The organism is Microbacterium sp. NPDC080220 (genome assembly GCF_040686395.1).
Lineage (GTDB): Bacteria > Actinomycetota > Actinomycetes > Actinomycetales > Microbacteriaceae > Microbacterium > Microbacterium gawkjiense.
In genome coordinates this window covers 55730-111123 of record NZ_JBFBOP010000005.1, presented here as the reverse complement: position 1 = coordinate 111123, position 55394 = coordinate 55730, and the positions used below count along the sequence as shown (strand labels likewise).

Below are 55394 nucleotides of genomic sequence, written 5' to 3'. Positions count from 1 at the left end.
CAGAATCTCGAGGGCCTCGAGATCCTGATCCCGCCACGATCGGAGTGCCGTCTCGACGCGTCGGGTGTCCGACTCGGCGATCACGACGGAAACAAGGGGAGCGGGCTGCATCAAGATCCTGAATCGACGGTGATTTTCAGCGCCGCGCCGCGGATGCGGCCGCGCGGTAAAGGTCGCGATACATCGCGGCGACGGGGTTGGGAGCTCGCGAGGACAGCCGAGGGGCTTCGGTGAACGTCTCGGCGCGCATGGCGCGTACGGATGCCTCGAGCGTGGCGATGGTCAAGCGTCCCGGGTGAGTTCGGATCCATTCGGGGCCGATCTCGGTTGCGAGGGCCGCTGTCTCCGCGGTCTCTTCCACGAGGACGGGCCGGCCCAACGACACTGCGAGCATCATCGTCGCGTACGAGAGCGGATCCTCCGGGGCTGCGATCACGACGAACTCACTCGCCGTGATTTCGACCACCCTCTCCGCGTCGGAGAGAGCGGCGTCGCGAAGCGCGATCCTCCCGGCGTTACGCCCGGCGCTCCGAGCGAAGGACGCGGCCAACGCTGCCGGTGCGCGTCCGACGAGGCGGAGGGTCGTTCCTGGCAGGTCGGCGGCTGCGAACACTTTCAGCGGAGCCTCGTAGGCCGCATCGAAGACGCCTGACGTCAGCATGACGGCTCGCCCGGAGACTGCGTCAGCTCGGGGGTAGCCGAGGAATCGGTCACCGAGGTGACTCTGGGGGATGACGCGAGTCCGATGAACGTCCGGTGTCGGCTGCTCAGCGGACCGCGCTGCGAAGAAGGTGGTGGCGCTGTCGAGCATCCGTTCGGCAGGCGTACGTGTCTTCGATGCGGTCACCGTCTGGACGAGTGCGATGCGATGACGGCGAACGTGGGACGCGAAAGCGGTGGCTCGCCGCAGACGCTCACCGGCTGCAGTCCGTGGACCTCCGATGACCGCGTCGGGTGACAGCAGATGGATGACATCTACGTCTCGCGGATCGCGGATCACCGCCCGGAACTCGAGGGCCGTTCCCGTCGGGGCTTCGCCGGCCGCGTCGTCACCGACGAGCTGATCTACCTGCGCGGCGGCGTGAGTTGGCGGCCTTCCGGACACGAGCACTCGAAGGCCGGTTTCCGGCTCGGGGTCCAGCGTCCTCCGTCGCTTGCGATGAGCGCTCAGCAAGCGAAGCGGGAACGTGGGCGACACTCGACAAAGAATAGACTGCGGCGTAGTGAACACGAAAGCGACTCAGAACGTCTTCGCGCACCTCGCGGGCCAAGATGACAATCTCGGTGACTCTGCTCTCAGAGTCGCGTACTTGGAGGCTCTCCGCGGTCCCGACCGCCACCTCCATGTCTTTCTCGGCACGCCCACAACGGACTACGAGGCGGGTTTCCCCCACGCGGCGGACATCACCTACTACGTCCACAGAGCGGAGTGGGTGAAGGCGGAGAAAGCATCCACCCGACCGGTGCACGCCTTCAACGCGGGCGAGATCAACCCTCAGCCCGGTGTGTTTCCGGTGCCGCGGCGCGCGGCGGAATGCGCGAGGGTGCTCCGCGCAGGCGGCGCCCTGATCGTCGCCGGTATCGGCGTCAAGGATGTGAGCAAACTCGGGCCGGTGGCGTTCGACGCATCGTTCCGAGGAGCCACGGTGTTCTCGTGGCGCGATCAGGGATCGCGTGACGCTGCCGGATTCGGCGAGTTCGCCCCGGACTGGGCCTACTCTCTCGGGACTGATGTCGGTGCATGGTCACCTCGATCCGCGAGGGATCTCATCGCCGTGACCATGAGATTCGATCGACCGTGGCCCGGGGACCAGTGGCTTTCGGACATGCGTGCGCTGGGCTCCGCCACAGGGCGCAAGATCGTCACTCTCGCGCAAGTAGCGCGCGATGCGCCCAGGGCTGTGCGATTGGCGGAGGCTCTCGGAGGGGAGTACCTCGCCGCGGCGAGCATGAAGCACGATGAGCTCGACGCTCATGTCCGGTCCGTCTACTCGCGTTCGCTCGCGGTGGTGAGCGATCGTGCGCACGGATTGATCATGGGAGCGACGGAGGGAGCATTCCCCTTGGGCTCGGGCAGTGATCCTCAGAAGATCGGGCGTCTGCTGACGGCGGCCGGGCTCGGGGGTCTCGTCGGGCGGTACGAGGAGTTCGCCGAGTTCGCAGACAGGCTGCCCGATCATTTGGACAGTCTGGCGCCGGCCATCGCTGCGGCCCGAGCGGACGTCGCACACTTGACACGGACCATCCGTGCGGCCATGGACGCTGTCGCGTGAGCGCACGCCGTTCGCGCACCGGCCGGGCTTGTCAGGCAGGCCGAGTATCATCTCGCGAGTATGCGCCGCTCGTCGCGCAATCGGTCCTGCTAACGAGAGGTGGCGAGATCTGGCATGGATGCACGCCTTGACGCTCCTGCAGCTGGCCTGCTTCTTGTTGGCCGCCGGCCACCCCTCGGAGAGTATCTACTCGAAGCCTGGCGTCGTCGTAGGTTTGCGGCGACCCTGGCGAGTCACCGGCTCATCGGGTCGCTCCTGCAAAACCGATTGGGAGTGCTATGGATCGTTCTGAAGCCACTTCTTACGGCAACCATTTACGGCACGATCTTCGGTGTCCTGCTATCAGGGGCAGCCCGTCCCGATGACTGGGTGCCGTATCTGCTCACCGGTGTTTTCATCTTCGAGTTCTTCACGGGGTGCTTCGGGAAGGGAGCGCGCGCGATCACCGGGAATGCGAAGCTCGTCCAGAGTTTCGGATTCCCCCGGATTCTTCTCCCGCTCGCCACCGTCATCGAGGAGACTCTTCGGCTGATCCCGATCGTCGTCCTTCTTGCAGTCCTGTTGATGATCCTGGGGGTGCCGATCTCCTGGACGTGGCTGCTCGTCGTTCCGATTCTGGCCATGATGGCGCTTTTCAATCTGGGCATGGCGCTCATCGTGGCGCGCCTGTCAGTTTGGGCGCGAGACGTACAGCAGTTCATTCCGACAATCAATCGAATTCTGTTCTACGTCAGCAGCATTTTCTTTCAAGTCGATGTGATCTTCGCGGACAACCCGGTGTTGCTGACGATTGCCCACCTGATTCCCACCTACGACTACATCGCCCTCGTTCGAGACGTCATGATCGTGGGCCACCCGGCGCCCCTACTCGCCGTGATCGCGGCTCCTGTTTGGGCCCTGCTGGCGTTCGGGATCGGCGTGATCTATTTCTGGAGAGCGGAGGCGAAGTATGGCCTCAGTGACTGATCTGATCCACCCTGGCGCGTCGAGCGAACCCGCGAAGGTGCGTCCCATGATCGTGGCGCAAGACGCACATGTCACTTATCGCGTCTACGCTTCCGGCAAACGTATGAGCTCGCGCGATGCGATTCTCAACGCGCGTGCGTTTCGCGGAGGCCGCGAGCAGATCACGGTCCCGGCTGTTCGCGGGGTTTCGTTCACGGCGTCAGAGGGCGAAACGATCGGCGTTGTGGGCCACAACGGCTCCGGTAAGTCCACGCTTTTCCGAGCGATGAGCGGTCTCATACCGACCTCAAAAGGGGCCATCTGGGCTGCGGACCGGCCGGTTCTCCTCGGGGTGAACGCGGCTCTCGTGCCGGAGCTTTCCGGCGAGAACAACATCAAGCTCGGCCTGCTCGCAATGGGTTTCACGCCCGAGGAAGCCGCAGCGCACGTTGGCGAGATAGCAGATTTCGCGGAACTCAACGATTTCCTCTACCACCCGATGCGAACGTACTCCTCGGGAATGGGTGCTCGCCTGAGGTTCGCAATCGCTTCGGCGCGGGCGCACTCGATTCTCCTCATCGACGAAGCACTCTCTGTGGGCGATCGGCGCTTCAAAGTCAAAAGCGAGCAACGGATTCGCGAACTGCGCGAGAGCGCAGGCCTGGTGATGATCGTCAGCCACTCTGCCGGTTCCCTCCGAGATACATGCGATCGCGTCTTGTGGATCCACAAGGGCGAGCTCCGTGCAGACGGAGACGCGAAAGAGGTCATCGCCGACTATGTGAAATGGACGAAGCAGCCGGGGGCGTCCGCAGTCGGAGCAGCACACGCCGCGAAACCGGATGCGCTGAGGGCGAAGGAGTCTCCTGCGACCGGATCGACTCAGGGGACTCGGCCTGGGCTCATCGGCGCGGAGGGTACCGACCCCGACCGCAAAGCTACCCGCGCGGAACCCGTGGGGCGGGCGAGCTCGGCCTCCATCGACGATTGGCTCGCTGCAGCGACGGTGAACGTTAGCGATGGTCGGCCCTCACGCGCGGCCATGCGTCGAGATTCTCATCGAAGGTCTGCGCGTCAACAGAACCGGCGTCGGATCCTGGGTCTCATCATCACCGGAGGGGTCATCGTGCTATCCGCGGCGGCTGGAGCCGCGGTTGCGCTTCTGGCTGCTGCGCCGGATCGCGCCTTGGGCGCCCCGCGCGGGGAGCGCGAGCCTGTCGCTGCAGAGCTCGTTTCAATCGAAGCGTTTTCGTCCAGGCCGGAAGATGCGGCATGTGATTCACCGAGTAGCGAATCAGTGGTCCAGCTCAGCTGGAGCACGACAGGCGCATCGACCGTCGCTCTGGCTTCTGCTGTGGAGGGCGTCGGGTCGATGGAGGGTTCCGTTGAGCGCGATCTCCCGTCGTCGGCGACCGCTTTCGTCGTGCCCTACCCCTGTTCCGCGCCGAGTTGGACATACACCCTGTGGGCTGAGGGGGCACAAGGGGATCGCGTCAGCAAGTCGGTCGAGGTTCTGCGCGAGCTCACGGCTGACACGGCGACCTCGGATCAGCAGGTCGAGGCTCCGCCAGGCGTGACTCCAGGCTCTCAGTCCGGTGGGCCGGGAGATCCCCCCGTGGAGTCGTCGACGGATGACGTCCCACAATCCGGGGCTCCCACGCCCCAACCGAGCGCGCTTCCATCGCCCACGCCTATCGTTACCCCTCCCGCTCCGGCGCAGACGCCGGAGCCCGAGGAGTCGGCGGAGCCGGAGGAGACGCCGATTGCGCCGCTTCCAGAACCATCGGAGGTAGTGATTCCACCCGTTGTGCCGACTGACCCTGACCCGCAAACGGAGAACTGAGACGCTCGCCTTCAGTCCGCGATGCCCATTCGTCGCTTCAGCCTCGCGACCAGCGGACGCAAGCCCGGCAGGCGTTGGAGCCCGACGCGCCCGAGAGGCGCCACCCGCCGCCACATCCGGGCGGCCAGTTCGCGCCGCGGGGTCACCGTCTTCGTCTGAGACCGGTTGGCCTCGGAGTAGAAGCGGAGCAGCCCCAACAGCAGGCGTGCATCTTCCAGAGTCGGCTCAGGTGAGAACGCCCCCGTCGGCGCTCCGGTGACGACGCGACGATAGAGGTCGGAGAAGTCGTAGGATCCTGCGCGCTCGGCTGCGTCGAGTGAGCCTCGCGAAAGTCGCGCGAAGAGGACCGGATCAGCGGCGACGGCGGTGATCGCATCTGCCAAACCGGCGGCATCCCCCTGTGGCACCGAGATGATCCCGGCGTTCTCCTGGACGAGGGTGAGCCAAGGCAGTTCGTACATGAACACCGGAAGACCCCGTGACTGCGCTTCAGCGATGGTCAGTTGGTATCCCTCGATGAGGCTGGTCGACAGGAAGGCGTCCGCGGTGTCGATGGCGGCTTCGAGTTCTCGCCCACGCTTCGGGCCGACTGCGCGAACGACCTCGGCGACGCCGCGCCTGCGCGCCAGGGCATTGAACTTGGCCGCAGTCCAGCCGCCCCAATCGGGGCCGATGACAGTCAGAGAGAAGGCGGTGTGACGGCGCTGCAGCAGCACCGCTACTTCGAGCAGCTCGCTCACTCGTTTGGTCCGCTCCTCGAGCCGCCCCCACCAGACGAGGTGGATCGGGTGGAGCCCCGTCAGCCGTGCCCGAGGAGCGCGCCGTTCGCCGTCGAGCATCGCGGACGGCGGGTTCGGGATGTAGGACGAGTGGGTGATGCCGCGAAGCTTGAGGTAGCTCACGTCGAGAGGGGAAAGTGCGACGACATGTGCGAGCACGCGAGCGAACTTCTCGATGTTCCCCAGGCGGTCGTCACCGTCGAGAAGCGGACGCGCCACGAAGTTGTGCAGCCACCCGACGGTGGCGCCACCGCACGCACGCGTCATCGCGGCGAACTCCGGCCAGTAGCTCGAGTACAGCATCTGATGGTCGATGACGACGTCGACGGAGCGAGTGAGGCAGATCGCCCTCCACGCCTCGAGGCGCGCCTCGATCCCTCCGCCCGCCAGCTCGACGAAGTCGACACCCGAGGGCAGGAAGCTGGGGTCGCTGTTGCTGTTGCGTGCGACGACGGTGACTCGGAATCCTGCTTCTGTCAGCATCCGCGCCTGCGTGGAGAGCACCGCAGTGACTCCGCCGGTCCGTAGCGTCGAGGTCGCGAGCAGGATGCTGCGCACCTCGCGGTTCGTGATGGGTTGATGGTCCACGTGCCGTGCGAGGACGGCGAGCGACCTGGGGGAGTGCGCGCCCGCCGCCGCGAGCAGGTCATCGTCGGTCGTCTTGGTGCGCAGATGCTCGACCGCTGAATCGACGATGCTCGGATCGGCGCGCTCGACGAGCTGGCGGCACACGTAACCGACCGTCCATAGTCGTGCCGCGGCATAGGCCTCGTGAACCGCGGTGGCGTCCCCTGAGATTGCGGCCACGGACGCGACCGCGTCGCGAATGATGTCCACCGAGTCGATTGCCGCGGCGTAGAACCTGGCCCGTTCGATCGTGTCGACCTGATGACCGCTCCCACCCCGACCCAGGTGATAGCGGTACAGCTTCTCCGGGACGGAGACCAAATGTTGTGCCAGCGCGGCGGCCAGGAACATCAGCGGCAGGTCGTTGACGCGAACCAGGGAGACATCTTCCGGAATGTGGGCGTGCGCGGCTCGGAGAAGCGCGGTGCGGAACAGGAACCTCCAGAGCTGCCCGCGGGCCGGCGCGTCGGCGGGGAACAGGCCCGTGACGACCGCACTGCTCCGCAGTGAGTCGTGCTGAGGTGCGAGGCGCCGCTCGAAGGCGCCGCCGGAGTTCCCATGCCGGTCGACCACGGTCACATCGAACTGCACGAGATCGGCGCCGGAGCCCTGCATCGCCGCGAGCGTCACCTCCGCAGCGCGGGATTCGAGCTCGTCGTCGCCGTCGAGGAACAGGATCGCGTCGCCGCGTGCTTCCATCACACCGCTGCGCCGTGCCTGCAGCGCCGACCGGTTCTCCTCATGGCGGATGAGGCGGATGCGCCCGTCCGTCCGCTGCATCCTCTCGACGACGGCGACCGTGCCGTCGTCGGACGCGTCGTCCACGCAGACGACCTCGATCTCCCGGAGGGTCTGGGCGAGGCACGATGCGAGGGCCGCCTCGATGGTGCCCTCGTCGTTGTGCACGGGGACGACGATGGAGACGAGAGGCGCAGGTGACATCGCACAGATCATACGGCCCGGCATCCGCGTCGATTCTGCGCTCGCAGCCGCGTCTGTGATGATGGACGCTCACTTCCCACACCCTTGGAGGGGCATCGCCATGCAGATCCGCCGGCGAACCATCTACATCGGCGCGGCCATCGTCCTCGTCGGGGCGCTCACCGGGACCGCGGTCGCGCTCACGACCAGCGGGTCGGCGCCGGCGCCCGAAACGCGCTCCACCCCCTCGGCGTCGACTCAGGCTCCCACTCCGACACCCACCCCGACGCCGACCCCGGTCGCCGCACCGCAATCGGTCGTCGCGGTGGGTCCCTTCGGCTCGTGGGAGCGCGCCTCCACAACGAAGGTCGCTCGGGTCGTCCCCCAGGTCGGCCAGGCTGCTGACGGCGCGGTCGCCGCGTACATCGACGCACCGGTCATCGATCAGAGGACGACGGCGCTCGCCGTCGAGGTCGCTGTCGTCGCCGGTGCGTCGTACGAGTTCTCCGCACAGGCGCGGTCCCTTTCGCCCCTCCCTCAGGCGGTGGATGCGTCGATCGAGATCGGCGACCAGCGGATCGCCTTGTCCGAGCTGGATGCAGCGTGGTCGACGGTGACGGGAACCTTCACCGCGCCGGCGGATGCGGACACCGCTGAGATCCGCGTGGTCCTCGACGGCCCCGTCGCCGGGCTCGGCATCGACGATGTCTCCTTGGTGGGCGCCGACGGCAAGAACGTCGTCCCCAACCCATCATTCGAGAAGGTCGGCGGTAAGGACACGATCGTCAACCGGTCCCTCATCCTGCCGGCGTCGAACCCGATGCTCGCGGTCCGCGCCCCGGCCGGGCAGATCTCCTGGACCGCGACGGATGCCGGCGGCAAGGTCGCAGCGAAGGGCGCGCTCGACGCGTCCCACGCGCTCGAAGCGGTCCCGCTGACGGGCCTGGACGAGGGGTACTACAGCGTGGCCGTGAAGACGGGCGCAGGCACCGTCACGACCCTGCTCGGCGTCATCGACTACGAGGGCACGACCATCGCCGCCGACCCTCGGTTCGGGGTGGGGCTCCACGTCGAGAACGACCTCTACGACGACGCCGCCGACCTGACGGCATCCCTCGGGATCGGCTTGGCCCGCAACGACGTCCTGTGGCGCTTCAACGAGACGACCAAGGGCCAGTACGACTGGGCGGACCACTACGTCGACGGGTTCGACCGGTTGCACGCCCGCGGCATCCACCTCCTCGGCATCGTCAACTACGGCAACGAGCTGTACGGCAATGGCAAGGTGCCCACGAGCAAAGCGGCGATCAAGGCCTACGGCGACTATGCAGCCGCCATTGCCGAGCGATTCGACCTCGTCGGGCTCGAGGTCTTCAACGAGTTCAACCACACGCGCTTCAACAAGACGGCCTGCGGCACGAAGCCCTCGTGCTACGTCCCCCTGCTCGATTCCGTGCACAATGCGGTCGAGAAGGTTGACCCGGACCTGCCGATCATCGCCGGCTCGACCGCGCGCTACGACGCACCGTGGTTCGACGGATTGTGGCGCGCGGGTGGCCTGAAGTACGCGGACGCGATCAGCTTCCACCCGTACGAGGTGTCGAGTGACCCGGAGTCGCTGGCCGGCATCATCGACGAAGCTAACCGCAGCATGAAGGACAACGGGAAGACGACCCGTCCCATCTGGATCACGGAGCTCGGCAGTTCGTCGAAGACCGGCGGCCGGACCGTCTCGGCGCAGGCCGACTACCTGGTGCGGACCTCGGTCACGGCGCTCGCGAGCGGGGCTGAGAAGTTCTTCTGGTACGACCTCATCAACGACGACCCGAGCCCCGCGAAGCACGAGGGCAACTTCGGCATGTACTACCAGAAGGCCTCCGGCGTGGCCGCCTTCCAGCCGAAGCCCGTCGGGTACGCGCAGGCTCTGATGATCGCTCGCATCGGTGGTCGGAGCCTCGCCGCCGATGAGACGGCGAGGGGTGTCCACTCGGTGCGCTTCGGTGACGAGAAGGATGCCGTGCGCGTCGTGTGGGCTCCGAAGGGCAAGGCGGAGATGACCGTCCGCAGCGATGTCGCGGTGACGGTGACCACCATGACGGGCGCCACGAAGACCATCGAGCCCGTCGACGGGGTGGCGACCATTCCGGTGACGGTTCGGCCGCAGTTCGTCGAGAGTTCACTCGAGCCCGCCGGTGCAACGCCCGCGCCGACGGTCTCCCAGACACCCGCTGGCTAGGATGTGAGCCATGCCTCCCGAGACCCGACGCGCCGCGCGTGAAGCGGCCGAGCGGGCCGCGGCCGGACGTTCCGCCGCGCCCGATGACCGCGACGACAGCGACGAGACCCACAGGACGTCGCGCGGTCGCATCGTCGGCCGCGTGATCCTGATCGTCGTCGTCCTCTTCCTCGCCCTCGCGGTGTGGCTCGTGATCAAGGTCGTCATCGCCAAGAACGGTCTCGAGTCGGCGCAGGCCGCCGTCACCTCCATCCAGGACGGCGGGAACGTCTCCGACGCCATCCCGAAGTTGTCGTCCGGTGCGGCGGATGCGGCGGGTGCCGCAGCCGATCCGGTCTGGCGCATGGCGGAGCTCATCCCCGGGGCGGGCGACAACCTGCGCGGCGTGCGTCTGGCGGCGGAGACCCTCGACGTGTTCGCGAACGACGTCGGCGGGCCGGTCTTCAAGATGCAGGATGACGGCCAGGGGAAGATCCTCGCCCGTGCCCTGCCGCTCATCGAAGCGGCCGCTCCCGAGATCTCCAAGCTGAGCTCCGAGTTGAAGGGTGTCGCCGCGTCGGACGCCCTCATCGGACCGGTCCGCTCGGGAGTCGATCAGGTCGCGGAGGTGGCGGATGCCGCCGGCCCCATGTTCACGCTCCTTCCGAAGCTCCTCGGCGCGGAAGAGAAGCAGAACTACCTGCTCGTCTTCCAGAACAACGCCGAAGCGCTGCCGCTCGGGGGCAGCTCGGCCTCGCAGACGCTCATCACCGCAGACAAGGGCGACCTCGAGATCGCGGGACAGGCCAGCAGCGCATCCTTCGTCGAGGGCGAGACGGTCGACCTCGACATCTCGGAGTCGGCGAAGGCGCTCTACGGCAGCCGCTACGGCAGCTACATCAACCTCGCGCCCTCCCAGCCCGACTGGCCGGGGGTCGCGGAGATGGTGAAGGCCTTCTGGAACCGCGACATCGACGACACGCACATCGACGGCGTCATCTCGGTCGATCCCATCGCCCTCCAGCGCATGCTTCTCGCGACCGGTCCCATCGAGGTCGACGGCAAGACGCTCGACAACAAGAACGCCGTCAAGACTCTCCTCAGTGACGTCTACCGGTGGTGGGACCCGTACACCGACCCTGACCTCAAGTCCGACGCGTTCTTCGCCGGCGTCGCGAGCGCGGTCTTCGACAAGATCGCGGGGGGCGACTTCAACATCAAGGACATGGCGTGGGCCGTGGGTGAGAGCATCGACGCCGGCAGCATCCTGGCCTGGAGCGAAGACCCCGACACGCAGAAGATCATCGCGGGCTCGGGGCGCCTCTCCGGCATCCTTCCCACCGACAACACCGCGGAGACCGTGAACGGCGTTTTCTTCCGCAACGTGTCGGCCTCGAAGATCGACTACTACACGAAGACCGCTGTCGAATCCACGATGTCGTGCGCCGACGGCGTGACGACCCTGACGACGACCGCGACGGTCTCGCTCGACATCAGTCAGGCGGACGCCGAGGGTCTTCCGCGATACGTCCAGAGTCGGAGCCAGCGGGCGGCGTACTTCGGGACCCAGGTCTACATGTACGCCCCTCCGGGGATGGAACTCGCCTCCGCCGAGACCACGGGCGGCGCGTCGGCCTTCCGCACCGGCAACGTCGATCTCGGCCGGGTCGTCGAGCCGTTCCAGGCGCGGCTGCGCCCGGACGGCGCCTTCACGGTGACCGCGACGTTTACCGGGAAGGGCGACTTTGGACCGCTCTCGGTGTGGACGACGCCGATGATCAACGAGACGAAGACGACCGTTACCGACACCTGCCATTGATCCAACGCCTGGCCGAATGCGGCCGGTTTGGTAGCATCCTGTGAGATTCACAGCACACGTCGTCGACGGCGCGAGTCGACGCGCGGGGCGGTTCGACCTGGCTGTGCCGTCGACAGGAAGGCTGATTTCCGTGATCCGATCCGCGCTGCGGCTGCTGCCGTCGGGGACGTTCACGGACGTTGCCAGGGATGCCGCGTGCTGAGGCGTGCCGTCGCAAGCCGGTCGATGCGTGGCATCCGGCGGGCTGATCGACGACTCGGCCGCGCCTCCGTCGTGGTCCCCGCCCGTCGCTCCGCGCGGGATTGGCCCGCCCGTTTCGCGGGCCGCCTGGTCTACAGCGACACCGTCGTCGTCGCCGCCGTCCTCGTGGGCTTCTTCTCGCTGGTCCTGCCGGACGAGCGTCGCGACGTCACCTGGGACGGCGGACCCCGCATCCCCTATGTCGCGGCGCTGATCCTCCTCGGCCTCGTCTGGCTCATCGCGCTGGGTGTCTTCGAGACGCGTGATCGCAACATCGTCGGCAGTGGCGAGCAGGAGTATCGCCGCCTCGTCAACGCGACGGTGGCCGTGTTCGCGCTCTTCGTCGCGATCGCCTTCTTCCTCCGCATCGAGGTCTCGCGCAGCCTGTTCCTCGTCGCCATGCCGGTCGGTCTCGTCGCGCTGATCTTCACCCGATGGGTGTGGCGCCTGTGGCTCAGGGCGCAGCAGCGTCGCTCGAAGTACGTCTACCGTGCCCTCGTGATGGGGGAGCCCGCGAAGGCGGGCTCGATCATCCGCGCGATCCGGCGCGCGGACTCCTCCGGCTTCGACATCGTCGGGGTCGTGACCGACGTGCGCGGACGCCAGACCATCAGCGACGTCCCCGTCGTCGGCGGGTTCGCCTACGCGGTGGAGGCGATGGATGCCACTGACGCCGACACGATCATCGTCGCCGGGGCGGACGAGGTGCACCCCGAGATGATGCGTCAGCTGGGCTGGGATGTCGCGGACCGCAGCGGCAACCTCGTCGTCGCCCCCGCGTTGACCGACGTGGCGGGCCCCCGCATCCATTCCCGACCGGCGGCGGGGCTGCCGCTCGTGCACGTGGAGTTCCCGCGACTGGACGGCGTGCGCCGCTTCGCGAAGCGCACGTTCGACCTGCTCGGCTCGGTCGTCCTCATCCTGGTCTTCTCGCCGGTGATGCTGGTGACGGCCATCGCGATCCGGTCCGAGACCCCCGGCCGCGTCATCTACCGTCAGCCCAGGGTCGGTCTGGGCGGTGACGAGTTCGGCATGTTGAAGTTCCGCTCGATGGTGGCGGATGCCGACGATCAGCTCGCGAGCCTCCTCGACCTGCAGGGGACCAGCGACAGTCCGCTCTTCAAGGTGACGGACGATCCGCGGATCACGAAGGTCGGGCGCCTCATCCGCAAGCATTCGATCGACGAGCTGCCCCAGCTGTTCAACGTGCTCGTGGGGACCATGAGTCTGGTGGGCCCCCGGCCGCAACGCGCGGCGGAGGTGGCACTGTACGACGACGCCGCCCACCGCCGGCTGCGGGTGAAGCCGGGAATGAGCGGCCTCTGGCAGGTGAGCGGACGCTCCACGCTCTCGTGGGAGGATGCCCTGCGCCTGGATCTCTACTACGTCGAGAACTGGTCGTTCATGCAGGACATTCAGATCCTTTTCCGCACCCTCAGCGCCGTCGTGGCGCCCGGACGCACAGCGCACTGACGGCGGCGGGGGAGCGTACCCGGCGGCGCGACACGCCCGGGTTTGCGACACGCCCGAACGGCACGTAGACTGTACAGGTTCCACATTCCTGCGCTCTGCGCGGGATCACTGCCAGGGCAGTGCATAGGCGAGAAGCCTAGGCCGCGGGCAGCAGAACATCACATCCCCACACCCACTCCGGAAACGGATGCGCACGCGTGCGTGCGAGGGGAAGCGGATGCCGCAGGTCTCCTGCGGACTGACATCAGAACAGCGGTGACGGATCCCCCACCTCCGGGCGGGGAGAAGTGCCCGGCGCGCAAGCGCCCCGTGCGTCCAATGCCCTCGAGGTACGACGCGAGAAAGAGAGTGAGCAGACAATGGCGGGACAGAAGATCCGCATTCGCCTGAAGTCGTATGACCACGAGGTCATCGACTCGTCGGCACGCAAAATCGTCGACACCGTGACCCGTGCGGGCGCGACGGTCGTGGGCCCGGTGCCCCTTCCGACCGAGAAGAACGTGATCGCAGTCATCCGTTCGCCGCACAAGTACAAGGACAGCCGCGAGCACTTCGAGATGCGCACCCACAAGCGCCTCATCGACATCATCGACCCGACGCCCAAGGCCGTCGACTCGCTGATGCGTCTCGACCTCCCGGCCGACGTCAACATCGAGATCAAGCTCTGAGGTCGATCATCATGGCTGACATCAACTCCAAGGTTTCCAAGGGCCTGCTGGGCACCAAGCTCGGCATGACCCAGGTCTGGGACGAGAACGGCAAGGTCGTTCCCGTCACCGTCATCGAAGTCGCCCCCAACGTGGTGACCCAGGTGCGCACGCCCGAGCGCGACGGCTACAACGCCGTGCAGATCGCTTCCGGCCAGATCGACCCCCGCAAGGTCAACAAGCCGCAGACGGCCCACTTCGAGGCTGCCGGTGTGACCCCGCGTCGTCACCTCACCGAGGTGCGCACGGCGGATGCCGCTGACTACTCACTCGGTCAGGAGCTCACCGTCGACGCCACCTTCGAGGCCGGCCAGCTGGTCGACGTCGTCGGCACCAGCAAGGGCAAGGGCTTCGCCGGTGTCATGAAGCGTCACAACTTCAAGGGCGTCTCCGCTTCGCACGGTGCGCACCGCAACCACCGCAAGCCCGGTTCGATCGGCGCCTCGTCGACCCCGAGCCGCGTCTTCAAGGGCATGCGCATGGCCGGCCGTATGGGTGGCGAGCGCGTGACCGTCCTCAACCTCACGGTGCACGCCGTCGACGCCGAGAAGGGTCTGCTGCTCGTCAAGGGCGCCGTCCCCGGTGCTCGTGGCCGCATCGTCTACGTCCGCAACGCAGTGAAGGGTGCCTGAACATGGCTGACTCGACTCTCGCGCTCGACGTCGTGAAGGCAGACGGCAAGAAGGCCGGCTCCGTGGAGCTGCCCGCCGCGCTGTTCGACGTCAAGACGAACATCCCCCTCATCCACCAGGTCGTCGTCGCGCAGCTCGCGGCGGCTCGCCAGGGCACCCACTCGACCAAGCGTCGCGGTGAGGTCTCCGGTGCCGGCCGCAAGCCCTTCAAGCAGAAGGGCACGGGTAACGCCCGTCAGGGCTCGATCCGCGCGCCGCACATGACCGGTGGTGGCATCGTCCACGGACCGAAGCCGCGCAACTACTCGCAGCGCACCCCCAAGAAGATGGTCGCCGCCGCCCTCCTGGGCGCGCTCAGCGACCGGGCTCGCGGCGGGCGTCTGCACGTCATCGACTCGTTCGGCATCGAGGGTGCGCCCTCGACGAAGGCTGCTGCCGCGGTTCTGGCTCAGCTCGCGCCGACGAAGAACGTCATGGTCGTCATCACGCGTGATGACGAGCTGAGCGTCAAGAGCGTCCGCAACCTCGCGTACGTCCACGTGCTCACGTTCGACCAGCTCAACGCCTACGACGTGCTCGTCTCCGACGACATCGTCTTCACCAAGGCCGCCTACGACGCGTTCGTCGCTGCGAAGGCCGGCTCCACCGAGGAGGTCTCGGCATGACCGCCGTCAACAAGGACCCGCGCGACATCATCCTGAAGCCGGTCGTCTCCGAGAAGAGCTACGGGCTCATCGACGAGGGCAAGTACACGTTCCTCGTGGACCCGCGCGCCACCAAGACCGAGATCAAGCTCGCCATCGAGAAGATCTTCGGCGTCAAGGTCGCGTCGGTGAACACGCTCAACCGCCCGGGCAAGTCCCGCCGCACCCGTTTCGGCACCGGTAAGCGCAAGGACACCAAGCGCGCCATCGTGAGCCTGAAGTCGGGCACCATCGACATCTTCACGGCCGTCGGCTGACAGCTGGGATAGAGGACTAGAGACATGGCTATTCGCAAGTACAAGCCCACGACCCCCGGTCGTCGCGGTTCGTCGGTCGCCGACTTCGCTGAGATCACGCGGTCGACGCCCGAGAAGTCGCTCCTTCGCCCGCTGGCGAAGACCGGTGGTCGCAACAACCAGGGCCGCATCACGACCCGTCACATCGGTGGTGGCCACAAGCGCCAGTACCGCGTGATCGACTTCCGTCGTAACGACAAGGACGGCATCAACGCCAAGGTCGCTCACATCGAGTACGACCCCAACCGCACCGCGCGCATCGCGCTGCTGCACTACTTCGACGGTGAGAAGCGCTACATCCTCGCCCCGAACAAGCTGTCGCAGGGTGACATCGTCGAGTCGGGTGCCGGCGCCGACATCAAGCCCGGCAACAACCTGCCGCTGCGCAACATCCCCACCGGTACGGTCATCCACGCCATCGAGCTCCGCCCCGGCGGCGGCGCGAAGATGGCACGCTCGGCCGGTGCGTCCGTCCGCCTCGTGGCGAAGGACGGCCCGTACGCGCAGCTGCGTCTGCCCTCGGGTGAGATCCGCAACGTCGACGCGCGCTGCCGCGCCACCATCGGCGAGGTCGGCAACGCCGAGCAGTCCAACATCAACTGGGGCAAGGCCGGCCGCAACCGTTGGAAGGGCATCCGCCCGACCGTCCGCGGTGTCGCCATGAACCCGGTCGACCACCCGCACGGTGGTGGTGAGGGTAAGACCTCCGGTGGACGTCACCCCGTCACTCCTTGGGGCCAGGCCGAGGGTCGTACCCGGCACCCCAACAAGGAAAGCGACAAGTTGATCGTTCGCCGTCGCAACGCCGGCAAGAAGCGGAAGTAGGAGTAGAGGAAGATGCCTCGCAGCCTTAAGAAGGGCCCCTTCGTCGACGAGCACCTGCTTCGCAAGGTCGTCTCGCAGAACGAAGCCGGTACCAAGAACGTCATCAAGACCTGGTCGCGTCGTTCGATGATCATCCCGGCCATGCTGGGTCACACGATCGCCGTGCACGACGGACGCAAGCACATCCCCGTGTTCGTGTCCGAGACCATGGTCGGTCACAAGCTGGGCGAGTTCGCGCCCACCCGCACCTTCCGCGGCCACGAGAAGGACGACAAGAAGGGCCGTCGCCGCTGACGCGGCGACGCTCTCAGAGAGAGGAAGAGGAGGAGTACAAATGGTGGAATCCATCGCACGCGTGAAGCACATCCGCGTGACCCCTCAGAAGGCTCGTCGTGTCGTCGCGCTCATCAAGGGCAAGCAGGCTCAGGAGGCTCTCGCCATCCTGAAGTTCGCTCCCCAGGGTGCCAGCGAGCCCATCTACAAGCTCGTGGCCGCTGCGGTCGCGAACGCTCGTGTGAAGGCCGACAAGGACAACGAGTTCCTGGACGAGCAGGACCTGTACGTGAAGAACGCGTACGTGGACGAGGGCACGACGCTCAAGCGTTTCCAGCCCCGCGCCCAGGGTCGCGCGTTCCAGATCAAGAAGCGCACCAGCCACATCACGGTCGTGCTCTCGACCCCCGAGGTCGCCGAGTCCGCCCCGGCTGCCCAGACCAAGAAGGCGAGCAAGTAATGGGACAGAAGGTCAACCCGTACGGCTTCCGCCTCGGCATCACCACCGACCACGTGTCGCGTTGGTTCTCGGACTCCACCAAGCCCGGGCAGCGCTACGCCGACTACGTGGCGGAGGACGTCAAGATCCGTCGCCTCCTGACGACGTCGCTCGACCGTGCCGGCGTGAGCAACATCGAGATCGAGCGCACGCGTGACCGCGTCCGCGTCGACATCCACACCGCCCGCCCGGGCATCGTGATCGGCCGCCGCGGCGCCGAGGCCGAGCGCATCCGCGCCGACCTCGAGAAGCTCACCGGCAAGCAGATCCAGCTGAACATCCTCGAGGTCAAGAACCCCGAGGCCGACGCTCAGCTGGTCGCGCAGGGCATCGCCGAGCAGCTCTCCGCCCGCGTGGCCTTCCGCCGCGCGATGCGCAAGGGCCTGCAGGGTGCGCAGCGCGCCGGTGCCAAGGGCGTCCGCATCCAGGTCTCCGGCCGCCTCGGCGGCGCCGAGATGAGCCGTTCGGAGTTCTACCGCGAAGGCCGTGTGCCCCTGCACACCCTCCGCGCGAACATCGACTACGGCTTCTACGAGGCGAAGACCACCTTCGGCCGCATCGGCGTGAAGGTCTGGATCTACAAGGGCGACCTCACCAACAAGGAGCTCGCTCGCGAGCAGGCCAACGCGCCGAAGTCACGTCGTGACGACCGCGGTGGCGACCGTCGCCGTGGCCCGCGCAGCGAGGCCCCCGCCGCAGAAGGAGCGTCTGCCTGATGCTTATTCCCCGCAAGGTCAAGTACCGCAAGCAGCACCACCCGAAGCGTGACGGCGCCGCCACCGGCGGCACCGCGGTCACGTTCGGTGAGTTCGGCATCCAGGCCCTCACGCCCGCTTACGTGACGAACCGTCAGATCGAGTCCGCTCGTATCGCCATGACGCGTCACATCAAGCGTGGCGGAAAGGTGTGGATCAACATCTACCCCGACCGTCCGCTCACCAAGAAGCCGGCCGAAACCCGCATGGGTTCCGGTAAGGGTTCGCCCGAGTGGTGGGTCGCCAACGTCAAGCCGGGTCGCGTCCTCTTCGAGGTCGCGGGCGTCAACGAGCAGCTCGCTCGCGAGGCCCTGACCCGTGCCATCCACAAGCTGCCGCTCAAGGCACGCATCATCAAGCGCGAGGAGGGCGACGCGTAATGGCCGTCGGCACCAAGACGCTCGCCCCGAGCGAGCTGGACACGTTCGAAGACCAGCGCCTCGTGGAGGAGCTGCGCAAGGCCAAGGAAGAGCTGTTCAACCTGCGCTTCCAGTCGGCCACCGGCCAGCTCGAGAGCCACGGCCGCATCCGTGCGGTCAAGCGCGACATCGCGCGGCTCTACACCGTCATCCGCGAGCGGGAGCTCGGCATCCGTGCCACCCCCGCCCCGGTCGAGACGGCCACCAAGGCGAAGAAGAGCAAGGCCAAGAAGGCGGACGAGTCCGCTGAGGCCGCGAAGGAAGAGGCCGAGTGATGGCTGAGAAGAAGGATGCCGCTACGGCGCCCGTGACCGCTGGTCACGAGTCGGCCGAGCACGACGTCCGCGACGTCAACGCCCGTGGGTACCGTAAGGCCCGTCGTGGCTACGTCGTCAGCGACAAGATGGACAAGACGATCGTCGTCGAGGTCGAGGACCGCGTGAAGCACCCCCTCTACGGCAAGGTCATCCGCCGCACGTCGAAGGTGAAGGCTCACGACGAGCAGAACACCGCCGGCATCGGCGACCTCGTCCTCATCAACGAGACCCGTCCGCTCAGCGCCACCAAGCGCTGGCGCCTGGTCGAGATTCTCGAGAAGGCGAAGTAAGCAATGATCCAGAACGAGTCTCGCCTCAAGGTCGCCGACAACACCGGCGCCAAGGAGCTCCTCACGATCCGCGTTCTCGGTGGTTCCAACCGCCGTTACGCCGGTGTCGGGGATGTCATCGTGGCGACCGTCAAGGACGCGATCCCGGGCGGCAACGTCAAGAAGGGCGATGTGGTCAAGGCCGTCATCGTCCGCACCGTCAAGTCGACCCGTCGTCCCGACGGCTCGTACATCAAGTTCGACGAGAACGCCGCCGTCATCCTGAAGAACGACGGGGAGCCCCGCGGCACCCGCATCTTCGGCCCGGTCGGTCGTGAGCTTCGCGACAAGAAGTTCATGAAGATCGTCTCGCTGGCACCGGAGGTCATCTGATCATGGCGCACATCAAGAAGGGTGACCTGGTTCAGGTCATCAGTGGCCGCAAGCAGGACAAGGGCGGCGACCGCGGCAAGCAGGGCAAGGTCCTCGAGGTCCTGGTCGAGCAGAACCGCGTCGTGGTGGAGGGCGTGAACTACGTCACCAAGCACACCCGCGTCGGCCAGTCGCAGCGCGGCACCAAGACGGGCGGCATCGAGACGATGGAAGCCCCGATCCACATCTCCAACGTGGCGCTGGTCGACCCGTCGACCAAGAAGCCGACCCGTGTCGGCCACCGCGTCGAGGAGCAGACGAAGGACGGCGTCAAGCGCACCGTCCGCGTCCGCTACGCCAAGAAGAGCGGCAAGGACCTCTGAACATGAGCAACGCAACTGCCGCGGAGGCTGGCAAGATCCAGCCCCGCCTGAAGCAGAAGTACCAGACCGAGATCAAGAAGGCTCTGCAGGACGAGTTCGGCTACGCCAACGTCATGCAGATCCCCGGTCTCGTGAAGGTCGTCGTCAACACCGGTGTCGGTGAGGCTGCGCGCGACAGCAAGGTGATCGATGGTGCGGTCGACGACCTCACCAAGATCACCGGCCAGAAGCCGGTCGTCACCAAGGCCCGCAAGTCCATCGCGCAGTTCAAGCTGCGTGAGGGCCAGGCCATCGGCGCCCACGTCACCCTCCGCGGTGACCGTGCATGGGAGTTCGTCGACCGTCTCGTCAACCTCGCCCTGCCCCGCATCCGCGACTTCCGCGGACTGTCGGCGACGCAGTTCGACGGCAACGGCAACTACACCTTCGGTCTCCAGGAGCAGTCCGTGTTCCACGAGATCAACCAGGACAAGATCGACCGCGTCCGCGGTTTCGACATCACCATCGTCACGACGGCGAAGACGGATGACGAGGGTCGGGCGCTGCTCAAGCACCTGGGCTTCCCGTTCAAGTCGGCGGACGCTCAGGCGTGATCCGATAAGATCGATCGTTCGGCCTCGGGGCGTGCTCCGGGGCCGAACGACTGCACAACTGAATATCGCTCATTCATAGAAGGTCGCCTGTCGTGTAACGGCAGTCGAAACCTCATGACTAAAGGACAACACCTATGACGATGACAGACCCGGTCGCAGACATGCTGACCCGTCTGCGCAACGCGAACTCCGCGCACCACGACACCGTCGCGCTGCCGAGCTCGAAGCTCAAGACGCACATCGCCGAGATCCTCCAGCAGGAGGGCTACATCTCCGGCTGGGAGGTCTCCGACGCCCGTGTCGGCCAGACGCTCACCCTGACCCTGAAGTACGGCCCGAACCGCGAGCGGTCGATCGCCGGCATCAAGCGCGTCTCCAAGCCCGGTCTCCGCGTGTACGCGAAGTCGAACGAGCTTCCCAAGGTCCTCGGTGGCCTCGGGGTCGCGATCCTGTCCACCTCCTCTGGCCTCCTCACGGACCGCCAGGCCGAGCAGAAGGGCGTCGGCGGGGAAGTCCTCGCCTACGTGTGGTGATCTGACATGTCGCGTATTGGACGTCTTCCCATCGACATCCCCGCCGGTGTGACCGTCACGGTCTCCGGCCAGGACGTCGCCGTCAAGGGCCCCAAGGGCGAGCTGAACCTCACCGTGGCACAGCCCATCGAGGTCAAGGTCGAGGAGAACCAGGTCCTGGTCTCCCGCCCCGATGACGAGCGCGAGTCGCGTGCTCTCCACGGGCTCACCCGCACCCTCATCAACAACAACATCATCGGCGTGACCCAGGGCTACACCAAGGGCCTCGAGGTCGTCGGCACCGGTTACCGCGTCGCTCAGAAGGGCACGGCGGTCGAGTTCGCACTCGGCTTCTCGCACCCCGTCCTGGTCGAGGCGCCGGAGGGCATCACGCTCACCGTCGAGGGCAACAACAAGCTCACCGTCGCCGGTATCTCGAAGCAGGCCGTCGGCGAGGCAGCCGCCAACATCCGCAAGATCCGCAAGCCGGAGCCCTACAAGGGCAAGGGTGTGCGGTACGCGGGCGAGGTCGTTCGCCGCAAGGCCGGAAAGAGTGGTAAGTAACCATGGCTCTCAAGTCGAAGTCCGACGCACGTTCGCGTCGTCACGCCCGTCTTCGCAAGAAGATCGTGGGCACCGAGGCGCGTCCGCGTCTCGTCGTGACCCGTTCCGCCCGCCACGTCTTCGTCCAGCTGGTCGACGACAGCAAGGGCTTCACCGTCGCATCGGCCTCCACCCTCGAGGCCGACCTGCGCACGTTCGATGGTGACAAGACCGCCAAGGCCCGCAAGGTCGGCGAGCTCGTCGCTGAGCGTGCGAAGGCTGCCGGCATCGAGACGGTCGTGTTCGACCGCGGCGGCAACCGCTACGCGGGCCGCGTCGCTGCGATCGCCGACGGCGCTCGCGAAGGAGGTCTGAACCTGTGACCGAGAACAAGGAGAACGAAGTGACCGCGACCGAGCAGCCCGCTGCGGCTGCGGCTACGGCCGAGGCGCCCGCCGAGCGCGAGCGCGAGCCGCGCCGCGGTGGCCGCGAGCGCAGCCAGACCCGCGACCGTAACTCGCGCGACCGCGGCGACAACCAGTTCCTGGAGCGCGTCGTCACGATCAACCGCGTGTCGAAGGTCGTCAAGGGCGGTCGTCGCTTCAGCTTCACGGCGCTCGTCGTCGTGGGTGACGGCAACGGTCTCGTCGGTGTCGGCTACGGCAAGGCGCGTGAGGTCCCCCTCGCCATCTCGAAGGGTGTCGAAGAGGCCAAGCGCAACTTCTTCCGCGTGCCGCGTGTCGCCTCCAGCATCCCGCACCCCGTCCAGGGTGAGGCTGCTGCCGGTGTCGTGCTGCTGCGTCCGGCCGCTGCCGGTACCGGTGTCATCGCCGGTGGTCCGGTCCGCGCCGTCCTCGAGTGCGCCGGCATCCACGATGTGCTGTCGAAGTCGCTGGGTTCGTCGAACACGATCAACATCGTGCACGCGACCGTCGCAGCGCTGAAGCAGCTCGAGGAGCCGCGCGCCGTCGCTGCGCGTCGTGGTCTCGACTTCGACCAGGTCGCCCCCGCGCGTCTGGTCCGTGCCGAGGCTGACGCCGCCAAGGCTGCAAAGGTGGGTGCATGATGGCTGCTCGTCTGAAGGTGACCCAGGTCAAGTCCAAGGTGAGCGAGAAGCAGAACCAGCGTGACACGCTGCGTTCGCTCGGTCTGAAGCGGATCAACGACTCCGTCGTTCGTCCCGATGACGCGCAGACGCGCGGGTACATCAAGACCGTCGCGCACCTCGTGAAGGTTGAGGAGATCGACTGATGGCTGAGAAGAAGGACGAGACGGTCGAGGCCGTCGAGCCCAAGGCCAAGAAGCCGGCAACCCGGAAGGCTGCGGCTGGGCCCGCTGCCGACAAGGCTGCCCCGAAGAAGGATGCGGCGCGCCCCGGCGTGCTGAAGGTCCACCACCTGCGTCCGGTCCCCGGTGCCAACGTCGCGAAGACCCGTGTCGGTCGCGGTGAGGGCTCGAAGGGTAAGACGTCGGGCCGCGGTACCAAGGGTACGAAGGCTCGTTACCAGGTCAAGGTGGGCTTCGAGGGTGGGCAGATGCCCCTCCACATGCGTACGCCGAAGCTGCGCGGGTTCAAGAACCCGTTCCGCGTCGAGTACCAGGTGGTCAACCTCGACAAGCTCGCGGAGCTGTACCCCAACGGTGGCGACGTCACCGTGACGGACCTCGTCGCCAAGGGCGCCGTGCGCAAGAACGAGAAGGTCAAGGTGCTCGGCACCGGCGACATCTCGGTCGCGCTGACGGTCTCCGTCGACAAGGTCTCGGGTTCGGCCGAGCAGAAGATCGTTGCCGCCGGCGGCTCGATCAAGTAATCACGTGCCAGGGGCCGGAGGATAACCTCCGGCCCCTGTTGCCGTATGTTGGAATGCGGCGAGCTCCGGCGCGCCCGGCATCCCACTGGAGGAAATCCCTTTGTTCAGCGCCATCGCGCGGGTCTTCCGCACTCCGGATCTCCGTCGGAAGATCGGTTTCACGCTCGGCATCATCGCCATCTACCGGTTCGGCGCGCACATCCCGGCTCCGTTCGTGGACTTCCCGAACGTGAAGACCTGCCTCGACCAGTCCGGGTCGACCGAGGGCCTGCTCTCGCTCGTGAACCTCTTCTCGGGCGGCGCGCTGCTGCAGCTGTCGATCTTCGCGCTCGGCGTCATGCCCTACATCACCGGCACGATCATCGTGCAGCTCCTCCGCGTGGTGATCCCGCACTTCGAGACCCTGTACAAGGAGGGCCAGGCCGGCCAGGCCAAGCTCACCCAGTACACCCGCTACCTGACGATCGCGCTGGCGCTGCTGCAGTCGACCACCCTCGTCACCGTCGCCCGCTCGGGTCAGCTCTTCGGCATCACCGGCGTGGCCGAGTGCCAGCAGCTCCTCACCGACGAGGCCTGGTGGGCGCAGCTGCTCATGATCGTCACGCTGACCGCCGGCACCGGCCTCATCATGTGGATGGCCGAGCTCGTCACCGAGCGCGGCATCGGCAACGGCATGTCGCTCCTCATCTTCACCTCCATCGCGGCGACCTTCCCGTCGGCGCTGTGGAGCATCGCGGTCGCCCGCAGCTTCGAGATCTTCCTGCTGGTCCTGGCCGTCGGCATCGCGACCGTCGCGCTCGTCGTGTTCGTCGAGCAGTCGCAGCGCCGCATCCCGGTCCAGTACGCGAAGCGCATGGTCGGGCGCCGGACGCTCGGCGGCAGCAACACGTACATCCCGATCAAGGTCAACATGGCCGGCGTCGTGCCCGTCATCTTCGCCTCGTCGCTGCTGTACATCCCGGCCCTCATCGCGCAGTTCAACGCGAACCCCGCCGCCGACGGCAGCGTGCCGGGCTGGGTGTCGTGGATCCAGGCGAACTTCGTCAACGGCGACCACCCGCTCTATATGGCGGTGTACTTCCTGCTCATCATCGGCTTCACCTACTTCTACGTCGCGATCACGTTCAACCCGGTCGAGGTCGCCGACAACATGAAGAAGTACGGCGGGTTCATCCCCGGCATCCGTGCGGGGCGTCCCACGGCGGAGTACCTCGACTACGTCCTCACCCGCATCACCCTGCCGGGTTCCATCTACCTGGGCCTCATCGCCCTGCTCCCGCTCCTGGCCCTCGCGACGGTGGGCGCCAACCAGAACTTCCCGTTCGGTGGCGCGTCGATCCTCATCATCGTCGGTGTCGGTCTCGAGACGGTGAAGCAGATCGACGCCCAGCTCCAGCAGCGCCACTACGAAGGACTCCTCCGATGACGCAGAATCCCGCCCGCCTCCTGATCATCGGCCCGCAGGGCTCGGGCAAGGGGACGCAGGGAGCCCGCATCGCCGAACGGCTCGGCATCCCCACCGTCTCGACCGGCGATGTCTTCCGCGCGAACGTCAAGGACGGCACCGACCTCGGGCTCAAGGTGAAGGCGATCATCGACGCCGGCGACCTCGTCCCCGACGAGCTGACGAGCGAGATCGTCCGCGACCGACTGTCGCAGCAGGATGCCGCGCACGGCTTCCTGCTCGACGGCTACCCGCGCAACCTGACCCAGGTCGGCCACCTCGACGGCTTCCTCGAGCAGCGGGGCGAACCGCTCACCGCGGTCATCGAGCTCTCGGTGCCGCGCGACGAGTCGATCGCCCGCCTCTCGCGTCGCGCGGCCGAGCAGGGCCGCGCCGACGACAACGAGGAGTCGATCGCGAAGCGCCTGTCGATCTACGAGTCCGAGACGGCGCCGATCCTCGACGTGTACCGCGAGCGCGGCATCGTCGACGAGATCGACGGCGTCGGGTCGCTCGACGAGATCACCGAGCGCATCACGGCGGCCCTCGCGGCACGCGGCATCACCGCCTGATGGTCTTCCGCCGCTCCATCTACAAGACGCCCGCGCAGCTGCGCGCGATGGTCGAACCGGGTCTCATCACCGCGGCGGCATTGGATGCCGTGCGTCCGGCGGTTGGCGCGGGTGTGACGACCGCGGAGCTCGATGCCATCGCCGAGCGCACGATCCTCGCCCGCGGGGCGGAATCGAACTTCCAGCTGGTGCGCGGCTACCACCACACGACGTGCATCTCGGTCAACCAGGAGGTCGTCCACGGCATCCCGGGTGATCGGGTCCTGCAGCCGGGCGACATCGTCTCGATCGACTGCGGCGCGCAGTTCGAGGGGTGGAACGGGGACTCGGCGATCACGATCGTCGTGCCCGACCCGGACCGTCCCGAGCTCGTCGAACGTCGTCAGCGGCTGTCGGACGTGACCGAGGGCTCGCTGTGGGCCGGCATCGCCGCGCTCGCCTCGGCCTCGCGCGTCGGCGAGATCGGCGACGCCGTGCAGTCCTACGTCGAGGGGTCGGGGGAGGGCTACGGCATCCTCCGCGATTACGTCGGACACGGGATCGGCCGCAAGATGCACGAGGGCCCGACGGTCTTCAACTACCGCGTCGCCGACCTCGGACCCGAGGTGCGGCCGGGGCTGTGCGTCGCGATCGAGCCCATGATCGTCGCGGGGGACGAGGCGACCCTCGTCGAGGACGACGACTGGACCGTCAGCACGGTCGACGGCCAGGACGGCTCCCATTGGGAACATAGCGTCGCGGTGCACGAGGGAGGTATCTGGGTGCTGACGGCCCCCGACGGCGGCGCCGCGGGACTCGCGGCCTTCGGCATCACCCCGACCCCCATCTCCTGAGGAGGACACGCACATGGCGACGGCCACGGGTAAGACCAACTGGTTCGCGATCTGGATCAGCGTCGCGGTGGTGGCGGTCCTGGTGGGTGTCGTCGCCGTTGTCGCTGTGCTGAACTCGCAGGCGTCGGGCCCCGGACCCGTCCCGCAGGCCAGCGGCATCAACCGCGAGACCGGTGCGATCACCTTCGGCGACGGGCCCGACACCGTCGCCACCTACGTGGACTTCATGTGCCCGTACTGCGGCCAGTTCGAGGAGACGGAGGGCAAGACGATCTCGGGCCTCGTCGACGACGGCAGCATCACCCTCGAGGTGCACCCGGTCACGATCCTCGACCGGCTCTCCCAGGGCACCGAGTACTCGAGCCGTGCAGCATCCGCCATGTACGCCGTCGCCGAAGCCGACCCCGACAACGCCTACGCCTTCTTCCGTGCGCTGTGGGACGAGCGGCCCCAGGAGCAGACGCCCGGCCTGACCGACGACGAGCTCATCCAGATCGCGAAGGATGCCGGCGTGAACGTGACCGCCGAGCTCGAGAAGTCGATCAAGGACCACGAGTACAAGAGCTTCGCCCAGTCGCAGGAGTTGCCGGAAGGCGCCACCGGGACCCCGACGCTCGTCGTGAACGACGAGGTCGTCCCGGTCACGTACGACCCGCAGGCCGACATCCTCTCGCGACTGTCCGCTCGGTGATCTCGAAGCGGCGCTCACTCGCCGAGTCACCACTCGGTTGCCCCGTCACCACCCGAATGCGCGCCGTCGGGTGGTGATTCGGCGTTTCGGCGGTGATTCGGGGTGGGGAACACGCCGAACCGGTAGAGCTTCGAGCGCAGACCGCCGGGGGAGCGGATGTCGGCGGTCGTCCAGCGGATGACGCGACGCCCGGTCAGCCCGCGGATCCAGTCCTCCCGCTCCTTCTCCGCTCGCAGGACATCCTCCAGGGCCCGCCCGTGCCGCATGGCGACGTCGCGGTACTTCACCTCGCCGTCGTACTCGCCCCACACCGCGGCGTCATCGAGGCCGAAGTCGACGAAGTAGGGCCCCACCGACACCTGAAGCCTGATCCGCCGGAATCCCAGGTCGTGCAGGCGCAAGCGGCTCACACTTTCTCCCGCGGACTCCGAGCGCCCGTCGGCGAGCTCCAGGAGTTCGCGCGCCTGACGTACCCCGCGAGCGCCAGTGGTCAACCGTCGCGCGATCTCGGCGCGGAGATATTCGGCTGCATCGGCGTCGTAGAGTCGCTGCCGTGCGTCCCACGCGACCGCGCGGAGCGCGGCATCCGCTATCGCGATCGCGGTGTCGCGGGGCGTCGTCCGCAGCACGTCGGCGACGGTGCGTGCGGGCGCGGTGAGGACGAGGCCACCCGATGAGACCACGTCGACGTCGGGTACGGCGCATCGATGGCGGGACACATACGGTGTCCCTCGCGAGACCGCCCCGTTGTGCTGCGTGCCGGAGACGTGCACATGCGTCGGCGGGGCGCCCCAGAGAGGCAGTCCGTGCAGCAGCGCAGCGGTCAGGTGGGAGTAGACGACGCCGCCGCGCCGGCGCTGCTCATAGGCCGCCACCTGCAGGAGATGGCGTTCGGCGGGCCACGCCGCATCCCACGTCTCCGATGCGACGAACGTGCCCCGCGCGAGCTTTCGGAGATCTCCGTGGCTCAGCGTCGCGATGTCGCGGCGGGTCATCCCCCCTCGGAGGAGGGCGGGACGCGTCTCGATCCGGCACACGGCGTCGTCGAAGTCCATCCGCTCACCCTCGCCTCCCGTCCAAGCCCGCGCGATGCGGAACAGCCGTCGGGGGACGTCCGCGGCATCCATCGGGCTGTGCAGGAAGCCATGGGCGCGTCGAATCACCATCGGTGCGTCGAATCACCAGCGAGATGCGCGCCATCGGATGGTGAGTCGGCACGTGGATGGTGACTCGGCGAAGAACAATCGCGGGCTGAGCGCGCGGCGGCGACACGCCGAGTGGCGGGTCGCCTCGATATCACGTACACTAAATCTTTGGTGCGTTGCGCCTGTTTCGGCGTGTCACCACAATCCCCACTCACCGCAGACCGACCGGTCTGCCAACTGTAAGCGAGCGTATGGCGAAGAAAGACGGTGTCATCGAGATCGAGGGTGTGATCTCCGAGGCTCTGCCGAACGCGATGTTCCGCGTCGAGCTGAGCAACGGTCACAAGGTCCTGGCCACGATCTCCGGAAAGATGCGGCAGAACTACATCCGCATCATCCCCGAAGACCGTGTCGTCGTGGAGCTCTCGCCTTACGACCTCACGCGCGGTCGCATCGTCTATCGCTACCGCTGAGACCGGTCGAGAAGTAACGCCCCGCACACCCGTGTGCGTCGGCGAAGACAGCGAATCAGGAAAATCATGAAGGTCAACCCCTCCGTCAAGCCCATCTGCGACCACTGCAAGGTCATCCGCCGCCACGGTCGCGTCATGGTCATCTGCAAGTCGAACCCGCGTCACAAGCAGCGCCAGGGCTGATGGGATGCCGCGCCCCGGCGCGGCCTCGCAGGCTCACAACTGAACACATCTCGGCAGGATCAGAACCCGCTCAGCGGGGGACACCTCGGGTCGGAGGCCCGGGCACCGATCCTGCTCCACACCTCCACTTACTCCTAGGAGACATCGCATGGCACGTCTTGCCGGCGTTGACATCCCGCGCGACAAGCGCGTGGTGATCGCCCTCACCTACATCTACGGCATCGGCCGTACCCGCTCCGTCGAGATCCTCAGCTCGACCGGCATCGACGAGTCGATCCGCGTCAAGGACCTCACCGACGACCAGCTGGTCGCTCTCCGCGACCACATCGAAGGCACTTACAAGGTGGAGGGTGACCTGCGCCGCGAGGTCGCCGCAGACATCCGCCGCAAGGTCGAGATCGGCTCGTACGAGGGTATCCGCCACCGTCGCGGCCTGCCCGTGCGCGGCCAGCGCACGAAGACCAACGCGCGTACCCGCAAGGGTCCCAAGCGCACCGTCGCCGGCAAGAAGAAGGCGCGCTAAAGCGCGGCCGCCACAGGTTTAGGAGAACACTCACATGGCACAGGCCAAGTCCGCTGCGCGCAAGCCGCGCCGCAAGGAGAAGAAGAACATCGCGCTGGGCCAGGCCCACATCAAGTCGACGTTCAACAACACGATCGTTTCGATCACCGACCCTTCGGGTGCGGTCATCAGCTGGGCCTCCTCGGGTGGCGTCGGCTTCAAAGGCTCGCGCAAGTCGACCCCGTACGCCGCCGGCATGGCCGCCGAGTCCGCTGCGCGTCAGGCGCAGGAGCACGGCGTCAAGAAGGTCGACGTCTTCGTCAAGGGCCCCGGCTCGGGCCGCGAGACCGCGATCCGTTCGCTGACCGCCGCCGGCCTCGAGGTCGGTTCGATCCAGGACGTCACGCCTCAGGCCCACAACGGCTGCCGCCCCCCGAAGCGCCGCCGCGTCTGATCCTCGACGGATGCCGGGGGTGCGACGTGCGTCGCGCCCCGGCATCCCGGTCACAACTCAACACTTCACCAACTGCACGTGTCATATAGCGGTCACGTGACTGAAAGGAACACATAGTGCTCATTGCACAGCGTCCCACTCTGACCGAGGAGAAGGTCGGCGACTTCCGCAGCCGATTCGTCATCGAGCCCCTCGAGCCGGGCTTCGGCTACACGATCGGCAACGCGCTGCGTCGCAGCCTGCTGTCGTCGATCCCGGGTGCCGCGGTCACCAGCATCCGCATCGACGGCGTGCTGCACGAGTTCAGCACCGTCCCGGGTGTCAAGGAGGATGTCACCGAGATCATCCTCAACATCAAGCAGCTGGTGGTCTCCAGCGAGCGCGACGAGCCCATCACCGCGTACCTGCGCAAGACGGGCGCCGGCGAGGTCACGGCCGCCGACATCTCCGCTCCGGCGGGTGTCGAGGTCCACAACCCCGACCTGGTCATCGCGACGCTCAACGACTCGGCGAAGTTCGAGCTCGAGCTGACGATCGAGCGCGGCCGCGGCTACGTCTCGGCCACGCAGAACCGCAACGAGTACGCCGAGGCCGGTCAGATCCCGATCGACTCGATCTACTCGCCCGTCCTCAAGGTCAGCTACCGCGTCGACGCCACCCGTGCCGGTGAGCGCACCGACTTCGACAAGCTCGTCCTGGACGTCGAGACCAAGTCGTCGATCAGCCCCCGCGACGCCGTCGCGTCGGCCGGTCGCACGCTGGTCGAGCTGTTCGGTCTCGCCCGCGAGCTGAACGTCGAGGCCGAGGGCATCGAGATCGGCCCCGCGCCGGTCGCCGAGGTCCTGACCAACGAGCTCTCGATGCCGATCGAGGACCTCGACCTGTCGGTCCGCTCGTACAACTGCCTCAAGCGCGAGGGCATCAACACGGTGTCCGAGCTCGTCGCCCTTTCGGAGACGCAGCTCATGAACATCCGCAACTTCGGTCAGAAGTCGGTCGACGAGGTCAAGGACAAGCTCGTCTCGCTCGGCCTGTCGCTGAAGGACTCGGTCCCCGGGTTCGACGGTGCGCACTTCTACGGCGGCTACGACGACGAGACCGTCTGAGCGGACTCCGGTTCGCCCCGGTCCACTGACTGAATTTCTTTCCAGGAGTAATTGACATGCCCAAGCCCACGAAGGGTGCCCGCCTCGGTGGCGGCCCCGCCCACGAGCGTCTTCTGCTTGCGAACCTCGCTGCCGCGCTGTTCACGCACAAGTCGATCACCACGACCGAGACCAAGGCCAAGCGCTTGCGTCCGTTCGCCGAGCGCCTGGTGACGTTCGCCAAGCGCGGCGACCTGCACGCTCGCCGTCGCGTCCTGTCGGTCATCGGCGACAAGTCCGTCGTGCACGAGCTCTTCGCCGAGATCGCGCCGCTGGTCGCCGAGCGTGAGGGTGGCTACACCCGCATCACGAAGGTCGGCAACCGCAAGGGCGACAACGCGCCCATGGCCGTGATCGAGCTCGTCCTCGAGCCCGTCACCCCGAAGGCGAAGTCGACGAAGAAGGCTGCTCCGGCCGCCGCTGCGCCGGCCGCCGAGGAGCCCGCTGCCGAGGAGACCGAGGTCGAGACGCCCGCTGAGGACGTCGCCGACGCCGGTGCCGAGTCGCCCGAGGAGGGCGCTGCTGCCGAAGCCATCGCCGAGGACGCCGTCGCGTCCGACGACGAGAAGGCCGACGAGGCCAAGTAAGGCTCCCTCCCCGGAGGGAATCCGAGGGCCCGCCCCCGTTTCGGGGCGGGCCCTTTCTCGTACCCGCGCGGGTGCGTGGGGCCGCCGCTTCCCTGGCCACATCATGTGCTCGCAACGACATCACACGCTGTGCACGGTCCAGAACGTGTGCCCTCGTTCGGAGCACATGATGTGGACGCAGAGGCGGCGCCGCTCGGCGGGCGCGGCGGCGCGGCGGGGCGGCGGGCGCGGGGGCGGGGGACGGTCCCGAGGGGTCAGCGCGCGGTGTCGAAGGTCTGGGCGACGGCCCACTGGGCGAGCTCGACGCGGTAGCGCAGCTGCGCGCGGCTGTTCTCGACGCCGTCGATCGCGTCGGCCACGGCGTCGGCGTAGCGCTGTCCGCCGCGGACGCCGGGGTGGATGCCGTCGCCCGCCAGCAGGTCTTCGTGACCGCTGATCGCCGCCGACCAGTCCGCGATCGCGACGCCGGGGGTGTGCGCAGCGAAGGGCTCGAGCTCCTCGTTGACGCCCGGGATCCAGTCGCGGGGCGCGTGGGCGGTCACGAGCACGAGCGTGCGGTGGGGACCGACATCCTTCTTCAGGCGCGCGAGGTCGTCGGGGTCCACCGGTCCGTTCGTGCCGAGACCCACGACGACGTAGTCGCGCAGCTGTCCGCGGGCGGCGAGGCGGTCGACGATCGCGACGCCGGCCCCCATCGAGCGCGACACCTTCGCGTCGACCTGGGCGCCCGGCATCCGGTCGAGGAGGCCGCCGGCGGATGCGAGCATCACCGAGTCTCCGACGAGGGTCACGCGCGCTCCGGCGACACGGACGGAGGCGGGCGGAGCGGGGCGGCCGTCCGGCGGGGTGCAGAGTCCCTCGTCGTCGCTGAGGTGCGCGGACGGGCACTCCGGACGCAGCACGGCGTCGTCGCTGCGGAGGGCGGCGCCGGGCAGCGTCGCGTGATCCGACCGGGGGAAAGCCGCGTCGAGCGCCGCGCGTCCGTCGCGTACGGCCGCTTCGCTCGAGGCCATCGTCGGCGCGTCGGCGACCGCCGCGGTCGTGCCGGCGACGACGAGGAGCCCTGTGGCCATCGCGGCCGTGGCGGTGAGGCGTCGCACGGGGCCGCCGCGGAACGCGCGCCCGACGGACCGGAGCGACGCGCGGAAGCCGAGCCGGCGCACCGGCTGCTCGATGAAGCGCAACGACACCTCGGCGGCGACCAGCGTGAGCGCCAGGGTGAGGAGCGCGACCTCGACCGGGACGGCGACGTCGGGGGAGGAGCGCGTGGTCGCGACCGTCAGGATGACGACGAGAGGCCAGTGCCAGAGGTAGATCCCGAAGGACCGCTCGCCGATCCAGCGCAGCGGCGCGACGTCCAGCGCCCGTCCGAGGTGCGATCCCGCGCGCACGGCTGCCGCGATCGCCACGACGGTCAGGACGGATGCCGCGACGAGAAGCCCGGGGAAGGTCTCGATCCCGTCGCCCGGCGTCACGAACGCAAGCGCGACGACCCCGGCGATCGCCGCGCCGCCGACCACGGCAGGCATGCCGCCGCGGCGCTCCGCCGGGCGCAGGAACGCAAGGGCGACGCCGAGCAGCAGACCGAAGGCGTGCGTGTCGGTGCCGTAGTACACGCGGGTCGCGCCGCTGCCGGCGAGGAGCACCGCGGCCAGGACGGATGCCGCCGCCAACCCGACGGCGACGGGCACCCGGCCGCGTCGCAGCCGCAGGACGAGCGGCAGCAGCAGCGGCCAGAGCAGGTAGAACTGCTCCTCGACGGCGAGGGACCAGAGGTTCCGCAGCAGTTCGGGGGCGGAGGAATCCAGCCCGCCGCCGAAGTACGACGACCCGTTCGCGACGGCGACCCAGTTGTACGAGAACGTCGTCGCCCCGAGCAGCTGACCGCCGAGGCCCACGAGGATGTCGCCGCCCACCATCCAGGCGAGCGACGCGGTCACGAGGACGACGACCCCGATCGCGGGCAGCAGCCGGCGGGCCCGCCGCCGCCAGAAGTCCACCAGGCCGATCCGGCCGTGCTCGTCGCGCTCGCGGAGGAGGAGGGTCGTGATGAGGAACCCGGAGATCACGAAGAAGACGTCGACACCGAGGAACCCGGCGGGCAGCGCCGGGAACAGGTGGTACACGACGACCATCAGGACCGCGACGGCGCGGAGTCCGTCGAGGCCCGGCAGGCGCGCGGAAGAAGGTCGAGTCATGTCGAAGCGGGGGAGGGGTCTCGAGGCGAGCGGGCGATTCGCGGCATCCAGTCTAGGTCGGCATCCTGAACGGGCCCGCCCCTTCCCGCCTCGCCCGTGGCTGGGATAGGTTGGCATCACCGAGACACGGACGAGCGCCCGCAGACGTCACCGCGATCCGGCAGGCGCGTCGCCCCCAGAAGGGACGTGCAGCATGGCCGGAAAGATCATCGTCGGAGTCACGGGTGCCCCGGTGTCGCGCCGTGCCGTGGACTGGGCCGTGACTCGTGCCGCCCAGCGCCGGCAGGCGGTCGAGCTCGTCTCGGTCGTCGGCGGCGCGGTCGGGGCCGTCGGCGAGGCCGAGGTGCTCGGTGCGGCGCAGACTGCGACGCAGCGTCTGCTCGACGGCGAGGCGGCGCGGGTGACGGATGCCGGGGTCCCGGTCACGACCCGCGTCGAATCCGGCAACCCCGTCACCAAGCTCATCGAAGCCGCGGCGGACGCCGCGCTCCTCGTCATCGGCAGCGACTACCGGGGACCGGGGACCGGTCCGGCGCGCGGGGTGCACGGCATCCGGATCGCGGCCGGCGCGAAGTGCCCCGTGGTGGTCGTCCCCGACCGCGATCTCGGGGAGGGGGCGGGGATCGTCGTCGGCATCGACGGGTCCGAGGTGTCCGAGCACGCGATCGAGTTCGCCGCCGCCGAGGCGGACCGGCTCGGCGAGCCGCTCATCGCGGTGAACGTCTGGACGCCGCTGCACACGCCGCGGAACGCGATGGAGGTCTACCCCGACCTCTACCTCGCGAACATGCAGTCGACGGCCGAGGAGGTGCTGGCGCTGTCCGTCGCCGGCCTGTCGTCGCGCTACCCCGACCTGCGCATCGTCCGCCGCGTCGAGCGCGGTTATCCGTCGCAGGTGCTGGCCGGGATCGCCGCCGACGCCCGCATGGTCGTCGTCGGCACTCACGGCCGGGGTGCGCTCGCCCGCTTCCTGCTCGGGTCGATCAGTCAGGAGCTCCTCTCGCACCTGCCGACCGTCACCGCCGTCGTCCGCTGACATCGACGTGCGCGCCCGCGGGCGACGTGCGAAAGTGAGGGCATGACCTCTCGGCACGCCGTCCTCGTCCTCGGCGAAGCGCTCATCGACATCGTGGAACGGGACGGCGGTGACGCCGAGTTCGTCGGCGGCAGTCCCGCGAACGTGGCCGTCGGCATCGCGCGGCAGGACGTGCCGGCGACCCTGCTGACGCGCCTCGGCCGTGACGACCGCGGCCGGCGGATCGCCGATCAGGTGACCGCGTCGGGCGCGGTCGTCCACGAGGCGTCCTGGACGGATGCCGCGACCTCCACCGCCCGCGCCCGGCTGCGCGCCGACGGCTCGGCCGAGTACGACTTCGACATCGTGTGGGCGCTCGAGGCGGACGCCGCAGCGGACGCGGCAGTCGCGGCATCCGTCGTCCACTCCGGATCGATCGCGCTGTTCCTGCAGCCCGGGGGAGAGGTCGCGCTCGCGACCCTCGAACGCGCACGGCAGGCGGGCCGTGTCGTGACGGTCGACCCGAACGTGCGGCCGGCGCTCGTCGGACCCGACCCGCGGCCGGTCGCCGAGCGGGCATTCGCGGCGGCGACGCTGGTGAAGCTGAGCGATGAGGATGCCGAGGCGCTCTACCCGGGTGTGCCCGCCGCGCGCGTGCTCGAGACCATCGCCGCCCGGGGGTCGCAGATCGTCGTGATGACCCGCGGCGGCGAGGGCGCCCTCGCGCTCGGGCCGTCGGGTCTCGTCGAGGTCGCGCCGCTCGTCGTCGACGTCGCCGACACGATCGGCGCGGGCGACGCGTTCATGGCGAGCCTCATCACGAGCCTCGTCGACGACCCCGGACTGCTCGCGGGCGACGCCGACGCTTTGCCGCGCGCGCTCCGCCGCGCCGTCGTGACGGCGGGGATCACGGTGTCGCGACCCGGCGCCAACCCGCCCACGCGCGCGGAGGTCGACGCGGCAGTCTGACCGGCGCGGATAGGCTGACACCGTGCGCCTGCGGATCGATCTCGTCTACGACGGCACCGACTTCCGAGGCTGGGCGCGGCAGCCGGGCCTGCGGACCGTGCAGGGGACGCTCGAGGCGGCGATCGCCCGCATCCTCGGCGGAGACCCGCGGCTCGTGGTCGCGGGTCGGACGGATGCCGGGGTGCACGCGTCGGCGCAGGTCGCGCACCTCGACCTGACCGAGGGGCAGGAGCACCGGCTGCTGTCGGGGCGACGTCCCGAACCCGAGGCGCTCGCCGCGCGCATCAACGGTGTGCTCGGTCCCTACCCGGACGTCGCCGTCCACCGTGTGGGTGTCGCGCCGGAAGGTTTCGATGCGCGCTTCTCGGCCGTCTGGCGTCGGTACGCCTACCGCGTCGCCGACCGCGTCACCGGGTACGACCCGCTGGAGCGCGGCCGCACGACGTGGGTCGCGGCGGACCTCGACGTGGCGGCGATGGATGCCGCAGCCCGCAGCCTGCGCGGCCTGCACGACTTCGCGGCGTACTGCAAACCGCGCGAGGAGGCGACGACGATCCGGACGCTGCTCGAGTACGGCTGGCGGCGTGAGGAGTCCGGCGTCCTCGTCGCCTCGGTGAAAGCCGACGCCTTCTGCCACAGCATGGTGCGCGCGCTCGTGGGCGCCTGCGTCGCGGTCGGGGAGGGGCGGATCAGCGTGGACCGCGTCGCCGAGATCCGCGACGAGCTGGTCCGCACGAACGAGGTGAAGGTGCTCGCCGCGCGCGGCCTGACGCTCACCGAAGTGGGCTACCCGGCCGACGATCTGCTCGCAGCGCGAGCCGAGCAGACGCGCGCCCGACGGGAACTGGGCGCGGCCGACGACTGAGCGGGGATGACGCGAGAACAGGAGAACCCCCGGGCCGTGGCCCGGGGGTTCTCCTGTTGCGATGGTTCGCGAGTGCCTTATGCCCGACGCGTGCGGCGCACCGAGGTCGCGACCGCGATGCTCGCACCGGCGAGGACGAGGACGCCGCCGCCGACCCAGAGGCCGAGGAGTGCGTCACCGTCGAAACCGGTGTCACCGAGGGCGGGGCCGCCGGCGCTGCCGCCGTCCGAACCACCGTCGCCGCCTGCCGGAGCGGCGAGCGCGATCGTCACGGGCTCAGCCGCGCCGCTTTCGGAGCCCACCGCGGCCAGCGTGTAGGTGCCGGTCGCGTCGTCGGGGAGGGTGACCGTAGCCGTGGCTGCACCGTCTTCGCTCGCGTCCTTCGTGACAGACGTGGAGGTCACAGCGAAGGAGACGAAGGCGAGGTTGTCGGGGCCGACGCCCTCACCCGTCAGGGTGAAGGTGACCTGCTCGCCCGGCTCGAAGCCGGTGAACTGAACGGGAACCGTGCCGCCGGGAGTGATCGTGATCGTCTCGGGGCCGGCGGGGGTCGGAGTGTAGGCGCTCGCGACGGCCGGAGCCGCGAAGACCGCCGCGATGGCGACGGCGAGAGCCGCCGCAGCCTTGCTGATCTTGTGCTTCATGGTGCTTCTTTCGGTCGTCGTGAGTTCGGGGCGCAGACGGCAAAAGAAGATCCAACCGGCCGCCCCCCGTTGGTTGGACATTGCCAGTATTCAGGAATCGCTCAGGAAGAGCAACTACAGCGGGTTTCGATCAGGTAAACAGTGTCACGGGTCGACACATCCGCATCGGGTGGCAGCGGCATCCGCACTTGTAGACTGACCGCACCGCAGGGAGGGGTCATGATGCGGATGAGAACCATGCGTCTGGCCGCCGCGGCGGCGCTCGTCGGCAGCGCGGTCGTGCTGTCGGGATGTGGCCCGTCTCCGTGGGCCCTGCAGAGCCCGACCCCGACGGCCCCGGCCGCGGTGTCGAGCTCGCCGGTCGTGGTCGCGCCTCCGGTCGAGAACGACCTCTCGAGCGGGTCCACGCAGCGGGACCTGACGGCAGGCGCCGTGAGTGTCGCCGTCAACTACTGGTCGGACCTGCGGATGGACCGATGGACGGCGAACGCGGTCAAGCCCGTCAGTCTGTCGCTCGTGACGACCATCACGCCCAACGACGGGCAGAAGGTGTACCTGCAGAAGGCCACGATGCTCGCGGTCCCCGCGAACGCCGAAGAGACCTTCCCCGCGCTCGACCCGCAGATCGACGAGGCGAGCGTGAAGAACGGCTACCTCGTCCTGAAGCCCTACAGCTACTCGCAGACGTTCAACGTCGGTCAGGTCCCCGAGGGCGCCACCTACGTCACGCTGCAGTTCACGTACGACTTCCTCGTGCAGACCAAACCCAAAGCCGACGAGTACGCGAAGCAGACCGCGACCGACACGGTGACGGTCGCGATCGCGCAGCAGGCGGCATCCGGCTGAACCTCAAGAACCTCAAGGTCCGGTAAAGACCAGCGCGAGGCTTCGCGAAGTCACCGGTGAGCGAGGGTTTCCGCGCCTACGGTGTAGACGTGGCACTGGCGGCGGCGACCCGAACCCCGCCGCCGGTGCCCTCCATCCTTCACACCGAACGAGGTTCGCGCATGTCCATCCGTCCCACAGCCCGTCGCCGGCTCGGCGTCGCCGCCCTGGCCGCCGCGGCTGCGCTGTCGCTCTCGGGGTGCGCTCAGGTCGTCGAAGCCTTCAACTCCATCTCGGGGACGAGCGAGAACGTCGCCGCCACCCCCGCTCCGAACGCGACGCCCGCGACCGGGACGGTGGAGATGCCGTTCGACTCGCAGTTCACGTACGACGGCTCGGTGCGGATGACGTACGAGATCGCCGACGGTCTCGACATCATCCTCGACTTCTGGGCCGTCGACTCCAAGCGCACCCGCGAGTGGTACGCCGACAACGCGAAGACCTTCGGCTTCGCGGTCAACGTCAAGGACACCCGCGTCGACGAGAAGGCGGTGCTCAAGCAGAAGCGTCGCGTGTTCCTCTCGAACGTGTCGATCTCGTCGCAGACCGCGCAGTCCTCGAACCAGGTGAGCTCGCCGTTCCAGTTCAGCGCCGACCCCCGCACGCTCGTGCCCACCGACACGATCCGCTCGAGCAAGGGCCTGCTGATCAACAGCTACCAGGGCGGTCTGCTCGTCCCCGAGACGACGATCAACCAGCTGCCGCCGGACACCTACGGGATCACGCTGCAGTTCGCGCTCGACGTGTGGGTCGAGGGGGCGGCCGACGACGACAAGTCGTTCGTGCAGCAGACGGTCTACCCCGTCATCCCGATTGCGATCTATCCTCGTGAGACAGAGACCGACGGGTCCACGGGGGGCGCGACCGACGGCACGTCGAACGACGGCTCCCAGGGAACCACAGGCACCGACGGGTGGACCACCACCCCCGGTACCGGCGGTCCCACCACTCCGTGATCCAGCTCGAGGAACCGACGTGACGAGTCCGTACATCTCCGGCCCGCAGGGCTGGCAGCCCGCGCAGCCCCCGGTGGGCGCGCAGCCGGCGGCCGGCGCCTGGCCCGGCCAGGAGTCGCAGTGGGGCCAGCAGCCCGCGTGGCAGCCTGCGCAGGCGCAGCAGCAGCCGCAGTGGCAGCAGCCCGCCGCGCAGTGGCAGGAGCCGCAGGCGCAGTGGCAGCAGCCCGCCGCGCAGTGGCAGGGCGTCGCCCCGCAGGGTTCCTGGCAGGCCGCCCCCGAAGCTGCCGGTTATGCCGCGTCGCCCGGCGGTCCCGGCGAGATCGTCCCGGTGGACGAGTTCGCCGACGACTTCGCCTCGGTGCTCGAGCACCACTCGGTGCACCGGTCGACGATCGGATGCGTCGTCCCGGCCTACAACGAGGCGGAGTCGATCGCGGACGTCATCCGCTCTCTCCTCGAGCAGAGCCGCGTGCCCGACGTGATCCACGTGGTCGTCAACAACACCTCCGATGACACGGTCAAGATCGCGTCGGAGTTCTCCGGACCGCACGAGGTGGAAACCGAGCTCGGGCTGCAGTTCACCGAGGTCTTCGTCCACGACATCGGCAAGAACCCCGACAAGAAGGTCGGCGCGCTCAACTACGGCTACGCCCTCGTCGAGGGGTACGACTACCTGCTCGGTGTCGACGGCGACACGACCGCCGACCGCCGCGCCGTGGAGTACCTCGAGAACGAGGCCGTCTCGGACTCGCGCATCGGCGGCATCTCGGCGATCTACACGATCGACGACCGACCCATCAAGGGCTTCATCGCCAAGTGGCTCATCGCCGGTCAGCGCACGCAGTTCGCGGCCTTCAACATGCAGAACCTGCTGCGCGGACGCAACATGGCCGTGCTCGGCGGACAGTTCTCGATCTTCTCGACGACCGCCCTGCGCGACGTCATGAAGGAGAACCACCAGAACTCGCCGTGGGTGAAGGACTCCGAGGTCGAGGACTCGCTGCTCTCGCTCCAGATCAAGTCGGCCGGCTATCTCACCAAGATCAGCCCGTTCGCGCGGGCGGATGTCGGTGGCATGACGACCCTCAAGGGGTACGACGCGCAGCAGGTCAAGTGGACCTACGGCGCCATCGAGCTCATGTGGCCCGGTCAGCGTGGTGACACGAAGGGGCAGCCGTTCCACCCGAACCTGCGTCTGCGCTGGTTCGAGCAGTTCTCGATGCTCACGAACTTCTTCGTCCGTGTCGCGTTCATCACCCTGCTGATCGCGTCGCTGTCGATCAACGCGTTCGTGTTCTCGCCGTGGTGGCTGATCCCGCCGCTCGTGGCCGCCGGCCTGAACCTGCGGATGGCCCGCGCGATGGAGAAGTGCAACTCGCGCGACATCGCCTTCGCCGTGCTGCTGTTCCCCGCCGAGATCTTCATGTGGATCCGCATCAGCCACTTCATCCGGTCGTGGACCCGCTTCCTCTCCAAGAAGAAGGTCGACAACTGGGCCCTGCAGGCGAGAGCCGAGAAGGGCGGCGTGAGCTTCGGACACTGGACGCCCTTCATCATCCTCGCCATCGTCGCCGTCGCGATCGCCGTCATCTGGAACCTGCTCGACCCGATCACCCAGTCCGCGATCCTGTGGGTCGGCTGGCCGATCGTCGGTGTCGTCACGGTGCTGCAGACCCTCACGATGGCCATCAAGCTGTTCCAGCGCCACCAGGGCTACAAGGTCTGATCTCGCCCGCGCGGCTCCGGGGTGCGCGGCATCCGGGCTGGGTCGACTCCCGGTGCGCGGCATCCGCTCTGCGCCGACTCCCGGTGCGCGGCGTGGGCCACAACCGCGGAGATTCTCGGCGACACGCCGCGTGCCGGGGTCTCGATGCGGCGTGTCGGGCGGGATCTCCGCGGATACGGCGATCGAGATCGGATGTCCGAGCCCCGGCATCCGGTCTGCGCCGATTCACGATCGGCGTACCGACTCACCACTCGCGTGCCGACTCACCACTCAGATGCGCGCCGTCGGGTGGTGACTCGGCAGCGGGGTGGTGATTCGGCGAAAGGATGCCGGGGCGAGGGTCAGGCGCCGGCGACCGTTTCGGAGGTGAGGCGGTAGCCGACACCCCGGACGGTCTCGATGTACCGGGGGTTGTTCGGGTTGTCGCCGAGCTTGCGGCGCAGGTTCGTCATGTGCGCCTCGATCGCGCGCTTGTCGGCCTCGCCGACGAAGTAGCTCGTCACGTACGACTCGCCGCGCAGCACGAGCGTGAGGTCGGCCTTGCTGCGCACGCGACGCTTGGATTCCATGAGCGTCGACAGCAGGTCGAACTCCGTGCGGGTGAGCGTCAGCTCGCGCCCCGCGACGAGGACGACCCGGTGCTCGGCGTGCACGGCGAGGTCGCGGTGCACGGTCCAACCGGGTCCGCCCACGGGCGGGACAGCGGATGCCGGGGCCACCGCGTTGCCGGGCTGCGCGACCGGCGGCTGGCCGCCGGGCTGCGGCATGCCCGGGTGGGGCGCACCCTGCTGCGGAACGCCCTGCGGCGGCAGGACCACCGCACCGCCCTGCGGCGGCTGCTCGCTGTACACGGGCGTCATGATGCGCTCGTCGAACACGGGGGAGGTGGGCACGGCGTCGTACTGCGGCACGGCGGGTCGTGCGCCCGGGAACGACGGACCGGTCGCCTCCTGCCGCGGCGCGGCGGCGACGGCCGTGCCGGTGGCGCGCGGGCGGCGCAGCAGCGACTCGACGCGCGCACGCAGTTCGCGCGGGCGGAACGGCTTCACGACGTACTCGTCGGCGCCGGCACCGAGTCCGAGGACGACGTCCGCCTCTTCTTCGAGGCCGGTGATCATGATGATGTAGGTGTCGCTCTGCGCACGGATGCGGCGGGCCGCCTCGAACCCGTCGATGCCCGGCATGTTGACGTCGAGGGTCGTGATGAGCGGCTGATACGAGAGCACGGCGCGGACGCCGTCAATGCCGTTGCCGACCGAGACGGTCGAGAAGCCAGCGGCCTCGAGGACCTCGACGATGAGATGACGGATGTCGGGATCGTCCTCGACGATGACCGCCGTCTTATGCATCGACATCGAATCACTCATCGATGTAGCCCCCCGAATCGCGTGTGAAAGTCGGTCCTCATGCTACACAGGCGGCAGGCGCCGCCTCGCGCGGCCGCGGAGGCGCTCACCGGACGTCCCGCGTCAGCTCGACGCCGGCTTCGGGCCAGTAGACACCGGCCGCCGGTCCGCCGTTGCACTCGCCGTCGCTCTCGCCCGGCGGTTTGATCCAGAGGTTCGTGTCGACGACGGTGTCGTGGAAGGTGCCGCCCGGCTCGCCGACCAGCTGACCCGGCGGGTTGCACCATTCGCCGCCCGAGGTGGCCGCGCCGCTGCGGGAGGTGTCGACGACGGCGTGCGCTCCGCCGAGGAGCGACGACAGCGACGCCGCGTAGGCGAACTCGTCGGCGGGGGACTGGTAGTTCGAGACGTTCGTCACGAAGCCGCGCACCCGGTCGATGACACCGGTCTGCCGGATGAGGTCGGCCATCTTCTGCGGCGGCAGCCAGTTGCTGTGCCCGCCGTCGATGTAGATCCAGGTGTTCGGCGACGTGATCAGGTCGACCGCCGTGCTGAGCTGGCGCGCGCGATCGGCGATGTTGCCGCACTCCTCCGACAGGGCGATGCTGTCGGGCTCGAGCGCGACGATCTTCTGCACGTCGGGCGCGGTTTCGAGGGCCGAGCCGATCTCGCGCAGCCAGACCGGGTAGTCCTGCTCGGACAGGCCGCCGGCGGAGTGGTTGCCGCAGTCGCGCCCGGGCAGCCCGTAGACCACCAGTGCGACGGAGCGTCCCTGATCGCGCGCCTGGGAGATGAGGTCGAGCACGGTCCCGCCGGCGGTCCCGATGGGGTCCTGCTCGGGGGTCAGCCAGTAGGCGGTGGGCTGCGCGGCGAGGTAGTCGGCGGCATCCTTCTGCTCACCGGAGAGCTCGCGCGCGGCTGCGGCGGCCTTCGCCTGGGTCGGCGCGATGACCGTCGTCCCCATCTCGGGGGCGCGCGCCGTGAGGGCGTGGAATCCGCGGGTCACGGCGCCTCCGATGACGCCCACGAGCACGAGGACCACGACGAGTCCCAGCACGATGCCCAGGGGGACGAGTACGCGGGCCGGCGGCATCCGCAGCTTCTTCCTGGGAGCCACTCTTGAACTCTAGTCATAGGCTGATACTCCGATGATCAGTGTCGTCTCGTACAACCTGCGCAAGCACGCCGCGGCGGGCGAACTCACCGAACTGGTGAGCCGCTACGACGTCGACGTGCTGTGTCTGCAAGAGGTGGACACGACCGACATGCCCGAGCGCATCGGCGGCCTCGTCCTCGCCGATGCCACCCGCTCCAATCGATTGGGCCTGGCGATCTACTACCGCGAGAACGGGTTCCGCGCCGGTGCGAGCCGCACCTTCTCGCTCAAGAAGTCGTTGCACGACATCGTCCTCAAGCCCGCCGACGAGCGGATGCTGGGGCTCCACCTGCGTGACATCGATCACGGCACCGAGTTCATCGTCGCGTCCTTCCACGCGGCACCGCTCACCGCGCTCAACTCGCTGCGTCGTCATCAGATCCGGGCGGCGCTGCGCGAGCTGTCGACGCTCGGCAAGGGCGCGCCGATCCTCATGGTCGGCGACTTCAACTACCCGGTGTTCAAGGAGAACCTGGGGCAGGTCATCCGCGAGAGCGGATACGAGCTGAGTCTCAGCGATGCGCGCACGTACACGCGGTACAAGTTCTTCAAGGGTTACTACGACTTCGCGACCTCGAGCGGGTTCGAGATCCAGCAGGTGCGGACGCTGCCGCAGGGCGCGAGCGACCACCTGCCGATCCTGGTGACGGCTGAGCCGATCGCGCGGGCGAAGCCCGACGTCGCCTGACCTCAGTCGTCGATCCGGTCTCGTCGGCGACGCAGACCCGCGGCGACGAGGATGACGGCACCCGCGGCGACGAGGGCGCCGGCGCCGATCCACAGGCCCGTGAGCTGGGTGCCGTCGAAGCCCGCCCGCACGAGCGGGTCGGTGCTCTGACTGGTGTCGATGACGGCGCTGGCGGTGCCGCCGGCCGACGTCGCCGAGACGGCAGCGATGTTGTAGACCCCGCGGGCGTCCGAAGGCAGGGTGATGCGGACGGTGGGCAGCGCCCCGCTCGCGTCGGACTCGTAGACGGCGCTCGCCGTCGAGACGGCCATGCGCACCATCGCGAAGGTCGCGCCGGCGCCGTTCTCGCCCGTGACGGTGACCGTGACGGTCTCGTTCGGGCCGAACGTGGTGTCGTCGCACGAGAAGCTGACCGTGTCGCCCGGGCCGGCACCGGCGGCATCCGACTGGCAGGCGTCGACCGGCGGGTAGATCGTCGAGGCGTGAGCGGCGACGGGCGCGCCGACGGCCAGTGTCGCGAAGACGGTGGTCGTGAGGAGGGCGCGGGGGAGACGGCGCATGGATGCTGCTTTCAGGCCGGGTACTCACCTGAGTGTAACTGAGGCCGCCCGACCTGCGGTTTCCGTCGTGTGACGATTCGGGGTGCCGGCCGGGTCAGCCGAGGACCGCGCCGTCGGCGGGGTCGCACGACGCGCGCACGATCGGCGAGAGATCGGCGTCGGCGGTGGGGGTGACCCATGCCTCGGCGTCACGGATGTCGGTGTCGGCGGTGACCTCGATCGTCACCGTCTGCGTGTCGCCGGGCTTCAGGTCGACCGAGTACGACAGCACCTGACGGCCGCCGACCATGCCGCCGCCGAACCCGCTCTCCGTTGTGATCTCGGAGGAAGCGACCTCGAAGCCCTCGGGCAGGTAGACCTCGCCGACGACGCGGGCGATCCCGGGCGGGACGCCGTTGGCACCGCCGCCCGTGATGTATTCGGGGAACGAGGTGGCGGCGTCGGCGGGGGCGTTCGAGGTCAGCGTGACCTGCACGGTGAGGGTGCGCGGAGTGGCGCCGACCCCGCATCCGGTGATGGCGAGGTTCACGTCGGGCGTGACGTAGTAGTCCATCTTCGAGCCGGTGCCGTCGTTGAGGTACACGCCGAATCGCGCGGTGTCGTCGTCGTTCGTCGGGGGAGCCCCTGCGAGCGTCGTGCCGGCGAGGACGTCGGCGTCCGCCGGGACCGCGCTCCAGAGGTACAGGCGGTGCTCGGAACCGGCGCGGGACAGCGCGCGCAAAAGCGCACCGGCGTCCACGTCGCCGCTCGTCAGCGCCGAGAAGACCGCGCCCGCCGCTGCCGAGAACACGAGGTCCTGCTGGTCGGCGTCGGGGTAGTCGAGGTAGACGTCGTTGAGCAGGAACTGTGCGGCGCTGGCGCTTGTCAACGTCACGCCCGTCGGCAGGTCGACGGGGCCCGTCGCCTCGAGCAGGTACGACAGGGCGACGGGGTCGATGGAGATGACGCCGTCGACGGGCACGTCCTCGCGCGCCGCGAACTCCTTCGCCAACTCGGCGGTGAGCCGGAAATCGGGCACCTGCGTGATGTTCTGCAGGAAGCGCCCCGGTTTGGCCTGGTAGATGGAGGCGTACTCACCCAGGTCGAGGATCGACTCGGGGTACTGCGTCGTCGCGCGGGCCTGGATCTGCTCGCCGAGCGCGAGGCGTCCGTCGTCGGCGCGCACCGGGGTCATCGAGCCGACGATGCCGCCGAGGGTGCGCCATTCGGCGTTGTTCTGCACGAGCAGAAGGTGGTTTCGCGCGCCCTCGGCGCCGAGCATCGACGGCAGCAGCGTGCTGGCACGCGCGAGGGCGTCGGTCCCCGCGGCGACCTGCGAGAGGGCATCGCCCAGCTGGTCGACGGCGTCGGCGATGGGGGCGACGAGGGGGGTGCGGTCGATCGCCGCCACGTCGTCACGAGCGGATGCCGCGACCCCCGCGGCATCCGTGGCCGGATCCGCGAGCGCCGCGAACGCCGACGTGTCGATGCGGCCGTCGACGGGAACGAACGCCTCGGCGCCGAACCCGACGGCGACGGAGGCGATGGGGCGGGCGGTGCCGGTGACGACGTCGTCGACCGCCGCGGCGACGTCGGCGACCGCGGCGAGCTGCGGGCCGATCCAGGCCACGCCCTCGGCGCCCTGCCAGAGGGGGTCGGAGGTCAGCTCCCGCGCGGCGGAGGTGTGGCGCGCGATCTCGTCGATCGTCTCACCCGCGGCGCTCAGGTCGCCGAGGTCCGACGCGATCTCGGGCGCCCGCTTCTGCGCGCTCGAGAGGTGGTCGTAGGCGAGGTACCCGCGCACCGCGATCCACCCCAGAGCGAAGAGGACGAACAGGAGCGCGAGCCCGAGGACCCACACGACGACGCGCCCCGCGGTGCGGGCGGCAGGGGGCAGGAAGGTCTCGGGCATCGGCATGATCCTACGGGGGTCGGCCGACCGCGCCGGATCAGGGGGCGAAGACCGCGCGTTCCCAGCGGTCGCCGCCCGAGACCTGCGCGTGCGCGGCGGCCTCGCTTGCCGCCGCGCGCAGGCGGTCGAGGTCCCAGTCCGCGAGGGGCGCGGCAGCCACGCCGATGCTCGCCGACAGTCGGACGGGCACGGCCTGCTGGTCCGTGAACGTGCCGATCCGCTCGAGGAGCTGCGACATGAGTCCCCTCACGGCGGTGTCGGGACGCGGCAGCAGAACGAGGACCTGAGTTCGTGACACGGCGTGCAGGTCGGCCTCGGGCGGCATCACGTCGCGGATGTCGTTCGCGAAGCGAGTGGTCACGCGCTGAAAAACCCGGCCGCTCGATGCCTCGAGCAGCTCACCCGGATCGTCGAGGCGGATGTCGAGAAGGGACCACCAGTGGTCGTCGGCGGCTCTCGCGCGGGCGAGGCGGTCGCGCGCGATCGTCGAGAAGTCTGGTGTCTGCTGCGGATCCGCGCTCTGCGAGCCGCGACGCACGAGATAGAGAAGCGTGACCAGCGCGCACACGAGATACAGCAGGGCGACGAGCTCGTTGAGCGCGTAGAGCCCGGACATGTCCGCCTCGGTCTGCCCACCCTGTCCGTTCACCCACCGGATGATGCCGTCGATGCCCACGAGGAGCGCGAGCCCGACGAATCCGACCGACGCGACGAGCAGCGGAAGAGACATCTCCAGCTCCGGCCGGCGCAGGCGGACGAGTTCCGACACGGCCAGTCCCGATACGACGGCCCCCACAGCGAAGGCGACGCGGAAGACCAACCCGTAGACATCCGTCTCCGCGGTGAGACCCAGCGCCACGGTCAACACGCTGAAGACGGTGATCGTGGGGATCAGCATGATCGGTTCACGCCCCCGACGGGCTCGCAGTCCGACCCACACGAAGGCGGAGGCGCACAGGATCGGGCCGTGCGCGGCGGCGCGCAGGAAGCTCGAGTCGAGCTGGTCGGCGACGACGAGCAGGTAGCAGCTCAGCATGGCGAGGGCGAAGCCCGACGACCAGATCGCCGCCGCGCGGCCCGGGAACGGGAGGAAGCCCAGCCCGATCATCATGATCGTGCAGGCGGTCGCGATCGCGACGAGCGCGATGGTCACATCGACCTGCGTCATGACTCGACCCCCTCATCACGATCCGCGGCGGGCAGTCGGACCGTGACGGTCGTCCCGCGGCCGAGGGCGCTCTCCACCGCGATGCTACCCCCGTGGGCCTCGACGATGTCGCGGGCGATGCCCATGCCCAGCCCCGTGCCCGACACTGAGCCCTCCTGCGCGTTCTGCGCCCGGAAGTACGGGGTGAACACGCGCTCGACGTCCTCGGGCGTCATGCCGATGCCCTCGTCGGCGATCGAGACGGCGACCCAGCCGTCGTCGTCGAGCGCCGCCGCGACGCGCAGGGTGCCGCGGTCGCTGTACTTGATCGCGTTGCTCATGATGTTGTCGACGACCTGGCGCAGCCGGAACTCGTCGCCCTCGACGTGGAGGGGACCCGCGACGACGGATTCGATGGCGAGGGCCGAGGCGGATGCCGCGGGCTCGAACGCCTCGATCGAGGCCTCGACGAGCGCGGCGGCGTCGAACCTCGCGTGGTCCTCCGCGGCATCCGTCGACTGCGAGAGGAGGCCCTGGATGAGGGTGAGCATGCGCTCGCTCGCCGATTCGATGACGTCGAGGTGGTCGCGCTGCCCGGGGGTGAGGTTCGAGCCCTCGAGGAGCAGGTCGGCGTGGCCGAGGATCACCGTCAGCGGGTTGCGCAGCTCGTGCGCGACGACGCGGGTGACGTGGGGCCGCTCGCGCTGGGCCTCGGCGACGGCGGTGAGGTCGGCGAGCTCGATGACGACCGTCTGCTGGCCGAGGGAGTTGGGGGCGGCGTCGCGGATCGACAGTCCGAGCGCACGCCAGGTGCCGCTGCGGTCGAAGAGCCAGAGCCGCTCGTTCTCGACCAGCTCGCCTCGCACGGCGCGGGCGACGGTCGTCTCGGTGGGGCTGAGCGCCCGCCCGCGATAGTCGGAGTACTCGACGGCGCCGCCGACGGGGAAGCGCAGGTCCTGCGTGTCGAGGGAGTACAGGGCGCGGTACGCGGCGTTCGCCGAGACGATCTCGCCGCCGGGCGTGACCCGCGCCAGCGCGACCGAGATGGAGTCGAACACGGCATTGACCCGCTGCTCGGTGGCCTGGACCCGGTCGACCGTGGCGGCCAGGCGGCGCGCCTGGTTGCGGGCGAGGACCCGGAACGCGCGGATGCGGCGGGCGCCGCTGGCGACCGTGATGGCGAGGAATGCCAGCGCCAGCAGGATGATCAACAGCTCGACGATCACGTCGGGCGAGAAGCCCCAGTGCGACGGGTCGGCGAGGCTCATGACCGCGACGGCGCAGATGGCGAGGACGATCTCGGCCGACCCGTAGTAGGTCGCGATCCAGGCGATCGGGAACACCCACAGGTAGCCGAGGCTCGGTTCGCTGAGGGTGAGGAACCCGATCGCGACGATGTCGACCAGCGGGAGGACGAAGGCGGCGTGCCGAGGTATGCGGGCCCACGGGGTGACCAGGGTCGCCATCGAGCAGATGACGATGACGAAGATCCCGACGAGGAAGCCCGGGCTCGCGAGCAGTCCGACGTTGAGGACGCCGACGACCAGCGTGATCGCGACGACGCTGAAGGTGAAGATGAGCTGCCACTGCCACACGGATCTCACACGCGTGCCGATGAGCTGACTGTCTGCCCAGCGGCTTTCGGTTGTCGGCATCAGTTGGCTCCGTCGCCAGTGTATCCACGCGCAGAGCGCGCAGCGTCAGAAGGCGGTGTCGCCGGGGGCGAGCGCGGCTCGTGCGGTCTTGAAGAGGATGACGACGTCGCCGACGAGCGTCCAGTTCTCGACGTACGACAGGTCGAGCCGCACCGACTCCTCCCAGGACAGCGAGGAACGGCCGCTGACCTGCCACAGTCCGGTGATGCCGGGCTTGACGAGGAACCGCCGGTGGACGTGATCGGCGTAGAGCTCCACCTCGCGCGGCAGCGGCGGGCGGGGGCCGACGAGCGACATCGATCCGCCGATGACGTTGAACAGCTGGGGCAGCTCGTCGAGGCTGAGCCGCCGCATGATGCGACCGATGGGGGTGACCCGGGGGTCGTTCTTCATCTTGAAGAGGACGGTGTTGCCGGCATCCCGTTCCTGCTCGAGGAGGGCGTCGAGACGCTGCTCGGCGTCGACCACCATCGAGCGGAACTTCAGCATCGTGAACTCGCGGCCGCCGTGGCCGACGCGCGTCTGGCGGAAGAGGATCGGGCCGGGGCTGGACAGCCGGATCGATGCGGCGAGGAACAACAGGACCGGGCTGATGAGCGCCACGCCGAGCGACGCCGCGCTCACGTCGAGGATGCGCTTGGCGACACGCTGACCGCCGCTGAAGCGCGGCGTCTCGACGTGCAGCAGGGGCAGGCCGGCGACGGGGCGGCTGCTGATGCGGGGGCCGGCGATGTCGGCGATGCCGGGGGCGATCACGAGGTGCTGCCTGCCCGCCTCGAGGCTCCACGAGATCTGCTTCACCTTGTCGGCGGGCAGTTCGTCGGTGCTGGTCACGACGACGGTGTCGGCGTTCGTGACCTCCATCGCGCTGCTGAGGGCCGAGATCGACCCGATGATCGGGATGTCGGTGCCCTCGACAGTGTCGGCGACCGCCGCACCCGGGATGCAGGCGCCGACGACGTGGTACCCCGCGCTCGGGGTGCGGACGAGCTCGTTCGCGATGTCGACGACCGACTGCCGCGACCCGACCAGCAGGACGCGCGCCGAGAAGTCGCCCGTGCGGCGCTGGGCGATGAGCCACTGCCGCCAGAGCCACCGTTCGAAGAGAAGGACGAGGATGCCGAGGGGCAGACTGATGAGCAGGAAGCCGCGCGCGACCTCGATCTGCGTCAGGAACGCGACGATCGCGATGACTCCGAAGAGGGTGACGCTCGACCGGGCGATCCGCGCATACTCGGCCGAGCCGGCGCCGATCACCCGGTGATCGCGGGTGTCGGCGAGGCTGAGGGTCAGCATCCACACCAGGATGAGCCCGGTCGAGAAGGTCCAGTACGAGATCTCGCCCGCCACCCTGCCGTCGCGGATGGCGATCTCTGCGGCGCCGAGGCCGAACCAGGCGATCTGGGTGCCGTAGACCACCCAGATCAGAGCGAGGAGGTCGCTGACCCACAGGCGCCGCGCGTAGATGCGACGCCACGGTGCGGAGAAGGGGGCCGTCGCCGTCACCGGCGCGCGCCCGCTCTGTTCGTCCCTCGTCTCGGTCACCGTCGTGCTCGCCACATTCCCCCCAGGATGAGAGGGCTCTCACCTTCTCTCATAGGGCACCGTACCAGCGACCTGTAACACGGGTGTGTCGAGGATGTCATCGGTCTACACCGCGGGCGCGGCGGGAAGGCGCAGTGTCGCCCGCACACCCCGCCCCGGCGTCGAGACCAGCGTGACGTCGCCGTTGTTGCGGCGGGCAAGATCGCGCGCGTTGGCGAGCCCGAGGCCCAGGCCGCTGGCGGTGCGCCCCTCGGCTTCGCGGCCGCGGAAGAACCGTTCGAAGGCGCTCGCGAGGGTCTCGGGCGACATGCCCGGTCCGTCGTCGGCGACGACGATCGCGATGTCGTCGCCGTCACGGCGGGCCTCGACCCAGACGGTGCCGGCCTCGGCGAAGGTGACCGCGTTCGAGACGAGACTCCAGAGCGCCCGCCGCGCGTCGGGCTCGGCCGCCCAGACGTGCAGGCCGCTCGGCGTCGTCACGAGGTCGGTGCCGCGGGCGACGGCCTCGGGGCGGTGGGCGTCGCACACCTCGAGGATGAGGTCGTCGACCGGGAGGCGGGTGGGCTCGCCGCCCGAGGCGGCCTGGGTCAGTCCGTCGAGCAGGCCTGCCAGGCGGGCGGCCCCGCGCCGGATCGCCTCGACCCAGCCGCGCTGGTCGCCCGACAGCGGGGAGTCGGTCAGCAGGTCGGCATAGCCGAGCACGTTGGTCACAGGGGTGCGCAATTCGTGGCTCGCCGCGGTGACGAAGTCCTCGCGCTGGCGTTCGAGGTCGAGCTGCTGCGTCATCGCGGCCGCGCGCGCCCGCTCGGCGGCGGCGATGTCCTCGGCGGCCCGGACGGCGAGGGCGGCGTTGGTGCGCCCCTCGAAACGGGCGATCGAGACGAGCACGGTGAAGACGCCGATCGCGCTCATGAACACGACGAGGGTCACGGCGGCATCCCGCGACTCGACGGTGCCGAGCCCGCTCCTGCCCCCGGCGGTGAGGGTGAGAAGGAGGACCGCGATCGAGGTGAGCAGCGCCGACCAGGTGGCGACGCGGACCGGGAAGCGCAGGCACGCAACCGCGATCGCCGCGAAGGTGAGGAACGACAGGTGTGCGAGGCCGGGCGGGCCGAAGGTGAGGATGACGCTGGCTCCCACGGCCGCGGCGTGCACCACGAGTTCGAGAGGACGAGCGCGCTCCTCGCGGCCGGCGGGGAGGATCGCGAGGCTCCCGATCAGGATCATGGCCGAGCTGTGCGAGGCGAAGATGACGATCGAGGTGGGGAAGAAGTCATCCCGGAGGAGCAGGACGTTGGTCGCGGCGATCCCGACGCTCGCGACGGCGGCGCCCCCGAGCACGGCCGCGACGAACCCCGTCGCCCGCGACAGGGTGTCGAGCCGGAATCCGGTGCCGCGCCGGGTGAGGAGCGCGGTGACGAGCAGCACCTCGAGGGTGTTGAAGAAGGCGTACAGCAGCCACAGCTCCCAGGAGCGGCCGGCGATCGCGTTGGCGGTGGCGGTGAGGGCGAAGATCAGCGCCAACACGATCCAGCGCCGTTCGGGCGCGACACGCAGCGCGAAGGCGAGCGACAGACCGGCGGCCGGCCACCAGATGGCGATCGGCAGGCCGTTCGCCTGCAGTCGAACGCCGACCAGGGCGAGCAGCAGGATGCCGGCCGACGTGAGGGCCCACCACAGGATGCGGCGGCCCGGGGCGAGGTCCGGGGCGAGACCTGCGGCGCGGCCGCGCGGCGGCGCGCCCTGCTCGCCCCCGCTCCTCGTCACGCGTACACCGTACAGTCGGCGGTGTTCCGGTGGATACGGCGGTGTAATGTCTGCTGCATCGCCGACGTTCGGGGTCGGCGTCGATGACGCGAGGTGAGCGCGTGGCACACGTGCTGGTGGTGGAGGACGACGTCGATGTCGCGTCGTTGCTGCAGCAGGTGCTTGCGCGCGTCGGTCACGAGGTCTCGGTCGCCCACGACGGCGGCGCCGGGCTCGATGCGGCGCATGCGCGGCATCCCGATGTCGTCATCCTCGACTGGATGATGCCGATCAAGACGGGCATCGAGGTGTGCTCCGAGCTGCGGGCGGACCCGGGGTTCGCCGACACCCGCATCCTCATGCTCACCGCCCGGTCGTCGCCGCAGGACGTCTCGCGCGCGAAAGCGGCCGGGGTCGACGACTACGTCGTCAAACCGTTCACCCCGCGTCAGCTGCGGGAGCGGGTCGAGAACCTGCTCGCCGGCTGAGTCGTCAGTCGGCGGGCACCACGAGCTCGCGCTCGAGCACGACCTGGTCGCCGACCTGCCGCAGCGCCGTGCCCGCCTCACGGGTGCCGAGCCCCGCCGGGACGGCGAGGGTGAGGGCGCGGGGGGAGAGGATGCCGGGGCTCGAGACCTGCACGCGCAGCCGGTCGCCCGCGCGGGTGAGCTCGACGGCGGCTTCGCGCGCGCCGGAGTGCTTGACGGCGTTCACGAGGGCCTCATTGACCATGCGGTTGGCCTCTTCGCCGACGCCGGGACGGTCGAGGGCGGCGCGCGCGTCGTCGGCGATGCCGACGCGGACGTCCATCACGACCGACCAGGCCTCGACGAGGTCCTCGATGGTCTCCTCGTCGACGGCGGTGGCTCCCGTGCGCAGGTCGTGGAGGATCTCGTCGGTCTGGGCGCGGAAGGCGGCGAGCGTCGCCTCGTCGGCGGGGTTCTCGTCGACGTGCGCGGCGAGGATGACGCACCGGCTCTGCAGGCGGCCGTGCAGCAGGTCGCTCCCTCGACGCAGCGGTGCCCGTGCGGTGTCGACGGCGGTGGCGAGGGTGCGGGCCGCGGTGCGAAGGACGGCGGTGGCGCGTGCCTCCTCGGCGCGGGCCCGTCGGTACGAGTCGACGGAGATGGCGATGGCGCTCGCGGCGAGCGGCAGGCCGAGCAGCGGGACGAGCCCGAGCGCGCCGACGTCGGGCAGGAGTGTGTAGGTCAGCCACATGATGCCCACGCCCGCGAGGGCCCACACGGCGAGGAACACGAGACCGCGGGGTGTCGCGGGCAGGCGGCGCGCGCGACGGGTGACGGCGCCCGCGGCGAGGTCGAGGGCGGCGCTCGCCGCCAGGGCCGCGGCGGCCACGGACGGCCCGCCGTGGGCGAGGCCGAAGGGGAGGGTCGCGGCGACATAGGTCAGTCCGACGGTGAGGGGCGGCGTCGCGCTCAGTCGCGCGAGGAGCGGCACACCGCGGGGGACGTCGGTCGGGGTGAAATCGGGCTGGTCGTCGGTCGGCCACTGCGTGAGTTCGTCGAGACGGTGGCTGGCCGACCGCACGCGGGTGGAGTAGTCGCGCACCGCGTCGTAGTCGACCGTGCCGGCGAGGAGGCGGTCGCGGTGCCGCGCGAGGTCGTCGGCCATCTGCGCGAGGATGCCCGAAACCCTCGTCCGCAGGTGGGCGGCCTCGGCCGTGCCCCCGCGCATGAGGGCGCTCGCCTGGCGCAGTCGTCGGGTCGTGGCCCGCAACTGTCGGTGGTAGGTCACGGCGACGGCGCAGACCGTGAAGAGGATGCCGGTGGTCACGATGTTCGTGGTGATCCGCGCCGTCCAGTTGCCGCCGGTGGTCAGGCCGAAGAGGCCCGCGCTGATGGCGTCGTTGAGGAAGGGGCGGATCGCCGAGAGGGCGACCAGGGTTGCGATGACGACGGCGACCCGCTCGGCGGCGGACTTCGCGAGCCGGCGTTCGGTGTAGGCGGCGACGAGGCCGAGGAGGGCGAGCGGCACCCAGCCGATCGCGGCGACCGCGACGCCGCGCAGGTAGCCGTCGAAGGAGGGGATCCCGACGCTCGGCACGCTGAGGAACGTGCCGATGACGAACGACATGAGCAGCGACCAACGGGTGAAGTACTCACCGCTCGCGAACGGGGCCGACAGGACGGCGACGGCGAGGTCGGTGCGGCGGCGCCACTTCGACGGCACTCCTGTCCTCACGGCCTGCACAGGGGCAGCGTAGCGGCAGTCCGGTGTTCTCAGCGCGGGACGGTGGTCAGGTCGTCGCCGGTCCAGAGCAGGACCGCGTCGGGGGTGAGCGCGAGGGCTGCTGGGGTCGCGGCATCCGCTGTCACACAGGCGAGCGGGTCGGTGTCGGAGGTCAGCGAGGTGAGAAGCAGGCCGTCGCAGTCCGGGGTGCGGGTCGCGGCGATGATCTCGCCGTCGAGGGTGTCGAGGGCGACGACGTCGGTTCCGATCGCGGTCGTCTCGCCGTCGGCGGTGGCGTAGGCGGTGCCGTCGCAGAGGAAGGCGACCGTGCCGGCGGAGGATCGCAGACCCCACGGCTCGGCGCAGGGGGCGGCGAGGGTGTCGCCGTCGATGACGACGTCGGCGCCGACGAGGTAGTCGGAGCGCGCGAGCACGTCGTCGTAGGGCGACCAGAACGCGCCGTCGGTGAAGGTGCGCAGGGCCTGGGTCTCGCAGTCCTCGCCGACGTCGGCGACGGCGGTCGCCTGGGTGTCGGCGACGGACCGTAGGGTGCGCACCTGGGCGATGTCGCGGTACAGCGGGGTCTCGTCGGTCCAGGTCTCGCCGTCGTCTCCCGATCGCTCGATGACGGGCGCCTCGCCCCCGCACACGCCGGCGGTCGCGCGCCAGAGCACGTCGGTTCCGGCGGCGAGGTAGCGCTCGCCCGCGGCGGGTGCCGTCACCGCCGGCGGGGCGCTCGCCGTCGGAGACGGGGTGGCGACAGGGGCGGATGCCGCGGGCACGGATGCCGCGGGGCGTGCGACGCGCTCGGGATCCACTCCTTGCGTGCGCTGCAGAGCGAGCACGACCAGGCCGCCGACGCCCGCCGTCAGGGCGACGACGAGGACGGCGACGACGACGGAGGGCAGGCCTCGGCGGACCGGGGACCGGCGGGCCATGGGTCAGCGGACGGCGGTGTCGCCGGCGTCACGCGCTTCGCGTCGCGTGTCGAAACCGATCTCGCCGATGGCGGGAGCGGTGTCGGGGACGACGGCGACGGGAGCCTTGCGCTTGCGGCCGCGGGCGGCCTTGGGCTGCTCCTGCGTGTAGCCGTACCCGCCGTACCCATAGCCGTACCCGTAGCCGTACCCGTTGTAGT

Annotated in this window: 60 protein-coding genes (1 of these 60 cut by a window edge); 44 read left to right on the top strand and 16 right to left on the bottom strand. The window is 68.9% G+C overall.

Features of this window, described 5'->3' with window-relative positions:
• Positions 1–136: 136 nt before the first annotated feature.
• Positions 137–1198: a hypothetical protein gene (locus AB0P29_RS09640; RefSeq protein WP_363379533.1), complete on the bottom strand. Its 1062-nt coding sequence runs from the start codon at positions 1196–1198 to the stop codon at positions 137–139.
• Between the two features lie 25 nt (positions 1199–1223).
• On the opposite strand from AB0P29_RS09640, the gene AB0P29_RS09635 reads away from it, so the two are divergent.
• The 3 genes from AB0P29_RS09635 to AB0P29_RS09625 all read left to right on the top strand — a co-directional run bounded on the left by AB0P29_RS09635 (position 1224) and on the right by AB0P29_RS09625 (position 5061).
• On the top strand, positions 1224–2273 hold the full coding sequence (locus tag AB0P29_RS09635; RefSeq protein ID WP_363379532.1) for a hypothetical protein: 1050 nt from the start codon (positions 1224–1226) through the stop codon (positions 2271–2273).
• 114 nt (positions 2274–2387) lie between these two features.
• The gene (locus AB0P29_RS09630) at positions 2388–3239 is read left to right on the top strand and encodes an ABC transporter permease (RefSeq protein ID WP_363379531.1); all 852 of its coding nucleotides are present in this window, start codon (positions 2388–2390) and stop codon (positions 3237–3239) included.
• The gene (locus AB0P29_RS09625) at positions 3232–5061 is read left to right on the top strand and encodes an ATP-binding cassette domain-containing protein (RefSeq protein WP_363379530.1); all 1830 of its coding nucleotides are present in this window, start codon (positions 3232–3234) and stop codon (positions 5059–5061) included. Before AB0P29_RS09630 ends, AB0P29_RS09625 begins: the two co-directional genes overlap by 8 nt.
• Positions 5062–5072: 11 nt before the next feature.
• Here the strand turns inward: AB0P29_RS09625 and AB0P29_RS09620 are convergent, their stop codons facing one another.
• Complete coding sequence (locus tag AB0P29_RS09620; protein WP_363379528.1) at positions 5073–7409, bottom strand: glycosyltransferase; 2337 nt, start codon at positions 7407–7409, stop codon at positions 5073–5075.
• Positions 7410–7509: 100 nt separating this feature from the next.
• On the opposite strand from AB0P29_RS09620, the gene AB0P29_RS09615 reads away from it, so the two are divergent.
• The 27 genes from AB0P29_RS09615 to AB0P29_RS09485 all read left to right on the top strand — a co-directional run bounded on the left by AB0P29_RS09615 (position 7510) and on the right by AB0P29_RS09485 (position 26585).
• Complete coding sequence (locus tag AB0P29_RS09615) at positions 7510–9624, top strand: hypothetical protein (protein ID WP_363379527.1); 2115 nt, start codon at positions 7510–7512, stop codon at positions 9622–9624.
• Positions 9625–9634: 10 nt separating this feature from the next.
• Positions 9635–11422, top strand: a complete 1788-nt coding sequence (locus tag AB0P29_RS09610; RefSeq protein WP_363379525.1) for a DUF4012 domain-containing protein — start codon at positions 9635–9637, stop codon at positions 11420–11422.
• 195 nt (positions 11423–11617) lie between these two features.
• Entirely contained in the window at positions 11618–13135 is a 1518-nt protein-coding gene (locus tag AB0P29_RS09605) for a sugar transferase (protein WP_363379524.1), read from the top strand.
• A gap of 359 nt (positions 13136–13494) precedes the next feature.
• Positions 13495–13803 (top strand): 30S ribosomal protein S10, encoded by a 309-nt coding sequence (gene rpsJ / locus AB0P29_RS09600; RefSeq protein WP_018171443.1) that lies wholly within the window; start codon positions 13495–13497, stop codon positions 13801–13803.
• Positions 13804–13814: 11 nt separating this feature from the next.
• Positions 13815–14474 (top strand): 50S ribosomal protein L3, encoded by a 660-nt coding sequence (gene rplC / locus AB0P29_RS09595; RefSeq protein ID WP_363379523.1) that lies wholly within the window; start codon positions 13815–13817, stop codon positions 14472–14474.
• 2 nt (positions 14475–14476) lie between these two features.
• Positions 14477–15139 carry a 50S ribosomal protein L4 gene (gene rplD / locus AB0P29_RS09590; RefSeq protein WP_064003331.1) on the top strand — a complete coding sequence of 221 codons (663 nt, stop codon included), beginning with the start codon at positions 14477–14479 and terminating at the stop codon, positions 15137–15139.
• Positions 15136–15435, top strand: coding sequence for a 50S ribosomal protein L23 (rplW, locus tag AB0P29_RS09585; RefSeq protein WP_064003330.1), 300 nt, complete (start codon positions 15136–15138; stop codon positions 15433–15435). Before rplD ends, rplW begins: the two co-directional genes overlap by 4 nt.
• A 24-nt stretch (positions 15436–15459) precedes the next feature.
• Entirely contained in the window at positions 15460–16299 is an 840-nt protein-coding gene (gene rplB / locus AB0P29_RS09580; RefSeq protein WP_036309862.1) for a 50S ribosomal protein L2, read from the top strand.
• Positions 16300–16311: 12 nt separating this feature from the next.
• On the top strand, positions 16312–16593 hold the full coding sequence (rpsS, locus tag AB0P29_RS09575; RefSeq protein WP_018187348.1) for a 30S ribosomal protein S19: 282 nt from the start codon (positions 16312–16314) through the stop codon (positions 16591–16593).
• 40 nt (positions 16594–16633) lie between these two features.
• Positions 16634–17032 (top strand): 50S ribosomal protein L22, encoded by a 399-nt coding sequence (rplV, locus tag AB0P29_RS09570; protein ID WP_064003329.1) that lies wholly within the window; start codon positions 16634–16636, stop codon positions 17030–17032.
• Complete coding sequence (rpsC, locus tag AB0P29_RS09565; protein WP_363379521.1) at positions 17032–17787, top strand: 30S ribosomal protein S3; 756 nt, start codon at positions 17032–17034, stop codon at positions 17785–17787. Before rplV ends, rpsC begins: the two co-directional genes overlap by 1 nt.
• Complete coding sequence (gene rplP, locus AB0P29_RS09560; protein ID WP_064003327.1) at positions 17787–18206, top strand: 50S ribosomal protein L16; 420 nt, start codon at positions 17787–17789, stop codon at positions 18204–18206. The genes rpsC and rplP overlap by 1 nt, the downstream gene beginning before the upstream one ends.
• Positions 18206–18520: a 50S ribosomal protein L29 gene (gene rpmC, locus AB0P29_RS09555; RefSeq protein ID WP_018187344.1), complete on the top strand. Its 315-nt coding sequence runs from the start codon at positions 18206–18208 to the stop codon at positions 18518–18520. Before rplP ends, rpmC begins: the two co-directional genes overlap by 1 nt.
• Positions 18520–18852 carry a 30S ribosomal protein S17 gene (rpsQ, locus tag AB0P29_RS09550; protein ID WP_082886192.1) on the top strand — a complete coding sequence of 111 codons (333 nt, stop codon included), beginning with the start codon at positions 18520–18522 and terminating at the stop codon, positions 18850–18852. Before rpmC ends, rpsQ begins: the two co-directional genes overlap by 1 nt.
• A gap of 3 nt (positions 18853–18855) precedes the next feature.
• Positions 18856–19224 (top strand): 50S ribosomal protein L14, encoded by a 369-nt coding sequence (rplN, locus tag AB0P29_RS09545; RefSeq protein WP_064003326.1) that lies wholly within the window; start codon positions 18856–18858, stop codon positions 19222–19224.
• Between the two features lie 2 nt (positions 19225–19226).
• Positions 19227–19586 (top strand): 50S ribosomal protein L24, encoded by a 360-nt coding sequence (rplX, locus tag AB0P29_RS09540; RefSeq protein ID WP_064003325.1) that lies wholly within the window; start codon positions 19227–19229, stop codon positions 19584–19586.
• 2 nt (positions 19587–19588) lie between these two features.
• Positions 19589–20179, top strand: coding sequence for a 50S ribosomal protein L5 (gene rplE, locus AB0P29_RS09535; protein ID WP_064003324.1), 591 nt, complete (start codon positions 19589–19591; stop codon positions 20177–20179).
• A 134-nt stretch (positions 20180–20313) separates the two neighbouring features.
• Positions 20314–20712, top strand: a complete 399-nt coding sequence (rpsH, locus tag AB0P29_RS09530) for a 30S ribosomal protein S8 (RefSeq protein WP_064003323.1) — start codon at positions 20314–20316, stop codon at positions 20710–20712.
• A 6-nt stretch (positions 20713–20718) separates the two neighbouring features.
• The gene (rplF, locus tag AB0P29_RS09525) at positions 20719–21255 is read left to right on the top strand and encodes a 50S ribosomal protein L6 (protein WP_064003322.1); all 537 of its coding nucleotides are present in this window, start codon (positions 20719–20721) and stop codon (positions 21253–21255) included.
• Between the two features lie 2 nt (positions 21256–21257).
• Positions 21258–21617, top strand: a complete 360-nt coding sequence (gene rplR / locus AB0P29_RS09520; protein ID WP_064003321.1) for a 50S ribosomal protein L18 — start codon at positions 21258–21260, stop codon at positions 21615–21617.
• Positions 21614–22300: a 30S ribosomal protein S5 gene (gene rpsE / locus AB0P29_RS09515; protein WP_064003320.1), complete on the top strand. Its 687-nt coding sequence runs from the start codon at positions 21614–21616 to the stop codon at positions 22298–22300. Before rplR ends, rpsE begins: the two co-directional genes overlap by 4 nt.
• The gene (rpmD, locus tag AB0P29_RS09510; RefSeq protein WP_020098644.1) at positions 22300–22485 is read left to right on the top strand and encodes a 50S ribosomal protein L30; all 186 of its coding nucleotides are present in this window, start codon (positions 22300–22302) and stop codon (positions 22483–22485) included. The genes rpsE and rpmD overlap by 1 nt, the downstream gene beginning before the upstream one ends.
• Positions 22485–23045, top strand: coding sequence for a 50S ribosomal protein L15 (rplO, locus tag AB0P29_RS09505; protein ID WP_082886191.1), 561 nt, complete (start codon positions 22485–22487; stop codon positions 23043–23045). Before rpmD ends, rplO begins: the two co-directional genes overlap by 1 nt.
• Before the next feature lie 100 nt (positions 23046–23145).
• The gene (gene secY / locus AB0P29_RS09500) at positions 23146–24471 is read left to right on the top strand and encodes a preprotein translocase subunit SecY (protein WP_064003319.1); all 1326 of its coding nucleotides are present in this window, start codon (positions 23146–23148) and stop codon (positions 24469–24471) included.
• A complete protein-coding gene (locus AB0P29_RS09495; RefSeq protein WP_217528396.1) occupies positions 24468–25061 on the top strand; it encodes an adenylate kinase in 594 nt (197 codons plus the stop codon). Before secY ends, AB0P29_RS09495 begins: the two co-directional genes overlap by 4 nt.
• A complete protein-coding gene (gene map / locus AB0P29_RS09490; protein ID WP_253034944.1) occupies positions 25061–25894 on the top strand; it encodes a type I methionyl aminopeptidase in 834 nt (277 codons plus the stop codon). The genes AB0P29_RS09495 and map overlap by 1 nt, the downstream gene beginning before the upstream one ends.
• Before the next feature lie 13 nt (positions 25895–25907).
• Positions 25908–26585, top strand: a complete 678-nt coding sequence (locus AB0P29_RS09485; RefSeq protein ID WP_253034945.1) for a thioredoxin domain-containing protein — start codon at positions 25908–25910, stop codon at positions 26583–26585.
• A 26-nt stretch (positions 26586–26611) separates the two neighbouring features.
• Here AB0P29_RS09485 and AB0P29_RS09480 read toward each other — a convergent pair whose 3' ends face one another.
• On the bottom strand, positions 26612–27751 hold the full coding sequence (locus tag AB0P29_RS09480) for a hypothetical protein (protein ID WP_363379519.1): 1140 nt from the start codon (positions 27749–27751) through the stop codon (positions 26612–26614).
• Positions 27752–27981: 230 nt separating this feature from the next.
• Here AB0P29_RS09480 and infA point away from each other — a divergent pair, with 230 nt between their 5' ends.
• The 6 genes from infA (at position 27982) to rplQ (ending at position 31074) form a co-directional block, all read left to right on the top strand.
• Entirely contained in the window at positions 27982–28203 is a 222-nt protein-coding gene (gene infA, locus AB0P29_RS09475) for a translation initiation factor IF-1 (RefSeq protein ID WP_017201569.1), read from the top strand.
• Positions 28204–28269: 66 nt separating this feature from the next.
• Positions 28270–28386, top strand: a complete 117-nt coding sequence (rpmJ, locus tag AB0P29_RS09470; RefSeq protein ID WP_005050492.1) for a 50S ribosomal protein L36 — start codon at positions 28270–28272, stop codon at positions 28384–28386.
• A gap of 148 nt (positions 28387–28534) precedes the next feature.
• Positions 28535–28909, top strand: coding sequence for a 30S ribosomal protein S13 (gene rpsM / locus AB0P29_RS09465; RefSeq protein ID WP_064003314.1), 375 nt, complete (start codon positions 28535–28537; stop codon positions 28907–28909).
• 34 nt (positions 28910–28943) lie between these two features.
• Positions 28944–29342 (top strand): 30S ribosomal protein S11, encoded by a 399-nt coding sequence (gene rpsK / locus AB0P29_RS09460; RefSeq protein ID WP_018171470.1) that lies wholly within the window; start codon positions 28944–28946, stop codon positions 29340–29342.
• Positions 29343–29458: 116 nt separating this feature from the next.
• Positions 29459–30448, top strand: coding sequence for a DNA-directed RNA polymerase subunit alpha (locus AB0P29_RS09455; RefSeq protein WP_217528388.1), 990 nt, complete (start codon positions 29459–29461; stop codon positions 30446–30448).
• Positions 30449–30504: 56 nt separating this feature from the next.
• Positions 30505–31074 (top strand): 50S ribosomal protein L17, encoded by a 570-nt coding sequence (gene rplQ, locus AB0P29_RS09450; RefSeq protein ID WP_363379518.1) that lies wholly within the window; start codon positions 30505–30507, stop codon positions 31072–31074.
• A gap of 254 nt (positions 31075–31328) precedes the next feature.
• On the opposite strand, the gene AB0P29_RS09445 is transcribed toward rplQ, so the two are convergent.
• On the bottom strand, positions 31329–33272 hold the full coding sequence (locus tag AB0P29_RS09445) for an acyltransferase family protein (protein WP_363379517.1): 1944 nt from the start codon (positions 33270–33272) through the stop codon (positions 31329–31331).
• A gap of 193 nt (positions 33273–33465) precedes the next feature.
• Here AB0P29_RS09445 and AB0P29_RS09440 point away from each other — a divergent pair, with 193 nt between their 5' ends.
• From AB0P29_RS09440 to truA, 3 genes are read left to right on the top strand one after another with little or no spacing between them, the layout of a single operon-like run.
• Positions 33466–34308, top strand: coding sequence for a universal stress protein (locus tag AB0P29_RS09440; protein ID WP_363379516.1), 843 nt, complete (start codon positions 33466–33468; stop codon positions 34306–34308).
• 42 nt (positions 34309–34350) lie between these two features.
• Positions 34351–35256, top strand: coding sequence for a PfkB family carbohydrate kinase (locus AB0P29_RS09435; protein ID WP_363379514.1), 906 nt, complete (start codon positions 34351–34353; stop codon positions 35254–35256).
• 22 nt (positions 35257–35278) lie between these two features.
• Positions 35279–36121 (top strand): tRNA pseudouridine(38-40) synthase TruA, encoded by an 843-nt coding sequence (gene truA / locus AB0P29_RS09430; protein ID WP_363379513.1) that lies wholly within the window; start codon positions 35279–35281, stop codon positions 36119–36121.
• Between the two features lie 77 nt (positions 36122–36198).
• On the opposite strand, the gene AB0P29_RS09425 is transcribed toward truA, so the two are convergent.
• Complete coding sequence (locus AB0P29_RS09425; protein ID WP_363379512.1) at positions 36199–36765, bottom strand: hypothetical protein; 567 nt, start codon at positions 36763–36765, stop codon at positions 36199–36201.
• A gap of 228 nt (positions 36766–36993) precedes the next feature.
• Here AB0P29_RS09425 and AB0P29_RS09420 point away from each other — a divergent pair, with 228 nt between their 5' ends.
• The 3 genes from AB0P29_RS09420 to AB0P29_RS09410 all read left to right on the top strand — a co-directional run bounded on the left by AB0P29_RS09420 (position 36994) and on the right by AB0P29_RS09410 (position 40332).
• On the top strand, positions 36994–37611 hold the full coding sequence (locus tag AB0P29_RS09420; RefSeq protein ID WP_311289730.1) for a hypothetical protein: 618 nt from the start codon (positions 36994–36996) through the stop codon (positions 37609–37611).
• 161 nt (positions 37612–37772) lie between these two features.
• Entirely contained in the window at positions 37773–38606 is an 834-nt protein-coding gene (locus AB0P29_RS09415; RefSeq protein ID WP_363379511.1) for a fructose 1,6-bisphosphatase, read from the top strand.
• Positions 38607–38625: 19 nt separating this feature from the next.
• Positions 38626–40332, top strand: coding sequence for a glycosyltransferase family 2 protein (locus AB0P29_RS09410; RefSeq protein WP_363379509.1), 1707 nt, complete (start codon positions 38626–38628; stop codon positions 40330–40332).
• A 341-nt stretch (positions 40333–40673) separates the two neighbouring features.
• On the opposite strand, the gene AB0P29_RS09405 is transcribed toward AB0P29_RS09410, so the two are convergent.
• Together AB0P29_RS09405 and AB0P29_RS09400 are read right to left on the bottom strand one after the other, a co-directional pair.
• On the bottom strand, positions 40674–41681 hold the full coding sequence (locus AB0P29_RS09405; protein WP_363379652.1) for a response regulator: 1008 nt from the start codon (positions 41679–41681) through the stop codon (positions 40674–40676).
• A gap of 103 nt (positions 41682–41784) precedes the next feature.
• A complete protein-coding gene (locus AB0P29_RS09400; protein WP_363379508.1) occupies positions 41785–42795 on the bottom strand; it encodes a glycoside hydrolase family 6 protein in 1011 nt (336 codons plus the stop codon).
• Between the two features lie 31 nt (positions 42796–42826).
• On the opposite strand from AB0P29_RS09400, the gene AB0P29_RS09395 reads away from it, so the two are divergent.
• Positions 42827–43522 (top strand): endonuclease/exonuclease/phosphatase family protein, encoded by a 696-nt coding sequence (locus AB0P29_RS09395; protein WP_253035290.1) that lies wholly within the window; start codon positions 42827–42829, stop codon positions 43520–43522.
• Between the two features lie 2 nt (positions 43523–43524).
• On the opposite strand, the gene AB0P29_RS09390 is transcribed toward AB0P29_RS09395, so the two are convergent.
• From AB0P29_RS09390 to AB0P29_RS09365, 6 genes are all read right to left on the bottom strand, one after another.
• Entirely contained in the window at positions 43525–44082 is a 558-nt protein-coding gene (locus tag AB0P29_RS09390; RefSeq protein WP_311289726.1) for a cell wall protein, read from the bottom strand.
• Between the two features lie 94 nt (positions 44083–44176).
• Positions 44177–45973 carry a DUF4012 domain-containing protein gene (locus AB0P29_RS09385; protein WP_363379506.1) on the bottom strand — a complete coding sequence of 599 codons (1797 nt, stop codon included), beginning with the start codon at positions 45971–45973 and terminating at the stop codon, positions 44177–44179.
• A gap of 37 nt (positions 45974–46010) precedes the next feature.
• Positions 46011–47141, bottom strand: a complete 1131-nt coding sequence (locus tag AB0P29_RS09380) for a hypothetical protein (RefSeq protein ID WP_363379505.1) — start codon at positions 47139–47141, stop codon at positions 46011–46013.
• Complete coding sequence (locus AB0P29_RS09375; protein WP_363379504.1) at positions 47138–48775, bottom strand: ATP-binding protein; 1638 nt, start codon at positions 48773–48775, stop codon at positions 47138–47140. Before AB0P29_RS09375 ends, AB0P29_RS09380 begins: the two co-directional genes overlap by 4 nt.
• 45 nt (positions 48776–48820) lie before the next feature.
• Positions 48821–50281, bottom strand: a complete 1461-nt coding sequence (locus AB0P29_RS09370; RefSeq protein WP_363379650.1) for a sugar transferase — start codon at positions 50279–50281, stop codon at positions 48821–48823.
• A gap of 144 nt (positions 50282–50425) precedes the next feature.
• Entirely contained in the window at positions 50426–52087 is a 1662-nt protein-coding gene (locus AB0P29_RS09365) for a HAMP domain-containing sensor histidine kinase (RefSeq protein WP_363379503.1), read from the bottom strand.
• Between the two features lie 101 nt (positions 52088–52188).
• Here AB0P29_RS09365 and AB0P29_RS09360 point away from each other — a divergent pair, with 101 nt between their 5' ends.
• Positions 52189–52554 (top strand): response regulator, encoded by a 366-nt coding sequence (locus tag AB0P29_RS09360; RefSeq protein ID WP_253035297.1) that lies wholly within the window; start codon positions 52189–52191, stop codon positions 52552–52554.
• 4 nt (positions 52555–52558) lie between these two features.
• Here AB0P29_RS09360 and AB0P29_RS09355 read toward each other — a convergent pair whose 3' ends face one another.
• The 3 genes in view from AB0P29_RS09355 to AB0P29_RS09345 are tightly spaced (at most 29 nt apart) and all read right to left on the bottom strand, a layout consistent with a single transcriptional unit that may run on beyond the window.
• On the bottom strand, positions 52559–54277 hold the full coding sequence (locus AB0P29_RS09355; protein WP_363379501.1) for a hypothetical protein: 1719 nt from the start codon (positions 54275–54277) through the stop codon (positions 52559–52561).
• 29 nt (positions 54278–54306) lie between these two features.
• A complete protein-coding gene (locus AB0P29_RS09350) occupies positions 54307–55194 on the bottom strand; it encodes a hypothetical protein (RefSeq protein WP_363379500.1) in 888 nt (295 codons plus the stop codon).
• Positions 55195–55197: 3 nt separating this feature from the next.
• Positions 55198–55394 carry the 3' portion of a polysaccharide biosynthesis tyrosine autokinase gene (locus tag AB0P29_RS09345; RefSeq protein WP_363379499.1) on the bottom strand. Its footprint extends 1318 nt past the window's final position, so the window shows 197 of its 1515 coding nt (coding positions 1319–1515); the start codon falls outside the window, past its right edge — the gene reads right to left on this strand; it ends in the stop codon at positions 55198–55200.

What these genes read in the sequence shown, in the direction of transcription:
- AB0P29_RS09415 (WP_363379511.1), top strand. Translation starts at nt 37,773, where the DNA reads ATGTCCATCCGTCCCACAGCCCGTCGCCGGCTCGGCGTCGCCGCCCTG.
- AB0P29_RS09425 (WP_363379512.1), bottom strand. Translation starts at nt 36,765, where the DNA reads ATGAAGCACAAGATCAGCAAGGCTGCGGCGGCTCTCGCCGTCGCCATC.
- rplX (WP_064003325.1), top strand. Translation starts at nt 19,227, where the DNA reads ATGGCGCACATCAAGAAGGGTGACCTGGTTCAGGTCATCAGTGGCCGC.
- AB0P29_RS09420 (WP_311289730.1), top strand. Translation starts at nt 36,994, where the DNA reads ATGAGAACCATGCGTCTGGCCGCCGCGGCGGCGCTCGTCGGCAGCGCG.
- infA (WP_017201569.1), top strand. Translation starts at nt 27,982, where the DNA reads ATGGCGAAGAAAGACGGTGTCATCGAGATCGAGGGTGTGATCTCCGAG.
- AB0P29_RS09615 (WP_363379527.1), top strand. Translation starts at nt 7,510, where the DNA reads ATGCAGATCCGCCGGCGAACCATCTACATCGGCGCGGCCATCGTCCTC.
- rplO (WP_082886191.1), top strand. Translation starts at nt 22,485, where the DNA reads ATGGCTGAGAAGAAGGACGAGACGGTCGAGGCCGTCGAGCCCAAGGCC.
- rplC (WP_363379523.1), top strand. Translation starts at nt 13,815, where the DNA reads ATGGCTGACATCAACTCCAAGGTTTCCAAGGGCCTGCTGGGCACCAAG.
- AB0P29_RS09630 (WP_363379531.1), top strand. Translation starts at nt 2,388, where the DNA reads ATGGATGCACGCCTTGACGCTCCTGCAGCTGGCCTGCTTCTTGTTGGC.
- AB0P29_RS09395 (WP_253035290.1), top strand. Translation starts at nt 42,827, where the DNA reads ATGATCAGTGTCGTCTCGTACAACCTGCGCAAGCACGCCGCGGCGGGC.
- AB0P29_RS09435 (WP_363379514.1), top strand. Translation starts at nt 34,351, where the DNA reads ATGACCTCTCGGCACGCCGTCCTCGTCCTCGGCGAAGCGCTCATCGAC.
- AB0P29_RS09495 (WP_217528396.1), top strand. Translation starts at nt 24,468, where the DNA reads ATGACGCAGAATCCCGCCCGCCTCCTGATCATCGGCCCGCAGGGCTCG.
- rpsK (WP_018171470.1), top strand. Translation starts at nt 28,944, where the DNA reads ATGGCACAGGCCAAGTCCGCTGCGCGCAAGCCGCGCCGCAAGGAGAAG.
- rpmD (WP_020098644.1), top strand. Translation starts at nt 22,300, where the DNA reads ATGGCTGCTCGTCTGAAGGTGACCCAGGTCAAGTCCAAGGTGAGCGAG.
- AB0P29_RS09350 (WP_363379500.1), bottom strand. Translation starts at nt 55,194, where the DNA reads ATGGCCCGCCGGTCCCCGGTCCGCCGAGGCCTGCCCTCCGTCGTCGTC.
- rplE (WP_064003324.1), top strand. Translation starts at nt 19,589, where the DNA reads ATGAGCAACGCAACTGCCGCGGAGGCTGGCAAGATCCAGCCCCGCCTG.
- AB0P29_RS09375 (WP_363379504.1), bottom strand. Translation starts at nt 48,775, where the DNA reads ATGCCGACAACCGAAAGCCGCTGGGCAGACAGTCAGCTCATCGGCACG.
- rpsM (WP_064003314.1), top strand. Translation starts at nt 28,535, where the DNA reads ATGGCACGTCTTGCCGGCGTTGACATCCCGCGCGACAAGCGCGTGGTG.
- rplP (WP_064003327.1), top strand. Translation starts at nt 17,787, where the DNA reads ATGCTTATTCCCCGCAAGGTCAAGTACCGCAAGCAGCACCACCCGAAG.
- AB0P29_RS09445 (WP_363379517.1), bottom strand. Translation starts at nt 33,272, where the DNA reads ATGACTCGACCTTCTTCCGCGCGCCTGCCGGGCCTCGACGGACTCCGC.
- rplN (WP_064003326.1), top strand. Translation starts at nt 18,856, where the DNA reads ATGATCCAGAACGAGTCTCGCCTCAAGGTCGCCGACAACACCGGCGCC.
- rpmC (WP_018187344.1), top strand. Translation starts at nt 18,206, where the DNA reads ATGGCCGTCGGCACCAAGACGCTCGCCCCGAGCGAGCTGGACACGTTC.
- AB0P29_RS09440 (WP_363379516.1), top strand. Translation starts at nt 33,466, where the DNA reads ATGGCCGGAAAGATCATCGTCGGAGTCACGGGTGCCCCGGTGTCGCGC.
- rplB (WP_036309862.1), top strand. Translation starts at nt 15,460, where the DNA reads ATGGCTATTCGCAAGTACAAGCCCACGACCCCCGGTCGTCGCGGTTCG.
- rplW (WP_064003330.1), top strand. Translation starts at nt 15,136, where the DNA reads ATGACCGCCGTCAACAAGGACCCGCGCGACATCATCCTGAAGCCGGTC.
- rplD (WP_064003331.1), top strand. Translation starts at nt 14,477, where the DNA reads ATGGCTGACTCGACTCTCGCGCTCGACGTCGTGAAGGCAGACGGCAAG.
- rplV (WP_064003329.1), top strand. Translation starts at nt 16,634, where the DNA reads ATGGTGGAATCCATCGCACGCGTGAAGCACATCCGCGTGACCCCTCAG.
- AB0P29_RS09480 (WP_363379519.1), bottom strand. Translation starts at nt 27,751, where the DNA reads ATGGTGATTCGACGCGCCCATGGCTTCCTGCACAGCCCGATGGATGCC.
- rpsC (WP_363379521.1), top strand. Translation starts at nt 17,032, where the DNA reads ATGGGACAGAAGGTCAACCCGTACGGCTTCCGCCTCGGCATCACCACC.
- AB0P29_RS09380 (WP_363379505.1), bottom strand. Translation starts at nt 47,141, where the DNA reads ATGACGCAGGTCGATGTGACCATCGCGCTCGTCGCGATCGCGACCGCC.
- map (WP_253034944.1), top strand. Translation starts at nt 25,061, where the DNA reads ATGGTCTTCCGCCGCTCCATCTACAAGACGCCCGCGCAGCTGCGCGCG.
- rpsQ (WP_082886192.1), top strand. Translation starts at nt 18,520, where the DNA reads ATGGCTGAGAAGAAGGATGCCGCTACGGCGCCCGTGACCGCTGGTCAC.
- AB0P29_RS09620 (WP_363379528.1), bottom strand. Translation starts at nt 7,409, where the DNA reads ATGTCACCTGCGCCTCTCGTCTCCATCGTCGTCCCCGTGCACAACGAC.
- AB0P29_RS09385 (WP_363379506.1), bottom strand. Translation starts at nt 45,973, where the DNA reads ATGCCCGAGACCTTCCTGCCCCCTGCCGCCCGCACCGCGGGGCGCGTC.
- rplQ (WP_363379518.1), top strand. Translation starts at nt 30,505, where the DNA reads ATGCCCAAGCCCACGAAGGGTGCCCGCCTCGGTGGCGGCCCCGCCCAC.
- AB0P29_RS09485 (WP_253034945.1), top strand. Translation starts at nt 25,908, where the DNA reads ATGGCGACGGCCACGGGTAAGACCAACTGGTTCGCGATCTGGATCAGC.
- AB0P29_RS09405 (WP_363379652.1), bottom strand. Translation starts at nt 41,681, where the DNA reads ATGCATAAGACGGCGGTCATCGTCGAGGACGATCCCGACATCCGTCAT.
- rpmJ (WP_005050492.1), top strand. Translation starts at nt 28,270, where the DNA reads ATGAAGGTCAACCCCTCCGTCAAGCCCATCTGCGACCACTGCAAGGTC.
- AB0P29_RS09610 (WP_363379525.1), top strand. Translation starts at nt 9,635, where the DNA reads ATGCCTCCCGAGACCCGACGCGCCGCGCGTGAAGCGGCCGAGCGGGCC.
- rplF (WP_064003322.1), top strand. Translation starts at nt 20,719, where the DNA reads ATGTCGCGTATTGGACGTCTTCCCATCGACATCCCCGCCGGTGTGACC.
- rplR (WP_064003321.1), top strand. Translation starts at nt 21,258, where the DNA reads ATGGCTCTCAAGTCGAAGTCCGACGCACGTTCGCGTCGTCACGCCCGT.
- rpsJ (WP_018171443.1), top strand. Translation starts at nt 13,495, where the DNA reads ATGGCGGGACAGAAGATCCGCATTCGCCTGAAGTCGTATGACCACGAG.
- rpsS (WP_018187348.1), top strand. Translation starts at nt 16,312, where the DNA reads ATGCCTCGCAGCCTTAAGAAGGGCCCCTTCGTCGACGAGCACCTGCTT.
- rpsH (WP_064003323.1), top strand. Translation starts at nt 20,314, where the DNA reads ATGACGATGACAGACCCGGTCGCAGACATGCTGACCCGTCTGCGCAAC.
- AB0P29_RS09390 (WP_311289726.1), bottom strand. Translation starts at nt 44,082, where the DNA reads ATGCGCCGTCTCCCCCGCGCCCTCCTCACGACCACCGTCTTCGCGACA.